This window comes from Actinomadura rupiterrae, from assembly GCF_024172125.1.
Taxonomy (GTDB): Bacteria; Actinomycetota; Actinomycetes; order Streptosporangiales; family Streptosporangiaceae; genus Spirillospora; species Spirillospora rupiterrae.
Map to the genome: position 1 here is coordinate 226,618 of NZ_JAMZEA010000015.1, position 41,136 is coordinate 267,753.

At 72.0% G+C, this 41,136-nt stretch carries 44 protein-coding genes (1 of these 44 only partly in view); 15 read left to right on the forward strand and 29 right to left on the reverse strand.

Features of this window, described 5'->3' with window-relative positions:
* On the forward strand, nucleotides 1-926 hold the 3' portion of the coding sequence (locus tag FHU30_RS40275; protein WP_253882975.1) for a glutamine synthetase family protein. 508 nt of this gene lie to the left of the window's left edge; the window shows 926 of its 1,434 coding nt (coding positions 509-1,434); the start codon falls outside the window, past its left edge; its stop codon occupies nucleotides 924-926.
* Between the two features lie 250 nt (nucleotides 927-1,176).
* On the opposite strand, the gene FHU30_RS40280 is transcribed toward FHU30_RS40275, so the two are convergent.
* From FHU30_RS40280 to FHU30_RS40305, 6 genes are all read right to left on the reverse strand, one after another.
* The gene (locus tag FHU30_RS40280) at nucleotides 1,177-2,034 is read right to left on the reverse strand and encodes a sulfotransferase-like domain-containing protein (protein WP_253882976.1); all 858 of its coding nucleotides are present in this window, start codon (nucleotides 2,032-2,034) and stop codon (nucleotides 1,177-1,179) included.
* Nucleotides 2,031-3,722 (reverse strand): diaminopimelate decarboxylase family protein, encoded by a 1,692-nt coding sequence (locus FHU30_RS40285; protein WP_253882977.1) that lies wholly within the window; start codon nucleotides 3,720-3,722, stop codon nucleotides 2,031-2,033. Before FHU30_RS40285 ends, FHU30_RS40280 begins: the two co-directional genes overlap by 4 nt.
* Entirely contained in the window at nucleotides 3,719-4,423 is a 705-nt protein-coding gene (locus tag FHU30_RS40290; RefSeq protein ID WP_253882978.1) for a 2OG-Fe dioxygenase family protein, read from the reverse strand. Before FHU30_RS40290 ends, FHU30_RS40285 begins: the two co-directional genes overlap by 4 nt.
* A gap of 69 nt (nucleotides 4,424-4,492) precedes the next feature.
* Nucleotides 4,493-5,758, reverse strand: coding sequence for an ATP-grasp domain-containing protein (locus FHU30_RS40295; RefSeq protein WP_253882979.1), 1,266 nt, complete (start codon nucleotides 5,756-5,758; stop codon nucleotides 4,493-4,495).
* 210 nt (nucleotides 5,759-5,968) lie between these two features.
* On the reverse strand, nucleotides 5,969-6,355 hold the full coding sequence (locus tag FHU30_RS40300; RefSeq protein WP_253882980.1) for a tautomerase family protein: 387 nt from the start codon (nucleotides 6,353-6,355) through the stop codon (nucleotides 5,969-5,971).
* A 27-nt stretch (nucleotides 6,356-6,382) separates the two neighbouring features.
* On the reverse strand, nucleotides 6,383-6,874 hold the full coding sequence (locus FHU30_RS40305; protein WP_253882981.1) for a hypothetical protein: 492 nt from the start codon (nucleotides 6,872-6,874) through the stop codon (nucleotides 6,383-6,385).
* A gap of 474 nt (nucleotides 6,875-7,348) precedes the next feature.
* Between FHU30_RS40305 and FHU30_RS40310 the strand changes: the two genes are divergently transcribed.
* From FHU30_RS40310 to FHU30_RS40320, 3 genes are all read left to right on the forward strand, one after another.
* Nucleotides 7,349-9,013, forward strand: coding sequence for a nitroreductase/quinone reductase family protein (locus tag FHU30_RS40310; protein WP_253882982.1), 1,665 nt, complete (start codon nucleotides 7,349-7,351; stop codon nucleotides 9,011-9,013).
* Between the two features lie 403 nt (nucleotides 9,014-9,416).
* A complete protein-coding gene (locus FHU30_RS40315; protein ID WP_253882983.1) occupies nucleotides 9,417-9,737 on the forward strand; it encodes an STAS domain-containing protein in 321 nt (106 codons plus the stop codon).
* A gap of 141 nt (nucleotides 9,738-9,878) precedes the next feature.
* Nucleotides 9,879-11,099 carry an NAD(P)/FAD-dependent oxidoreductase gene (locus FHU30_RS40320; protein ID WP_253882984.1) on the forward strand — a complete coding sequence of 407 codons (1,221 nt, stop codon included), beginning with the start codon at nucleotides 9,879-9,881 and terminating at the stop codon, nucleotides 11,097-11,099.
* A gap of 84 nt (nucleotides 11,100-11,183) precedes the next feature.
* On the opposite strand, the gene FHU30_RS40325 is transcribed toward FHU30_RS40320, so the two are convergent.
* From FHU30_RS40325 to FHU30_RS40335, 3 genes are all read right to left on the reverse strand, one after another.
* Complete coding sequence (locus tag FHU30_RS40325) at nucleotides 11,184-12,638, reverse strand: sialidase family protein (protein WP_253882985.1); 1,455 nt, start codon at nucleotides 12,636-12,638, stop codon at nucleotides 11,184-11,186.
* A 147-nt stretch (nucleotides 12,639-12,785) separates the two neighbouring features.
* The gene (gene hemF / locus FHU30_RS40330) at nucleotides 12,786-13,706 is read right to left on the reverse strand and encodes an oxygen-dependent coproporphyrinogen oxidase (protein ID WP_253882986.1); all 921 of its coding nucleotides are present in this window, start codon (nucleotides 13,704-13,706) and stop codon (nucleotides 12,786-12,788) included.
* 113 nt (nucleotides 13,707-13,819) lie between these two features.
* On the reverse strand, nucleotides 13,820-14,599 hold the full coding sequence (locus FHU30_RS40335) for an alpha/beta fold hydrolase (RefSeq protein ID WP_253882987.1): 780 nt from the start codon (nucleotides 14,597-14,599) through the stop codon (nucleotides 13,820-13,822).
* 62 nt (nucleotides 14,600-14,661) lie between these two features.
* On the opposite strand from FHU30_RS40335, the gene FHU30_RS40340 reads away from it, so the two are divergent.
* Nucleotides 14,662-15,081 (forward strand): MarR family winged helix-turn-helix transcriptional regulator, encoded by a 420-nt coding sequence (locus FHU30_RS40340; RefSeq protein WP_253882988.1) that lies wholly within the window; start codon nucleotides 14,662-14,664, stop codon nucleotides 15,079-15,081.
* A gap of 73 nt (nucleotides 15,082-15,154) precedes the next feature.
* On the opposite strand, the gene FHU30_RS40345 is transcribed toward FHU30_RS40340, so the two are convergent.
* On the reverse strand, nucleotides 15,155-16,327 hold the full coding sequence (locus tag FHU30_RS40345) for a glycine C-acetyltransferase (RefSeq protein ID WP_253882989.1): 1,173 nt from the start codon (nucleotides 16,325-16,327) through the stop codon (nucleotides 15,155-15,157).
* A gap of 8 nt (nucleotides 16,328-16,335) precedes the next feature.
* A complete protein-coding gene (tdh, locus tag FHU30_RS40350) occupies nucleotides 16,336-17,373 on the reverse strand; it encodes an L-threonine 3-dehydrogenase (protein WP_253882990.1) in 1,038 nt (345 codons plus the stop codon).
* A gap of 91 nt (nucleotides 17,374-17,464) precedes the next feature.
* Here tdh and FHU30_RS40355 point away from each other — a divergent pair, with 91 nt between their 5' ends.
* Entirely contained in the window at nucleotides 17,465-18,379 is a 915-nt protein-coding gene (locus FHU30_RS40355) for a LysR family transcriptional regulator (protein ID WP_253882991.1), read from the forward strand.
* 68 nt (nucleotides 18,380-18,447) lie between these two features.
* Here the strand turns inward: FHU30_RS40355 and FHU30_RS40360 are convergent, their stop codons facing one another.
* The gene (locus tag FHU30_RS40360) at nucleotides 18,448-18,825 is read right to left on the reverse strand and encodes a winged helix-turn-helix transcriptional regulator (protein ID WP_253882992.1); all 378 of its coding nucleotides are present in this window, start codon (nucleotides 18,823-18,825) and stop codon (nucleotides 18,448-18,450) included.
* Nucleotides 18,826-18,925: 100 nt separating this feature from the next.
* Here FHU30_RS40360 and FHU30_RS40365 point away from each other — a divergent pair, with 100 nt between their 5' ends.
* Complete coding sequence (locus FHU30_RS40365; protein WP_253882993.1) at nucleotides 18,926-19,759, forward strand: alpha/beta fold hydrolase; 834 nt, start codon at nucleotides 18,926-18,928, stop codon at nucleotides 19,757-19,759.
* Nucleotides 19,760-19,778: 19 nt separating this feature from the next.
* On the opposite strand, the gene FHU30_RS40370 is transcribed toward FHU30_RS40365, so the two are convergent.
* Together FHU30_RS40370 and FHU30_RS40375 are read right to left on the reverse strand one after the other, a co-directional pair.
* On the reverse strand, nucleotides 19,779-20,018 hold the full coding sequence (locus FHU30_RS40370; protein WP_253882994.1) for an EF-hand domain-containing protein: 240 nt from the start codon (nucleotides 20,016-20,018) through the stop codon (nucleotides 19,779-19,781).
* Nucleotides 20,019-20,128: 110 nt separating this feature from the next.
* Nucleotides 20,129-20,758 (reverse strand): TetR/AcrR family transcriptional regulator, encoded by a 630-nt coding sequence (locus FHU30_RS40375; RefSeq protein WP_253882995.1) that lies wholly within the window; start codon nucleotides 20,756-20,758, stop codon nucleotides 20,129-20,131.
* Nucleotides 20,759-20,799: 41 nt separating this feature from the next.
* On the opposite strand from FHU30_RS40375, the gene FHU30_RS40380 reads away from it, so the two are divergent.
* The gene (locus tag FHU30_RS40380) at nucleotides 20,800-22,014 is read left to right on the forward strand and encodes an ABC-2 transporter permease (protein WP_253882996.1); all 1,215 of its coding nucleotides are present in this window, start codon (nucleotides 20,800-20,802) and stop codon (nucleotides 22,012-22,014) included.
* Nucleotides 22,015-22,052: 38 nt separating this feature from the next.
* Nucleotides 22,053-23,033, forward strand: coding sequence for a TY-Chap domain-containing protein (locus FHU30_RS40385; RefSeq protein WP_253882997.1), 981 nt, complete (start codon nucleotides 22,053-22,055; stop codon nucleotides 23,031-23,033).
* Here the strand turns inward: FHU30_RS40385 and FHU30_RS40390 are convergent, their stop codons facing one another.
* The 7 genes from FHU30_RS40390 to FHU30_RS40420 form a co-directional block, all read right to left on the reverse strand.
* Nucleotides 23,034-23,495: a S26 family signal peptidase gene (locus FHU30_RS40390; protein ID WP_253882998.1), complete on the reverse strand. Its 462-nt coding sequence runs from the start codon at nucleotides 23,493-23,495 to the stop codon at nucleotides 23,034-23,036. It abuts the gene before it with no gap.
* Nucleotides 23,492-25,426: an ABC transporter ATP-binding protein gene (locus FHU30_RS40395; RefSeq protein ID WP_253882999.1), complete on the reverse strand. Its 1,935-nt coding sequence runs from the start codon at nucleotides 25,424-25,426 to the stop codon at nucleotides 23,492-23,494. The genes FHU30_RS40390 and FHU30_RS40395 overlap by 4 nt, the downstream gene beginning before the upstream one ends.
* A complete protein-coding gene (locus FHU30_RS47475; RefSeq protein WP_253883000.1) occupies nucleotides 25,423-26,037 on the reverse strand; it encodes a TlpA family protein disulfide reductase in 615 nt (204 codons plus the stop codon). Before FHU30_RS47475 ends, FHU30_RS40395 begins: the two co-directional genes overlap by 4 nt.
* Nucleotides 26,038-26,062: 25 nt before the next feature.
* On the reverse strand, nucleotides 26,063-26,605 hold the full coding sequence (locus FHU30_RS40405; protein ID WP_253883001.1) for a MauE/DoxX family redox-associated membrane protein: 543 nt from the start codon (nucleotides 26,603-26,605) through the stop codon (nucleotides 26,063-26,065).
* Nucleotides 26,606-26,748: 143 nt separating this feature from the next.
* Nucleotides 26,749-26,952 carry a hypothetical protein gene (locus FHU30_RS40410; RefSeq protein WP_253883002.1) on the reverse strand — a complete coding sequence of 68 codons (204 nt, stop codon included), beginning with the start codon at nucleotides 26,950-26,952 and terminating at the stop codon, nucleotides 26,749-26,751.
* A 120-nt stretch (nucleotides 26,953-27,072) separates the two neighbouring features.
* Entirely contained in the window at nucleotides 27,073-27,618 is a 546-nt protein-coding gene (locus tag FHU30_RS40415) for a TlpA family protein disulfide reductase (RefSeq protein WP_253883003.1), read from the reverse strand.
* A gap of 213 nt (nucleotides 27,619-27,831) precedes the next feature.
* Nucleotides 27,832-28,722, reverse strand: coding sequence for a helix-turn-helix domain-containing protein (locus FHU30_RS40420; protein WP_253883004.1), 891 nt, complete (start codon nucleotides 28,720-28,722; stop codon nucleotides 27,832-27,834).
* Nucleotides 28,723-28,842: 120 nt separating this feature from the next.
* On the opposite strand from FHU30_RS40420, the gene FHU30_RS40425 reads away from it, so the two are divergent.
* On the forward strand, nucleotides 28,843-29,571 hold the full coding sequence (locus FHU30_RS40425) for a dienelactone hydrolase family protein (RefSeq protein ID WP_253883005.1): 729 nt from the start codon (nucleotides 28,843-28,845) through the stop codon (nucleotides 29,569-29,571).
* 51 nt (nucleotides 29,572-29,622) lie between these two features.
* On the opposite strand, the gene FHU30_RS40430 is transcribed toward FHU30_RS40425, so the two are convergent.
* Nucleotides 29,623-30,450 carry an NAD(P)H-binding protein gene (locus FHU30_RS40430; RefSeq protein ID WP_253883006.1) on the reverse strand — a complete coding sequence of 276 codons (828 nt, stop codon included), beginning with the start codon at nucleotides 30,448-30,450 and terminating at the stop codon, nucleotides 29,623-29,625.
* A gap of 149 nt (nucleotides 30,451-30,599) precedes the next feature.
* Here FHU30_RS40430 and FHU30_RS40435 point away from each other — a divergent pair, with 149 nt between their 5' ends.
* Together FHU30_RS40435 and FHU30_RS40440 are read left to right on the forward strand one after the other, a co-directional pair.
* Complete coding sequence (locus FHU30_RS40435) at nucleotides 30,600-31,013, forward strand: ArsR/SmtB family transcription factor (protein ID WP_253883007.1); 414 nt, start codon at nucleotides 30,600-30,602, stop codon at nucleotides 31,011-31,013.
* Nucleotides 31,014-31,050: 37 nt separating this feature from the next.
* Nucleotides 31,051-32,130, forward strand: a complete 1,080-nt coding sequence (locus tag FHU30_RS40440) for a cation diffusion facilitator family transporter (RefSeq protein WP_253883008.1) — start codon at nucleotides 31,051-31,053, stop codon at nucleotides 32,128-32,130.
* 23 nt (nucleotides 32,131-32,153) lie between these two features.
* Here FHU30_RS40440 and FHU30_RS40445 read toward each other — a convergent pair whose 3' ends face one another.
* From FHU30_RS40445 to FHU30_RS40460, 4 genes are all read right to left on the reverse strand, one after another.
* Nucleotides 32,154-33,386: a hypothetical protein gene (locus FHU30_RS40445; RefSeq protein ID WP_253883009.1), complete on the reverse strand. Its 1,233-nt coding sequence runs from the start codon at nucleotides 33,384-33,386 to the stop codon at nucleotides 32,154-32,156.
* Nucleotides 33,387-33,540: 154 nt separating this feature from the next.
* Nucleotides 33,541-34,563, reverse strand: coding sequence for a Ppx/GppA phosphatase family protein (locus tag FHU30_RS40450; protein WP_253883010.1), 1,023 nt, complete (start codon nucleotides 34,561-34,563; stop codon nucleotides 33,541-33,543).
* Nucleotides 34,564-34,598: 35 nt separating this feature from the next.
* Entirely contained in the window at nucleotides 34,599-34,937 is a 339-nt protein-coding gene (locus tag FHU30_RS40455; RefSeq protein WP_253883011.1) for an STAS domain-containing protein, read from the reverse strand.
* A gap of 126 nt (nucleotides 34,938-35,063) precedes the next feature.
* A complete protein-coding gene (locus FHU30_RS40460) occupies nucleotides 35,064-35,231 on the reverse strand; it encodes a DUF3040 domain-containing protein (RefSeq protein WP_253883012.1) in 168 nt (55 codons plus the stop codon).
* Between the two features lie 158 nt (nucleotides 35,232-35,389).
* On the opposite strand from FHU30_RS40460, the gene FHU30_RS40465 reads away from it, so the two are divergent.
* Nucleotides 35,390-36,343, forward strand: a complete 954-nt coding sequence (locus FHU30_RS40465) for a DUF6924 domain-containing protein (protein ID WP_253883013.1) — start codon at nucleotides 35,390-35,392, stop codon at nucleotides 36,341-36,343.
* Between the two features lie 28 nt (nucleotides 36,344-36,371).
* Here the strand turns inward: FHU30_RS40465 and FHU30_RS40470 are convergent, their stop codons facing one another.
* Complete coding sequence (locus tag FHU30_RS40470; protein ID WP_253883014.1) at nucleotides 36,372-38,450, reverse strand: ATP-binding protein; 2,079 nt, start codon at nucleotides 38,448-38,450, stop codon at nucleotides 36,372-36,374.
* On the reverse strand, nucleotides 38,450-38,851 hold the full coding sequence (locus tag FHU30_RS40475) for a hypothetical protein (RefSeq protein ID WP_253883015.1): 402 nt from the start codon (nucleotides 38,849-38,851) through the stop codon (nucleotides 38,450-38,452). The genes FHU30_RS40470 and FHU30_RS40475 overlap by 1 nt, the downstream gene beginning before the upstream one ends.
* A 405-nt stretch (nucleotides 38,852-39,256) precedes the next feature.
* Between FHU30_RS40475 and FHU30_RS40480 the strand changes: the two genes are divergently transcribed.
* A complete protein-coding gene (locus FHU30_RS40480) occupies nucleotides 39,257-39,517 on the forward strand; it encodes a hypothetical protein (protein WP_253883016.1) in 261 nt (86 codons plus the stop codon).
* A gap of 170 nt (nucleotides 39,518-39,687) precedes the next feature.
* On the forward strand, nucleotides 39,688-40,614 hold the full coding sequence (locus FHU30_RS40485; RefSeq protein WP_253883017.1) for a LysR family transcriptional regulator: 927 nt from the start codon (nucleotides 39,688-39,690) through the stop codon (nucleotides 40,612-40,614).
* Nucleotide 40,615: 1 nt separating this feature from the next.
* Here FHU30_RS40485 and FHU30_RS40490 read toward each other — a convergent pair whose 3' ends face one another.
* The gene (locus FHU30_RS40490) at nucleotides 40,616-41,002 is read right to left on the reverse strand and encodes a DUF6069 family protein (RefSeq protein ID WP_253883018.1); all 387 of its coding nucleotides are present in this window, start codon (nucleotides 41,000-41,002) and stop codon (nucleotides 40,616-40,618) included.
* Nucleotides 41,003-41,136: the final 134 nt, after the last annotated feature.

Sequence of the window (41,136 nt, forward strand, 5' to 3'; positions counted from 1 at the left end):
AATGGTCGCTGTCCCTAGGGCACGGGGACGAGTTTGTGCCTGCGTGCGGAGGCCCGGCATACGGCATGACCCCCTTCATGGAACAGGCCGACTATCTGCGGGACGTGCTGGACGCGCTGACTGCGACGGGTGTTTCGGTTGACCAGATCCACCCGGAGTACGCGGCGGGACAGTTTGAGGTTTCGGTGGCTGCAACGGATCCTCTCGCCGCTGCCGACACGTTCGTCCTTGTACGGGAGACGATCCGCGCGATCAGCCACCGCCACGGCATGCGCGCGAGCTTCGCGCCGATGGTCACGACCGATGGCGTCGGCAACGGCGCGCATGTGCACCTCAGTCTGTGGCGGGACGGACGCAACCTGATGTCCGGAGGTGACGGAGGCTACGGGCTCACGCCGACCGGTGAGAGCTTCGCTGCCGGAATCCTGTCCCGGCTGCCCGCGCTGCTAGCGATCGGCGCGCCGTCGGCGGCCAGCTACCTGCGGTTGATCCCGTTCCACTGGGCGGGCGCGTTCGCGTGCTGGGGATGGGAGAACCGCGAGGCCGCGCTCCGATTCGTCCCCGGGGCTTCTGGCGATGGCGCCCGAGCCGCCAACTTCGAGATCAAGAGCTTCGACGCCACCGCGAACCCCTATTTGCTGATGGCCGCCCTGCTGGCCGCCGGCCAGACCGGTCTTGCCGAGAAGGCCGTGCTCCCGGCTCCCGTCGACATCAACCCTGCGAAGCTCGAACCGTCGCGCAGCGTCCCGGCGCTGCCGTCCTCGCTCGAAGAGGCCGTCCAAGCGCTGGAGAGCGACGACGCGCTGGCCGAGGCGCTGGGCGAACCGATGATCACGGCCATCACCGTCGTCCGCCGAGGCGAAGCCGCCCTCTTCGACTCGTGCACGAACGAGGAGATCGTCGCTCGGACGCGATGGCGCCACTAGCTCTCTTGACATGCGGCATTCGTGGCGTTCGATCGGGCACGACCGGGGGGCTTTTGTGTGCCGGGGTGTCGGGCTAGGGCCTGTTTCGAAGTGGTCTCGGCCATGCGCGCGAACGCGTGACCAGCGCGGTGCCGCGACGCCGGAGGCGAGCGGCACCGCGCTGATCGCGAAGCGATGCCGCGTTCGCCCAGGCACGGTCACGGAGCGAGCCGCTAGGCGAGCGCAGTGGGCCGGGACTTTGAAACACAGTCTAGTCGGCGCCGGCCAGGTCGGCGCGGCTCATGATCTTGTCATGGATCTCGACGGCCTGGTGGTAGATGCGCCTGCGCTGCGGGTCCGGCTCGGTCAGGGACCAGTCGTGCGGGATCTCGGGGTCGGGAGGGAGGACGCCGCGGCTGGCTTCCAGGACGCGGTGCCACTTCTCCTGGGAGTCGCGCTCGTCCGGTGACCACGGCCTGATCCTGCCGTCAGGCCAGCTCGTCATGCGGGCGTCGAAGTCGAGGCCCAGCCAGTCGCACAGGTCGCGCAGGACGCGCCTGGGGTCCCGGCGGAAGCGGTCACCTTCGACGATCCGTCCGGGATAGCCCAGGTCGTCCACGATGCGGCACCACATCCGGTCCAGGGCGGTGAAGCCGAACTCGTCCTCGGTGAAGTCGGGCTTGAGGCGGCTGAGCGACAGCCACACCCGCGCCGGGTGGCGGACGACGAAGATGTTCGTCCACGCGTCGAGGCTCTCGTCCGGGACGTACGGTTCGGCTTGGAAGCACAGGTCCTTGATGAGCGGGACGGGCGCCGCGATTGCGCCGACCTGCGCTCGCACGTCGGCCATGCCGTACGCCGACTTGTGCGGCTGGTCGCCGTAGCGGCCACTCCGGCGATGTTCGCTGAAGTAGTAGCAGTCGGTGAACGGTTCGTGGACGGGCGCGACGTCCGGATGCTGCGACAGGCTCTTCTCAAGGGCCGTCGAGACCGAGCGGGGCACCGCCCAGAGCGCGACCGCGTACGTATCCTTGTCGGCCGCGCTCAGCCGGACGGAGGAACCGGTCCGGCCGGTACGGCGTTCTCCTTCCGGTGATCTCCTCGTCCGCCGGCCGATGTGGTCGTTCACCGCGCGCCTTTCCCCTCGACGGTCGGACGAGCCGGAGACGCTGGGCTCATCAGGCTCTCGTAGGTCTCGGCCTCCCAGGCGAGTTCCACGGACTCCCCCGAAACCGTCACCGTCGCCGGACGAAGCCGGTTGAAGCTGGTGGCGCGGGAGAACCCGTAAGCCCCGGCGTCCTGGACGACGACGTAGTCTCCGGCGCTGAGTCCCTCGGGCAACTCGACGCCGACACCGAAAACGTCGCCCTCGTAGCACAGCGGCCCGCCCACGAGGCACGGCCGAGTACGACCGTCGTCGGGGACGAGCGGAACGAAGCCGTGCTTCTCGGCAACTCCGGCGGTCGGCATCAGGCTGAGCCCACCGTCCAGCAGGATCCAGCGATGTTCTCCGAGGTCCTTCCTGCCGACCACGCGCGTCAGCAGAACACCCGCCGCCGACACCAGGGCACGGCCCGGCTCGGCGAACACCATCAGGTCGTCAAGCCCATGCCGGTGCAGCACCCCGGCAAGCCCCTCCGCGAACAACGCAACATCGAACCGCCTCCGTAGCGACGCAACGGCCCCGTCCCGCTCACCCACTCTCGCGGCCGCCGCACGGTCGATACGCTCGCGTTGCGACGCAACGGAACCGTCCTGACCATCCCCCGCCGCTACTCCCGCAAGGTCGGGACGCGCGCGTTGCGACGGAACGGGAGCGTTCAGGCCATCGGCCGACACCGCACCCGCACGGTCGGCACGCTCGCGTTGCGACGTGACGGGATCGTCCCGGCCATCGGCCCTCACCGCACCCGCAGGGTCGGGACGCGCGCGTTGCGACGGGGCGGACGCGTCCTGACCGTTGGCTCCCACTGCTCTCTCATGGGCAGGACGCTCGTGTTGCGGCGGGGCGGGAGCGTTTTCTTGGGGCGTTTGGGCGGGGGGTGGGGCGCTGAGGGTGGCGATTGCGCCGGGGGTTCGGTGGATGCCTTCCACGCCGAAGCCGCCGCCGATGTTGAGGACGGTCAGGGCTGTGCGCGTGCGGAGGTGCGCGGTCCAGGCGCAGACCGCGTCCAGCGCGGCGAGGAGGTTCTCGGCGCGGACGATCTGGGAGCCCAGGTGGCAGTGGACGCCGGTCAGGCGCAGCAGGGGCTCGGCCATGATCCGGTCGGCGATCTCGTCGGCGGCGCCGGTGGCGATGGGCCAGCCGAATTTGGACGGCAGCGCGCGGGTGGCCAGCGCGCCGGGTTCGGCGAAGACGTTGTGCGGCGGGTAGACGCGCAGGCCCACCGGCAGCGGGCCCGTGCCGCGCTCGGCGGCGAGCCGGGCGAGGGTGCGGATCTCCTCGGCGCCGTCGATGTTGACGAAGACGCCGTGCTGGAGGGCTTCGGCCAGTTCCTCTTCGGTTTTGACCGGTCCGTTGAACACGATCCGGTCGCCGGGGACGCCGCAGTCCAGGGCCGCGCGGAGTTCGTAGCCGGACACGACGTCCACGCCGAGGCCCTCCGCCGCGAGCGAGCGCACGATGGCGGGCAGGTAGTTGGTCTTCAGTGAGTAGAGGAGCCGGACGCCGACCGGGTTCAGGACCGACGCGAGTCTGGTGGCGTCCTCGCGCAGGCGGTCCAGGGACACGACGTACAGCGGCGTGCCGAAGCGGTCTCCGAGCGTCCGGAGGTCGCAGGCGGAGAAGCCGGGCACGACTCCGTCGGCGGCCGTCACCGGACGACGTTTCCGGTCGCCGCGCGTTCGAATTCCGGGCCGTACTTCCGGTCCGCCCACCGGTTGAACGCGACGATCCACAGGTCGCGGTGGCCGCCGGAGCCGTCGCGCGGGACGATGTCGGTGGCGTGGTGCCACATCGCGGCGTCGTCGTACACCAGCGCCTGGTTCGGCTGGAGCGTGACGGTGAGGAACGGGTCGCCGCCGCCGGTCGGCATCAGCTGGTTCTCGCCGCCTGTGATGTTCTCGCGCGCGAAGACGGCGAGCATGCCGTACTGGTGGCCGTCGCGGTGCGGGCCCTCGGGCACGGAGACGCCGCGCACCTCGGCGTTGGCGACGACGCGGCACTGGTGGACGTTGATCTGCCAGGCGTCGGTGGCGTCCAGCCCGAGCGCCTTGGCGCCCGCGTCGATCTGCGCGGTCGGGTCGATGCGCAGCGGCTCGAACCGGCGCTGGACGCCTCCGACGTAGGAGTTCACCTCGGGTGATTGCAGGAAGGGGCGGTGTTCCAGCAGTTCGAGGGTCCATGACTTCGCCGGCCCGTCCCATGTGATCCTGTATTGGGAGAAGCGGCGGTAGCGCTGCTTCCCGCCCGCATAAGGGTCCAGCGGCAGGCGGGAGAATTCCGCCATGATCTCGGGGCCCGGCTCCGGAATTTCGATGACCTTGTAGTTGTCTCCCGCGGGGCTTGGGGGATTCACGTGCCTACTCCTTGCCTCGGCATGCGATAGGTCGGCAGGCGGCGTCCCGGCATGGGGATTCCTTGTCATTCAGGGGCGGTCGACAAGGAATGAGATCTGGTTGAAAGCGGCTTCCGCGAGCCGCTGCGCCTCTCCCGCAGTGGACGCCACGGCGCGCACCTGCCCGTACGTTTCGTGGTTGCTCACAAGTGCCTCCACCCGGTCGCCCTCACCGACCGAGAGAAGGACCTCGACGACGCCTGGAGCATCGCGGGCGGCTTCGAGACCGTCGATTCGCCGGAGGGTCCCGGAGATCGGGAAATTGATCTTCCGGGTGGCCGCGCCACGCCTTTCCGTGACGGTGAGATCGGGACGGAGTCCCACGTGCATCGCCAGGGCCTGCCGGCGGGTCGCGAGCCCGAGGGCGGCGTCCATCAGCTCCGGGATGTCCTCACCGGCGAGGCGCGCGTTGATCTCGATGAGCCGGGGGCCCCTGGCGGTCATGCGGACCTCGGTGTGCGCGGCGCCGAAGTCGTGCCCGATGGCGTGCAGCCCCGCGACGGCGGTGTCGCTGAGTTCCGCGGTGACGCGGTCCGGCAGCAGGCTCGGGAAGACCTGCGCGGTCTCGGCGAAGTAGGGATGCGGGCTGACCGATTTGTCGACGACACCGAGCACGCTGACCTGCCCGTCCACCGTGAACGTCTCGACGCTGACCTCGTATCCGGCGCAGTACTCCTCGATCAACGCGCCCGGAGGGCGGGGCTGCCCGCGCCGGTCCTCGCGGCGCGCGGCGATGCCCGCGAACAGCCGCGCCACCTGCCCCGCGTCCCGGCCCAGTGCCACATCGGTGCTGGCCGACTCGGTCATCGGCTTCACCACGCAGGGGAAGCCGACCTTCTCGGCGAACGCGACCGCTTCGTCAGCGCTGAGCGCGTGCCGGAAGTCCGGCGCCGGCACGCCGGCGGCACGGCAGGCCTCGCGCGTGCGCAGTTTGTTCCGCGCCAGCGCGGCGGCCTTCGGGTCCAGGCCCGGAAGGCCGAACTCCCGGGCCGCCTCGGCCACCAGTGGAAGGTTGTAGTCGCACTGCGTGAAAACACCCCTCACCTCTCGGGTTTCGGAAATGTTCCGCAGCGCGTCCACGATGGACGCCGCCGAATTGGTGTCGGACGCCATGACCGAAACATCGTCCCGGTCGAATACCTCGGCGAACCGGTGGACTTTGGCGTACCGCTGGAGATCATTGGTCAGGAAGACCGTGCTGAGGCCCAGTTCCGCCGCCACGACGGGCCACAGGATTCCCTCCGGAGTCAGTTGCGCCTCGACCACGACGAGCGTTTCCGTGCCGCGACGTCCCATCCGTCACGTCCCTCTCAGGCAGCGAAGATGATATTTAACAGCGGTAACACGACTCGTCAGAAGGAGAACACAATCCGAATGGTCTGACAAGCACCGTCCGATTGGCAAACGGACAGGCGGGTGTGTCAGCGGGGGTAGGTGCTCCTCATGGCGCCGAAGTAAGCCTCGGGCGGCATCCTCGACGCCTCGCGCCGGGTCGGGGCCCGAAACTCACAGGTCGACGCGGTAGTTCAGGGTCAGCTCGTCCGCCGGGACGCCGCGGATCCCCCAGTTCACCTTCGGCATCTCCACGATCGTGATCTCGATGTCGTCCGGCGCGACGCCGAGGCCGGGGACGAGCCGCTCGTAGACCGCGCGGATCAGGTCCCGCTTGGCGTCGTCGGACCGTCCCGTGAAGCAGAGGACCTCGATGATCAGGTACTGCTCGCTCCGCTGCGGACAGATCATGTCGTCCGCGTCCAGTAGCAGGAACCGATGGAACCGCTTCCCCGAAGGCAGCTCCCACGCCGTTTCGAAGCACTCCTGCAGCAAGTCGGAGACGGTCCGCTGCCGCCCTGCCCAGATATCCCGTCGTCCGTAAACCTTCACCTGCGCCATCCACCGGATTCTGCACTACCCGGCGGGTCAGCAGGTACCGGCCACCAGGACGGTTCCGCCTACGAAGCCGAAGCCGGCCGCGACCAGGCCGACGCCCGTGTAGGCGAGGGCGGCGCTGGCCACGAGCATGCCGGCGCCGATGGCGCAGCTCGTGCCGACGTCGTAGGTGCTCAAGCCGTCGAGCTCGGCTTTGGCGAATGACTTGATTCCACCGTGCGCGCGGCCTATTTCCAGCGTCCTTTCGATCGCGGCGGGCGGGGCTTCGGAGGCGCGGATGAGTCGCTCTATCGCCTCGTCCTCGATAGGGGCGATGGCTTCGAGGACGGCGTCCTTGTCGGATGCCATTCGACGGATGGCCGTGTCGGCGCGTTCCTGGCCGTCGCGCCCCTTCGGGAATGGCAGGCCGTCGGCGGCGAGAGCAGCCGGAATCATCAGCTCTCCGGCGTCCATGAGGAAGGCGATGAGGTATTCGGGATGAGCTGGAGTCCTATCGGGACTGGCCCGGTTCACGTCGTTCATGGCGAGTATGTACCCAGCGCGAGCAGGTGGTCACCGGTGCGGGGACGGCTTGACGAGAGGTGTGGATCTTGCGTTGAATGGTCCGCGGTGCCGCGTGGCGTGCGCAGGGAGCCCTGGGAGAGGGCCGGGCCGCGGACGAGTGGGCGAGCACCGCGAGAGCCCGAAGGGGATGATGCAGGTGGCCGCCTACCGCATGGATCGCGCCTAGCCGCATCGCGCCGACGCCGTTCGCGGCGGTTCCGGCCTGCGCTCCTGAGCGCCTTCCGGCTTGTGCTCCTGGGCACCTTCCTGCCTGCCCCCTGAGCGCTTTCCGGCTTGTGCTCCTGAGCGCCTTTTCCTGGACGCCGTGAACGCGTCGCCAGCGCATGCGCCCGTTTTTTCCATGGGACCGCTCGTCCCATTCCTTCGCCGCGCCGGCGCCTTTCGCCATGCGCGGAATCACGCAGACCTTGGAGAGTCTTGACCACTCCGTTCGTGGATTTCAACCGTCAGATCATCGAGGAGTTCCGCGCCCATCGCGGGCGCGTGGGCGGCATGTTCGAAGGGGCCAGGCTGGTGCTGCTCACCACCACGGGCGCCCGGACCGGCCGTCCGCACACCGTCCCGGTCGGGTTCCTGCCCGATCCGGGACGGCTGCTGGTCATCGCGTCGGCGGGCGGCGCCGACCGGCACCCGGCCTGGTTCCACAACCTGGTGGCGCATCCGCGCGTCACCGTCGAGACCGGCCCGTTCACGCTGGAGGCGGACGCGGTCGTCCTCGACGGCGAGGAGCGCGCGCAGATCTGGGAGCGGGCGGTCGAGTCCGACCCCGGGTGGGCCGAGTACCAGAAGAAGACGGCACGGGTCATTCCGGTCGTCGCGCTGCATCCGGTCCGGATGTCCTACGCGGACCTGCCCGAGGGCGAGCTGCTCCGGGCCGTCCATGACGCGTTCCGGCGCGACCTGCGGGCGATCCGGGACGAGGTCGCGCGCGGGCAGGGGCTCGGGGCGCAGCTGCGCGTCAACTGCCTGATGTTCTGCGGCGGGATGCGGCACCACCACCAGAATGAGGACGGCGACCTGTTCCCCTACCTGCGCGGACGCCATCCGGAGCTGGCGCCCGTCCTGGACGGCCTCGGCGAGGAGCACGAGGTGCTCGCCGGCCTCCTGGACGAGCTGCAGCAAGCGGTCGCATCCGAGTCGGACGATCTGGCGGCGCTCGTCGACCGGCTCGTCACGCGAATCGAAGCGCATCTGGACGGCGAGGAGGCGCAACTCGTCCCCGTCCTGAACGCGCTCCGACGCCCCAACCGGATCACCAACCCGGACACCTTCGAAACCGTGCACAAAGCACTGGTCGAGATGAGCGCGGGCCCGCCGCCGCTTCCGGCGGACGCCGACATCGCCGAGCCGTTCGCGCTGCCGGTGAAGGGCCGGTGGGCGAACGCATCCGGACGCGCGGCAAGGGACGCAGGCGTCGTGCTGTTCGCGCACGGCGGCGGCTTCGAGCAGAGCCGCCCCGAGCTCGACCAGTTGGCGGCCTACCACCTGTCCAAGGCGTCCGGCCGTCCGGCATTCGCCGTGGACTACTCGCTGGCACCCGGGCACCCGTTCCCGGCCGCCATGGACGAGCTGGTCGCCGCCTACCGCGCGCTGCTGGCCCAGGGCGTCCCGGCGGAGCGGACGGTCCTGTTCGGCGAGTCATCAGGCGCGACGCTCGTCCTCGAAGGCCTGCTCGCGCTGCGCGCGCAAGGCGCACCGCTGCCGGGCGCGGTGGTGGCGGTCTCCCCCATCACCGACTTCACGATCACGAGCCCGTCGGTCGACGCACCGGCCGGCCCGGACGCGGTCACGCGCGAACTCCTCGAACGCATCCTCGGCCAGTACCTGAACGGGCTGCCGAACGACCAGGCGCCGCAGTCGCCCCTCCACGGTGACCTGTCCGGATTGCCGCGCATGCTGCTGGCGGTCGGCGGCAACGAGGCGCTTCTGGACGATTCGCAACGCTATGCCGACGCGGCGGCCAAAGCGGGCGTGGACGTCACGCTGGACGTGTACGAAGGGATGCCGCACGCGTTCCAGCTGACCGTCCTCGCGGAGCAGCGACCCGCCGTCGCCACCGTCTACCTCGAACGCCTGTCCACCTGGCTGACCGCCTGACGCGAAGCGCCGCCGGTCCCCGCGACCGGCGGCGCACCCCCGCGACCGGCATCGCCCCACGAACCGCACCGCCCCACGAACCGCGGCGCCTCTCGACCCGCGGTGCGGCGCGCGGTGGGGGTATTTCCGGAAAACCCGGTCCGCTCGGCTCTGTCCAGGGGGAACGCGGGACGCGGCCACGTCGAGCGGCGGGGATTGTCGGGTGATCTCGTGCCGTGGCCGGTAAGCTACGGAACGCAACCGACGGGACACACCTTGAGGCCATGGCATCCCGGCCTGCGCGGGGCGCTGCGGCGGCGCCTCCCCGGACCCACGGCGGCACGTGTCCGGCACATCCAGCACCAGCCGAGCCCTCGCGGCGAACTAAGAGGCTCCGCTCCTGCGTGCGCCGGAAGGGATCGCCATGGAGCAGCTCCGACTGCGCGTCAGCCCTCAGACCGAAGGCCATCTCGTCACCGTCGCCGGGGAGCTCGACCTGGCCACCGCGCCGGCCCTGCACCACTGCCTGCGCCAGCTCCTGGAGGAACCCGGAACCCAGATCACCGTGGACCTGTCGGAGGTGGAGTTCATCGACGGCAGCGGCCTGGCCGTCCTGCTGCACGCCGAGCGCCAGGCCCGCACCCGCCGCCGCAGCCTCCTGCTGCTCACGCCCGCCCCGCGCGTCCAGCGGCTGCTCCAGGTGACGCGCACCAAGCGCCGCTTCTTCATCTACCCCCACCTCTGAGCAGCGGTGATGTCCGCTCAGGTGCAGGTGGCGTGTCTCCTGTCCGTCCGAGAACGCCGGCTGTAACGTGCGGGCCGTGACCGAGGAGGCATCTCCCGCGAACGCGCGCGAAGGGCTCCACGATCCGGAAGGCGACCGACCATGACGGACCCCGCGACGATCGTCCTCGCCGGTGGCGGCCTGGCCGCGGCCAAGGCGGCCGAGGCCCTGCGCGACGAAGGCTACGAGGGGCGGATCGTCCTGGTCGGGCGGGAGTCGCACCTGCCGTACGAGCGGCCGCCGCTGTCCAAGGACTACCTCCAGGGCGAGACCGAGCGCGACGCGTTCACCGTGCACGACGAGGCGTGGTACCGCGAGCACGGCGTCGAGCTGCGCCTCGGCGCCGAGGTCGTCGCGGTCGACGCGTCCGGGCACACGGTGACCCTCGCCGGCGGCGAGCGGCTCGGTTACGACCGCCTGCTGCTGGCGACCGGTTCCACGCCGCGGCGGCTGACCGTCCCGGGCGCGGACGGCGACAACGTGCTCTACCTGCGGACGGTCGACGACAGCGACCGGTTGCGCGACGCATTGGCGAAGGCGGACCGGGTCGCGATCATCGGCGCGGGATGGATCGGATTGGAGACCGCGGCGGCCGCGCGCAAGGCGGGCGCGGCGGTCACTGTAATCGAGGCGCAGTCGATCCCGCTGGCGGCGGCGGTCGGTTCGGCGATCTCCGAGGTCTTCACCGCCCTGCACCGCGAGCACGGCGTCGAGTTCGCCTTCAACGCGCGCGTGCGCGAGATCGACGGCTCGGACGTGGTCCTGGAGGACGGCTCGCGGATCGAGGCCGACACCATCGTTGTGGGCGTCGGCGCGCTTCCGGAGGTCGGGCTGGCCGAGGCGGCGGGCCTCACCGTGGACGACGGAGTCACGGTCGGGGCCGATCTGCGCACCTCCGACCTGGACATCTTCGCCGTGGGCGACATCGCCGGCGCCTACCACCCGCTGCTGGGACGGCATGTCCGCGTCGAGCACTGGGCGAACGCGCTCAACCAGCCCGTCGTGGCCGCCCGCGCGATGCTCGGCCGCGACGCGTCCTACGACAACCTGCCGTACTTCTTCACCGACCAGTACGACCTGGGCATGGAGTACGTCGGGCTCCCGGATCCGGACCGTCCGCGCCGGGTGGTCGTCCGCGGCGACCTGGACGCGCGCGAGTTCATCGCGTTCTGGGTGCAGGACGACCGGGTCACGGCCGCGATGAACGTCAACATCTGGGACGTCACCGACGACACGCAGGCGCTCATCTGGTCCAAGCGCAAGGTCGACCAGGCCCGCCTCGTCGACCCGGACGTCCCGCTCTCCGACCTCACGGATTCCTGAACCGCACGCAGACGAGCCGCACGCAGACGAGCCGCACGCAGACGAGCCACCCCGAGGAGGGTGGCTCGTCGCGGCGTCGTCCGGCTATCGCCGGGTGGTGGTGCTGGACATCGGAGGCTGGTGGCCGCTGGTCACCAGCGGTGCGACGGCCGCGCTGCGCGCGCCGCCGTTGATGGCGAGGCCGCCGGTCGGAACGTACATGGCCTCATCGAGGGTGCTGCCCGAGGGGGCGTTCGCGATGGCGAGGACCGGCCAGGCGCGTCCGCCGGAGATGGACGTGGAGATGTAGTCGCCGACCATCGCGCCCTGGCTGGTGTTGGCGACCCAGGACAGCGACATCGGCCCGGCGATCTGCGTGGACGCGCTCCAGGACGTCCCGCCGTTGGTCGACGAGGTGTACCCGGCCGTCAGCTGGCAGGTGGACGCGGTGCAACCGGCCGTCGGGTACCGGTAGTAGGCGACGGCGAGCTTGGCGGTGCCGCCCGCGGTCGTCCGGTCGACGCCGATGCCGGGGATGAAGTGGTCGCCGCCGTCGCTGGTGACGCGGGTGACCGCGCCCCAGGTCGTCTCGCTGGTCGACTTGCTCATCACGATGTCGTTGGCGGGGCAGCCGGACTGGAAGCGGCAGTCCTGCCAGACGACGTAGGCCGTCCCGGCGGAGTCGATCTCGGCGGAAGGCAGCGGGCTGGTGCGCAGGTTCCCCGCGACGGTGTGCGACTGGACGCTGGCGATCAGCACGGACGAGCGCCAGGTGGCGCCGCCGTCGATGGACCGGAACGACCGGATCTGCCCGTTGTTGCTCTCGTAGGGCACCAGCACGGTCCCGTTGGGCCGCACGACGGGCTGGCCGCCGAGGCCGGTGGAGCTGGTGGTGGCGTCCGTCCAGGTCAGGCCGCCGTCAGTGGACGTCGACATGTGGATGCGGTTGCCCGCGCCGTTGTCGTCGTACTCGGTGTAGCAGTGCCCGTAGGACGGGCTGGACGCGGTGTCGTCGCAGACGATCCAGTTCTTGTCCAGGTTGGCCGAGCCCGTGGCGTTGCGGGTGACGACCGGGTTGGCCCAGGTGTGGCCGCCGTCGGTGGAGCGGCTGGTGACCACGGCCTGGCCCACCACGCCGCTGCTGTCGGTGATCGCCAGGCCGGAGATCATCCAGACGTTGTGCCGGGCGTCGTAGGCCACCGAGGGGTCGCTGACCCGGTCGTAGGGGCCGCCGCCGAGGAACTTGGTGACACCGGGCAGGCAGCCGTTGGTCCAGGTGGCGCCGCTGTCGGACGAGGTGGCGAAGCAGATGTCGGACGATCCGCCGTCGAAGAACCGCCCGGTCTGGAAGGCCGACACGATCGTGCCGCCGTAGGAGAAGGTGTCGGGCTCGACCTGGGTGCGGTGCTGGCTGGTGGTGTTGGTGAACGGGTCGCTGCTCACCTGGGTGAGCGCGAGGTTCGCCAGGGCTGGTCCGCCGCCCAGCACCAGGGCCGCCGACCCGGCGAGCGCGGCGGCCGGAAGGGACACGACACGGCGTAGGGAAGTACGCAGGGACATGGGGAAACTCCCATCACGCGACAAAACAGGCTAAAACTCCGTCCGCGCCGCGATGCCGTCAATGGGGAGTGAGTGTCCGCATGCGGTCCGTTGTGATCAGCTGTTCAGAGGGCGATGCTGAGAAACGACCCGCGCCCGCACGCCCCTTCAGACACCTCGGCCCGCCTCGCCGGCCCAGTCGCGGGGTTGGAGGAAGCGGGTCGCGTCCGCTTCGGGGCTTCCCGGGGACGGGACGATCTCGAAGCCCCAGCGCGCCATCGGCGGCATGGACATCAGGACGGCCTCGATGTTGGCCTTGGTCTGGAGGCCGAACAGCGTGCCGCGGTCGTAGACGAGGTTGAACTCGGCATACCGCCCGCGCCGGACGAGCTGCCATTCCCGTTCGCGCTCGCCGTACGGCAGGGACGCGCGACGCGCGACGATTGGCAGGTAGGAGTCCAGGACCGTGCGCAGGCCGTCGTCCACGAACGCGAGGTAGGACGAGGGCGGGCGCCGGGACGGCTCGGTCAGCCGGTCGAAGAAGACACCGCCGATGCCGCGCATCTCGCCCCGGTGCGGGATGTGGAAGTAGTCGTCGCACGTCTTCTTCCACTCCTCGTAGCGGCCGATCTCGTGGCGGTCGCACCAGGCTTTGAGCGTGCGGTGGAAATGGACGGCGTCCTCGTCGAACCCGTACATCGGAGTGAGGTCCAGGCCGCCGCCGAACCACCATTCCTCATCGGCGATCTCGAAGTACCGGAAGTTGGCGTGGAAGGACGGCGCGTAAGGGTTCAGCGGATGCAGGACCAGCGAGATCCCGGTCGCCACGAAAGGCTTGCCGGCCAGCTGCGGGCGGTCCCGCGAAACCGCGGACGGTACCTCGTCCCCCGACACCAGCGACACGTTCACGCCCGCGCGTTCGAAGACGCCGCCGCGTTCCAGGATCCGCGCCCGTCCGCCGCCGAGCCCTTGCCGTGTCCACGGTGCGTCGCGAAAGCGCGCCGCTCCGTCCTGCTTCTCGAACGCCGCGACAAGCCGTTCCTGGTGGGCGCGCAGCAGTTCGGTGATGTGCTCGGCATGACTCGTCAAGCGTCGTCCTCCTCAGTGAAGTCGTGGGCAAGAGCGCGCTCCGCGGAAGCGCGAACCTGCCAACCATTAGGACGTTCACCGAGCCGTCCGAGATCCCGGGTCCTACGGGGCGGTCATCGCGAGGTGCTCGTCTCGCGCAGGTGGGTCTCGATCAGTGACAGGGTCGTTTCGGGCTGTTCGATCTGCGGCAGGTGCCCGGCCTCGGGAATGACGTGCAGGCGCCCGTTTCCGAATGCCTTGGCATAGGCGTCGCCGTACGCGGGCGTGGCGATGCGGTCGCTCTCGCCCCACAGGAGCAGTGCGGGCACCTGGACGCGCGCGAGCCGGTGCAGCAGCTCGGGGTCATGCATGTACGGGTCGCCGGCGAGGACCCGCATGGTCGCCATGTTGGCCTGGCGCCGCGCAAGCTCCTCGGCAGGGAAGTCGGCGGGGTCCTGGTAGAAGCGGTCGGGGTCGTGCCAGGAATGGTCGGCCGCGGCCCGCGGGTCGAGGGCGAAGAAGTCGGTGACGGGTTCGCCGTCGATGCGCACGCCCACGGCGTCGATCAGCACGAGGCCGGTGATGGCGCCCGCGGTGTCCCGGACCGCCATCTCGGCGGCGATCCAACCGCCGAGCGAGGAGCCGACGACCAAGACGTCACGCAGGTCGCGGTCGTGCAGGAGCTGCAAGTAGGCCAGGGCGAGGTCGTCGATGCCGGTGAGCCAGGCGGGACGGTCCGTGCCGTCCCAGCCGGGGTGGACGGGGGTGATCGCGTGCGCGGTGCGGGACAGCGCCTCGGCGAGCCCGGCGACCGTGGCCGGGCCGCCACCGCCGTGCAGGACGAGCACGGGCCTGCCGGCGCCGCTCTCGTGCAGGGTCAGGGACAGGTCGGGGTGAAGGTGCGTGGTAGCCATGCCCCGCATCGTAACTAAAGATCTTTATATAAGCTAGTTGAGTCATGCCCTAGACTCGTCCCGTGCATGCGGAACTCCAAGAACTCGGCAGGGCCGTCAAGCAGGCCCAGTACCGGCAGCACCGGGCGCTCGACGGCGCGCTGGCGTCCGTCGGGACGACGCTCGCGCAGTGGGACGCGCTGCGCGCGATCAGCCGCTCGCCCGGGGCCTCGGCGCGCGCGCTGGCGGCCCGGACGTTCCAGTCGGAGCAGGCCTTCGGGGCGCTCGTCGGCCGGCTGACCGCGCAGGGGCTGGTCGAGCGGCGGCCGGGGCGCGGGCGGCGCATCGACCACCACCTGACGCCCGAGGGCGAGCGCGTCCTGGCGGCCGGGCACAAGGTCGCCGACGACGTCCTCGCGCGCTGCTTCGCCGCCCTGCCGGACGCCGAGCGGGCGACGCTGCTCGACCTCCTCCGCCGCCTCACCACCGAGCCCGACGATTAACGCCGATCCCGGGCCGGGCGCATGAGAACGCCTTCCCGCACGGGGGTCGGGAAGGCGTTCCGGGCGGGGTGGCTCAGGCGTCGCGGACGGCCTTGAAGGCCTCCACGGCGCGGTGGACGTCCTCGGTGGAGTGCGCGGCCGACAGCTGGACGCGGATGCGGGCCTTGCCCTTCGGGACGACCGGGTAGGAGAACGCGATCACGTAGATGCCGCGCTCCAGCAGCGCCGCCGCCATCCGGGCGGCCTCGGCGGCGTCACCGATCATGACCGGGGTGATCGGGTGCTCGCCGGGCAGGATGTCGAAGCCCGCGGCGGTCATCTCGGCGCGGAACAGCGCGGTGTTGGCCGCCAGGCGCTCGCGGCGGTCGGCCGAGGCCTCCAGCAGCTCCAGCACGCGCAGGGACGCGCCGACGATGGACGGGGCGAGCGAGTTGGAGAACAGGTAGGGGCGCGAGCGCTGCCGGAGGATCTCCACGATCTCGGCGCGGCCGGAGACGTAGCCGCCGCTGGCGCCGCCGAGCGCCTTGCCGAGGGTGCCGGTGACGATGTCCACCTTGTCGGTGACGCCGAACAGCTCGGGGGTGCCGCGCCCGGTCGGGCCGGTGAAGCCGACGGCGTGCGAGTCGTCCACCATGACGAGGGCGCCGTGCTCCTCGGCGAGCGCGCAGATCTTGTCGAGCGGCGCGATGTAGCCGTCCATGGAGAACACGCCGTCGGTGACGACCAGCTTGTGCCGGGCGCCCGCGGCCTCCTTGAGGCAGCGCTCCAGGTCGGCCATGTCGCGGTTGCGGTAGCGGTACCGGGCCGCCTTGGACAGCCGGATCCCGTCGATGATGCTCGCGTGGTTCAGCTCGTCGGAGATGACCGCGTCGGCGTCGGTGAGCAGGGTCTCGAAGACCCCGCCGTTGGCGTCGAAGCAGGAGCTGTACAGGATCGTGTCGTCGGTGCCGAGGAAGGAGCTGAGCTTGGCCTCCAGCTCCTTGTGCGGCTCCTGGGTGCCGCAGATGAACCGGACCGACGCCATGCCGAAGCCCCAGTCGTCCAGCGCCCGCTTGGCGGCGGCGATGACGTCGGGGTGGTCGGCGAGGTCGAGGTAGTTGTTGGCGCAGAAGTTCACGACCCGGCCGGCGGCGACGCCGATCGCGGCGGACTGCGGGGTGGTGATGACGCGCTCGGACTTGTACAGCCCGGCCTCGCGGATCTCGGCGAGCCGGCCGCGCAGGTCGTCGCGCAGGGTGTCGTACACGGGGTCTCCTAGAGGGTCTCGCGCGTCCAGTCGATGACGACCTTGCCGCACCTGCCGGACCGGGCGGTGGCGAACGCCTCGGCGTGCTGGCCGTAGCCGAACCGGTGGGTGATCACGGGGCTGATGTCCAGGCCGCCCTGCAGCAGCACCGACATGGCGTACCAGGTCTCGTACATCTCGCGGCCGTAGATCCCGCGCAGGGTGAGCATGCGGGTGACGACGGTGGCCATGTCCACCGGGACGTCGGCCGAGGGCAGGCCCAGCACGGCGATCCGGCCGCCGGGGCTCATCGTGGCGATCATGTCCTGGAGGGCGTCCGGGCGGCCGGACATCTCCATCCCGACGTCGAAGCCCTCGGTCATGTCCAGCTCGGGCAGGACGTCGCGGATCGGCGACTCGGCGACGTTCAGCGCGACCGTGGCGCCGAGCTTGCGGGCCAGCTCCAGGCGCGGCTCGCTGACGTCGGTGACCACCACGTTGCGGGCGCCGGCGTGCGCGGCGATCGCGGCGGCCATCATGCCGATCGGGCCGGCGCCGGTGATCAGCACGTCCTCGTTCAGCACCGGGAACGCCAGCGCGGTGTGGACGGCGTTGCCGAACGGGTCGAAGATCGCGGCGACGTCCAGGTCGATCTCGTGGCGGTGCACCCACACGTTCGACTCGGGCAGCGCGACGTACTCGGCGAACGCGCCGTCGGTGTGGACGCCGAGGCCGACCGTCCGGATGCACAGGTGGCGGCGTCCGGCCATGCAGTTGCGGCAGGTGCCGCAGACCAGGTGGCCCTCGCCGCTGACGATGTCGCCGGGCTTGGTCTTGGTGACCTCCGGGCCGACGGCGGCGACCTCGCCGACGAACTCGTGCCCGAGGACCAGCGGCGGCCGGACGGCCTTGGCGGCCCAGTCGTCCCAGCCCTCGATGTGCAGGTCGGTGCCGCAGACGCCGGTGCGCAGCACGCGGATCAGGACCCGGTCGCCGGCGGCGTCCGGGACGGGCACGTCGACCAGCTCCAGGCCGGGCGCGGGGGTGGTCTTCGCCAGCGCTCTCATGGACCACACTGTGGCCTTCCGCACGCTGTGAAGTCCATCGGTATTATCCGTAGAGACTTGTGAAGAAATCCTTAAAAGGCGAGGCCGGAGCATGATCGATCCACGGAGGCTGCGGGTGCTGCGGGCCCTGGCGGAGCACGGGACGGTCACCGCGGCGGCCCGGGCGCTGTACCTGTCGCCGTCGGCGGTGTCGCAGCAGCTCGCCGCGCTGGAGTCGGAGGTCGGGCACGCGCTGCTGGAGCGGCGCGGGCGGGCCGTCCGGCTGACCGCGCCGGGGCTGGTGCTGGCCGAGCACGCGGCCGAGATCGCGATCCAGCTGGAGCGCGCCGAGGCCGACCTCGCCGCGGTGTCGGCCGGTGTGGCGGGCGAGGTGACGATCGCCGCGTTCTCCACGGCGATCACCGAGGTCGTCGCGCCGCTGGTGGCCGACTCGCCGCCCCGGGTGCGGATCAGGGTCAAGGACGCCGAGGGGCGCGCCGCGCTCGGCCTGCTGCTGGACGGCGAGGCGGACGTGACGGTAGCGGTGGCCAACCGCGACACGCTCGGCTCGGGTGAGGACTCGCTGCTCAGGGAGCCGCTCTACACCGAGCCGTTCGACGCCGTCCTTCCGCCGGGGCATCCGCTGGCGCGGGAGGACGACGCCCTCGAACTGGCGGCCCTCGCGTCCGCGCCGTGGATCACGCCGTGGCCGGGCAACCCGGTGCGGGAGGTGGTGCTGCGCGCGTGCGAGAGCGCCGGGTTCCAGCCCCGCGTCCAGTGCGTCTCGGACGACTTCCGCGCCGTCTGCGCGCTGGTCGCGGTGGGCGCGGGGGTCGCGCTGGTCCCGCGCTCGGCGCTGTCGGGGCTCGGACGGACCAAGGCGGCCGTCCGTCCGGTGCTGAACGCCCCGACGCGTCCGGTCTTCACCGCGATCAGGCGCGGCAGCCAGGACCACCCGCTCCTGAAGTTCGCCCTGGACGGCCTGCGCGCCAAGGCCCGCGCCCTCACCCCGTCCGGAGAATCCTGAGCGCCCCGTCCGCAACGCTCAGAGCCCCGTCCGGAACGCCCAGAGCGCCGACCGGAACGCCGAGAGCGTCACTCCGCCGCGTCGTGGGTGGCGTTGGCGCGGTCCACTTCGGCCATGTGCTCCTCGGCCCATGCCCGGACGACCGCGAGGGGGCCTTCGAGCGAGCGGCCGAGGTCTGTGAGCCGGTAGTGCACGCTCGGTGGGACGGTCGGCTCCACGCGGCGCGCGACCAGGCCGTCCCGGACGAGGCTGCGCAGCGTCGCGGACAGCATCTTCTGGGAGATGCCGGGCATCCGCCGGCGCAGGTCGGCGAACCGGACCTCGTCCGGGGCCGCTTCGGCGAGCACCTTCACGGTCATGGACGTCCACTTGGTGCCGATCCGGTCGAGCAGCCGCCGCGTGGGGCACGCGGGGTCGAACAGATCGCCTCTGACCTGGGAGGTCACCTCGGGCTCACCACCTGTCGCGAAAGTGCCTTCTTGGCCGCCACCAGGACGGATACCTACGGTGTCATGGTAACCAAAGGTAACCAGCGCAGGGGGATCCATGGCGGGCATCGCACTCAGGACGATCACCACCAACGGCATCGAGGCCAACATCGCCGTCGCGGGCGAGGGCCCGGCGGTGCTGCTGCTGCACGGCTTCCCGCACACCTGGCGGTTGTGGAGCCGGATCATCCCGCAGCTGGCCGCCGACCACCGCGTCATCGCGCCTGACCTGCGCGGACTGGGCGGGACGACGCGGGCGGCGTCCGGCTACGACGCCGCCAATCTCGCGCTCGACGCCGAAGGCATCCTGGACGCTCTCGACGAGCCGGCGGCGACGGTCGTCGGGATCGACGCGGGCACGCCGCCCGCGTTCATGCTGGCCATGCGGCGTCCCGAACGCGTCCGGCGGCTCGTCCTGATGGAGTCGCTCCTCGGCACGCTGCCGGGCGCCGAGGAGTTCCTCGCGGGCGGCCCGCCCTGGTGGTTCGGCTTCCACTCCGTTCCTGACCTGCCCGAAACGGTCGTGGACGGGCGGGAGGCGCCGTACATCGACTGGTTTCTCAAGGCCGGCACGCTCGGACGCGGCGTCCCCCGCGAGATCAGGGACGAGTTCGTCAGCGCGTACACCGCCCGCGAGTCGCTGCGCTGCGCGTTCTCCTACTACCGAGCGATGCCCACCAGTGCGAAGCAGATCCAGGACGCGGCGGCCGCGGCCCGCCTGACCGTGCCGACCACGGCCATCGGCGCCCACCCGGTCGGCGACGCGCTCGAACGGCAGCTCCGGCCGATCGCCGACGACCTCACCGGGCACGTCCTGGAGGACTGCGGCCACATCATCCCCCTGGACCGCCCTGACGCCCTACTCGGCATCCTCGGCGGGCGCGACGTCTGAGCGCCGTCGCCCGGGTCGGTCAGGCGGTGGAGCCGAGTTCGGGGAGGTTCTGGGCCAGCGGCACGAACTCGGCGACCGACAGGAAGCCGTCCTTGTCGGTGTCGTACTCGGCGAACAGCGCCTTCACCAGGACGGACGGGTCGGTCAGCTCGCCGTCGGGGAACAGCCCGGCGATCGCGGCGCCCACTTCGTCCACGGTGAGCCGCCCGTCCCCGTCGGTGTCGTACTGGGCGAAGACCGCTTCATACTGCTCGGACATGATTCCCTTCCACACCGGCGACAATGGCCACCGATCGTACTGCGCTCACCCGAGCGGGGGCACCTCGGTTCGGACGCGCACGCTGCGTCACGCGTCACTGCGCCACCGCCTCACTGCGCGACGGCCATGCCGAGCATCTGGCGCGTCGTCGAGTGCAGGTGGCGCCGGAAGCGCTCCACCTGAGCGGGGTTCTCCACGCCGCGCCGACCGCCGTCCGCGTCCAAAACCCCGGACGTCGCGAAGCCCTGGACCGACCAGATGATGGTCCAGAGAACGTATTCGGCATCGACGTTCGGGGCTATCTCGGCGATCCGCTGGACGGCCTTCTCCAGCGTCGGTCGGAGGAACCGGGATTCGACCTCGGTGATGTCGCGGGCGTCGGAAAGCCAGCGGTGCACCCAGAGCGCCGCCACTTCCGGGTGGGCCACGTAGAAATCGATGTAGTGGTCGAGCGATCGCAAGGAGTCGTCGCGATCGGGTGGCAAGGACTGGCATTCGTCCAGCGCCCGGCGTTCGGCGGACGCGGCCTCGTCCATGACGTCGAGGTAAAGCTCCCTTTTGCCTCCTGCTAGTCCTCTGACGGTCGCCACGTCGGTCCCGGCGGCCTCGGCGATCATCTCGGTGGTGACACCGTCGAACCCGAGGCCCGCGAACAGCCGCCGGGCGGCGTCCACGAGCCTCTGCAAGCCCTCGTCGGGGCCGGGGGCGCCCTGGCGAGGAATGTCCCGTTGATCCCACATGAGGGAAGAGCCTACGAAGCGTCCTTTAAAGGCGTTCCCAAATGCGGGTCGATCTTGCATTGGGGAACGGGGTGTCGGACGCCGCGTCCGGGCGGGAGGGTGTGGGCTCCAGCCGTGACCAGGAGCGCGCTGCGATGACCGCCCCCGACGACCCCCGCCGTCCCGACACCCCGGACCCCAGCCGGCCCGACACCCCGGACCCTCGACGGCCCGACACCCCGGGCTCCCAGCGGCCCGAGCCGCCGGTGGAGACCTTCGCCGACGAGCTGCGCGACGCGATCGCGCCCCGGACGGTCCTGCTGGTCACCGGCGTGGGGCTGCTGTGCTTGGGGTTCGTGCTGTCCTACCTCGGCGCGTTCCACAACCCGAAGCCGCACCGCATACCCGTGGACGTGGTCGCGCCGCAGCAGGTCAGCGCCCGGATCGTCGGCGGACTCAACGGCATCGACGGGCACCCGCTGCGCGCCAGGGCCATCGCCGACGAGGCCACCGGACGCGACCGGCTCACCCACGCCAAGACCGCCGCCGTCCTGATCGTCAACCCCAGTGGGAAGCAGGACCGGCTGCTGGTCGCCAGCGGCGGCGGCGCGACGGTCGTTAACGCCGTCCAGCGGATCGTGCCGTCCGCCGAGGCCACGCAGGGCCGCTCGGTCGCGGTCACCGACGCCGTCCCGCACCAGGACGGTGACGGCTCGACCGCCAGCGTCTTCTACATCGCGATCGGCTCGGTCCTCGCGGGGTACCTGCTCGCGGCCCTGCTCGGCATGGCGAAGGGCACCCGGCCCGCCACCTTCCGCCGGACGCTCTGGCGGCTGGGCGCGACGATCCCGTATTCGCTGGTCATCGGGCTGGGCGTCGCGGCCATCACGGGGCCGCTGCTCGGCGCGCTCACCGGGCACTTCGGCGCGGTGTTCGCGATCTCGGCACTGCTGACGCTCGCCGCCGCGACCGTGACGATGAGCTTCCAGATCCTGTTCGGCGTCGTCGGCATCGGCGTGACCATCCTGGTCTTCGTCATCATCGGCAACCCGAGCGCGGGCGGCGCGTACCCGTACCCGCTGCTCGCGCCGTTCTGGCGGGTCGTCGGCCGCTGGCTGCCGAACGGCGCGGGGGTGGACGCGCTGCGCCGCTGCGTCTACTTCCACGCCGCCGACATCGCGCCCCGGGTCTGGGTCATCGTCGTCTGGGCCCTCGCCGGGACGGCCCTGACCCTCGTCGCCGCCGCGACCCGCAAGCACCGCGCGTCCACGCCTTGACCGGGTGGCGGCGCCCCCGCCGCCTATGATCATCGGTCATGTCCCCCACTGATGACCAGATCCGCGAGCTCGTCCACCGGTTCGCCACGCTCGACATGACCGGCTGGGACGACGCCGCGTTCGACCGGGCCGCGGCGCACCTCGGCTGGCGACCCGCGGCGTCCGTCCCGGAGTGGCGGCGGTCGGACGAGCTGTACGACACCGGTCTCGGCACCGACCACGGGAGCTTCGCCCGGCACGGCTCCGGCAGCGAGGAGTCGCGGATCTCGGTCCGCGTGGGCGAGGGCGACGAGCTCTTCCTGCGGATGCGCGCGGCGTTGCAGCGCAGGCTGCGCAAGCCGTCGGTGATGCGCGGGCCGGGCCCGCTGCTGCGGTGGCGCGGACCCGTCCGGCTGCTGGAGCTGGAACGGATGTCGGACGCCGCGTACCTGACCGTCCGCCCCACCGAGCCCGTGGAGAACGACGAGTACCGGACGGCGAAATGGGCCGAACCCGAGGACGGGCTCGGGCTGCTCGGCTACTGGCAGGTCGTCGGACGCGGCCCCGAGCTGGAAGGCGCGTTCTTCCCCGGCGGTTACTACGCCGACGACTGGGACGAGTTCGAGGAGCGGCTGGCGAGGACGCTGGAGTCGGTCGTCGGCGACTACGGTCTCCTGGAAAAGGACGGCCACTTCACCGTGGTCGTCCACGCCCCTGGCGACCGGTTCGTCCAATGGACGACCGGTCTGGACTGGTCGCTGTACATCGAGGCCGGCAAGCCGCCCGGCCACGGTGGCGCGTGGGTGGACGCGATGACCGAGCTCGGCTGGCCGATGGCGGACTCTGCTCGCAACGAGCCGACCGTGGGCCACGAGTTCCCGGTGGTCGGCGCGGAGGAGGCCGCAACGGCGGCGCGCATGCTGGTCGGCGCGCTGAAGAGCCACGGCGTCGATTTCGAGGGCCTCTGGTACGCGCCGATCTCGGCGGACCCGGACCTGCTGGGCATCGGCCTGCCCACGCGGCCGAACGGCCGCGTCTGATCAGCTCGCGGTCCGCTCGCCGGCCGCGCGCAGGCGGGTGAGGACCACGCCGTACATCCGGTCGGACGGGCACAGGCCGTGCTGCTTGGAGTCGTCCGAGCGCTCGTGGTCGCCGCGCAGCACCAGCATGCCCGGCGGCACGCGTTCGGGCTGCTCCCCCGCCACCCAGTCCGGGACCGGGTCGCCGGGCACCGCGAGGACGCGCTTGACGTACCAGCCGCCCGCCCCGGACGGGGTGGGCGGCCCCTCCCACCCGGTGTTCCAGTCGGGCCGCTGGACGACCACGATCCGGCCGGCCCGGACGCGGCGGCGGTGCCGCAGCACCAGCAGCACGTCGCCCTGGTCCAGGGTCGGGGTCATGCTGCTGCCGTGAACCGTGACGGCGGAGAGCAGCAGGCGGGCCGCCACCAGGGCCCCGATCACCACGGCCGCCGCGGCGGCCCCGGCGAGAAGCGGACTCATTCGGCGCCCACCGGCTGGACGCCCGCCGGGGCCGGGTCGTCCTGGTAGCCCTCGGCCTGGCTGCGGAACAGCCGCGCGTACACGCCGTCCGGTGACGCCATGAGAGAGGCGTGGTCGCCGCTCTCCAGGATCCGGCCGTCCTGCACCACGACGATCCGGTCCGCGCGGCGGACGGCGCTGAGCCGGTGCGACACCAGGATGCTCGTGGAGCCCGCGCGCAGCTCCCGCAGCCGGTCATGCACGGCCGCCTCGGCCATCGCGTCCATGCCGGAGCTCGGCTCGTCCAGGATCATCAGGTCGCGGCCCTGCCGCATCAGGCCGCGCGCCAGCGCCAGGCGCTGCCACTGCCCACCGGACAGGTGGACGCCGGTCGTCCGCGCGGCCTCCTCCTCGTCCTCGTCCTCGTCGGCGTGGAAGACCCGGCTCAGCATCGTCCGGTAGCCGGCCGGGAGGCGCTCGACGGTCTCGTGCACCCCGGCGCGCTCGGCGGCGGTCCGGATCCGGTCCTGGTCGCCGATCGCCCGCAGGTCGCCGAGCCCGATGTTCTCGGCGGCGGTGAGGTCGTAGGACATGTAGTCCTGGAACACCGCGCCGATCCGCTGCCGCAGGTCGGCGACGGGGATGTCGCGGATGTCCACGCCGTCCCAGTAGATGGCGCCGCGCTGCGGGTCGTAGAACCGGCAGAGCAGCTTGACCAGCGTGCTCTTGCCCGCGCCGTTGAGCCCGACCACGGCCGTGCTGGTGCCGTGCGGGACGGTCAGGTCCAGCCCGCGCAGCACCCACGGCGCGTCGTCGCCGTAGCGGAACCACACGTCGCGCAGTTCGATGCCGCGGGCGAGCGGGGCGATCTCCCGCGGCCGCGACGGGGCGGCCAGGTCGTCCTGGCTGCCGACCACCGTCCGGTAGTGGTGGAAGACCAGGGCGGACTGGTGTCCCATGGCGATGCCCTGCACCAGCGCGCCGAGCCCGGACTGGACTCCGGCCAGCGCGCCGATGAAGACCGAGACGTCACCGATGCTGATGGACCGGGTGGCGGCGGCATGCACGGCCCAGAGCAGCCCGCCCGCCGCCAGCAGCGCACCGAGGGCGGCGAGCAGGACCTGGACGCGGACGACGCCCCGCTCGACCCGGTCCTCGGCGGCGTTGGCCGCGCGCAGCTCGGTGAGCATCCGGTCGTGCAGGAAGCCGCCCATCCCGAACAGGCGGACCTCCTTGGACGCCTGCAGATCGGTGAGCAGCATCTGGTAGAACATCTTGCGCCGCAGGATGGGACTGGTGCTCCACAGCAGCCCGGCCCGCTGCCGGCTGAGCATCAGGTGGGCGACCAGCGCGGGAACGGCCGCCACCAGCGCGACCCCGGCCATGACCGGGCTGATCGCCGTCAGCGTCCCGAGGAACCCGACGACGCCCAGCGTCCCCTGCAGCGTGGACAGCCCCATCTGGACGAGCTGGTCCGGCGCGTGCTCGGCGGACTGCTGCGCCAGCCGGAGCCGGTCGTGGAAGCGCGGCTCCTCCAGGCGCGCCAGCCCGTTCATCCCGTTGACCGCGGTGAAGAGCCGGTCCTGGGAGAGCAGGCCGATGGCGCGCCGGGCGCGTCCCTGCGCGTAGGTGGTGACGGCCGAGGTGGACGCGATCACGACGCCGAGGACGCCGATGCCCGCCGCCATCCACACCAGCGCGTCCGCCCGGGGGTGGGCCGTGGTGAGCTCGTCCAGCGCCACCTTGGTCAGCCAGGCGGTGGCGACCGGCGCGACACCCCCGGCCACCGCCATGATGAGCTGGACGGCGAGCATGCCGGGACACGCCTGCCAGGCGAGCGCATACGCCGCCGTCATCCCGCGCAGAACCGAAACACGCGGCTCACTGGCGGCGTCCGGCGGGACGTCCGGGGCAGTTGAGGCGGAGGCGGTGCCGGTTCGGTCGTCGCTCATGGCACCAGCGGACGGTCGGACTCGGCGAGTTCGGCGAGGTCGAGCGCGGCGGCGGTGGCTACGCCGTCCGGGCCGTACTGGGCGAACCCGGGGTAGAGCAGCACGCCGAAGGCGCCGCCGACGGGTGCGTCCAGGAACTCGGGCACCACGTGGTCGGCGATGTCGGCGAGCCGCGCGGCCATCTCGCTGTCGCCGGCGTCCACGCCGACGACCGTGGCGACGACCTGCCCGCCCGCGTCCCGCACCCGGCGCGCGTACTCGGCGAACGCCGGGACGCTCTCGTCGCAGCTCGCGCAGTCCAGTGACAGGAAGCCGAACAGCACGGGCCGTCCAGCCAGGTCGTCCCGGGTGAGCGTGCCGCCGGAGGCGGTCGCGGCGGTGAACTCGGGCATCCGGTGACCGGCCGCGATGCCGAGGTCCGTGGCGTGGCCGTGCAGTTCGGGGCCGTGGTCGTGGGGCGGCGACGCGCCGTGCTGGTCAGGGCCGTGCTCATGGGCGGCCGCGGCGGCGCCGACGCGGGCTCGCCAGCGGCGCATCACCGCCACGGTCAGCACGAGGTTCAGCGCGGTGACCACCGCGGCCAGAACGAGCCCTGCGACTAGGTATTCCACGGGTGTCCTTTCGGGCTCCGGCGTCTCACCGGCCGGAGTCCCCGGCCGCGACCGGGGACTGGAAGAGCGCGGCGATGTCGTCCACGAAGACGGTCAGTGTGGTGAGCAGGCCCGCACCGACCACGGCCAGCGCGATCCCCGGCACCTGGCCGGGCACGCCGTCGCCGGCGGCGAACGCCACGCCCGCGCCGAGCACCGCCGCCGCCAGCAGCAGCGCGTTGCGCGCGATGTGCCAGCCACTCATGGGCGTCTCCCCGGCGCCGAAGCACGCGCACGTCACGTCCGCTCCCCGGACCACGACCAGGGTCGGGACGGCCGTCAGCCCGCAGCAGAACAGCGCGGCGACGACGAGCCCGGCGGTGACCGTGGCGGGGACGGCCAGCAGCACGACGATGAGCAGCTCTGCGGCCGGGACGCCGAAGGCCAGCGGGCGCCGGGCCCAGGCGGGGATGAAGTCGAAGTCCTTCAGGGAGGCGGCGAAGACGCCCGGCGAGCGCAGCTTGCCCACGGCCGCCAGCGTCATCACCGCTGCCAGAGCGAGGCGGCAGGCGAGCAGTACGTACAGCACGGAGGCTCCTGGAAGAAGGGGGTGCGTGAACGCGCTGCCCCGACCGGGGGCGCGCGCGTGCGGGAGCGCCGGGGCCGGCGCGGCCGTCCTCAGCGAGGACGGCCACGCCGGCTGTCACGCGGTTGCTACGCGATCCCTGCGGATCAGCAGTAGTTGTTGCTGTAGCTGTACCAGGTGCCGCAGTGCACGGTGCAGGTGCAGCTGTAGGAACAGGTGCGGCCGAAGCAGACGCCGTTGATGAACTTGTACTGCATGTACGGGTCCGGCGGGCAGCACGCCTCGGCGGTGGCCTTGGGGAGCAGGGTCTCGACGGCGCGGGTCACGCGCCGGGTCACGCTCTGGAGCATGGTTCCTCCTTGGGGGGTGTGGGGTGAACTGGTTCCGCGCACGGGCCTGCCGCCGCCGGGTGATGGGTCGTACTCGGCGGACGGGGTCCGTGGGGCTCTGGGGGGTCGGCGCGGAAGCGCTCAGGTGGCGGCCATCTCGGTGCGCAGGGCGGCGACGCCCACGCCCGCCGAGGTCACCACGCCGCCGGTGTCGTACCAGGCGTAGGTCGGGTAGTGCTTGGCTCCGAACTGCTTCGACAGCGCGGCCGTCACGTCCTCGGCGATCACGAGGTCGAAGGCGTCCCGGAGCTGGGCGGCCAGGTCGCTCTCGGCGGCGCCGTCACCGTGGACGATCGCGAGCGAGACCCCGCCGAGGGCCCGCAGCCGCTCGGCGTGCTCGGCGAAGACCGGGACCGAGGTCACGCAGGCCTTGCAGGTGAGCGAGAAGAACCCGACCAGCGTTTCCTTCCCGAGCAGCGCCCGCTCCGTCACGGCCGTGCCGTCGAGGGCCGCGGTCGAGAAGGCCGGGATGCGGTCGATGACCCGGAGGCCGGCGCCGGTTCCGGCGGCCGGGGCGCTCCCCGCGGCCTCCAGCTCCCGCCAGCGGCGGAGCATGACCAGAAGGAGCGCCAGGTTCACCAGGCCGACCGCGCCGACCAGGACCAGGCCCACAGCAGCGAAGATCACGATAGGGGTCCTCTCCGGAGCCCCCGGCACCATCGCCGCGGGCACGCGACCATGATCACCCAAAGGTCCCGCCGTGGCAATGGATCATGACGTTTTAGTGATCAACTAACCGTTCGGGGCACCGAACCGGACGCATCGCCGCAGATCACGGCCGGTTCGTGTGCCCCGGGCGGACGTTCAGAAGCCCGTGTCCGGGCGGTGTACGGCAGGTGTTCAGCGTTCCTGGAGCGACCGTCCGGCACGGGCCGCGTCACGGTCGCTGTCAGCCCATGAGGCCAGCAGTTGGAGCGCCGCCTCGGTCGGACCGTCCGGGACGGGAGTGAGGACGACGAGGCGCTGCCGGTGCTCGCCCGAGGGCTGGAGGTTCTCGTAGGTGAAGGTCAGGACGCCGAGCGCGGGATGGCGCAGGTTCTTGGCCCCGTGCGTGCGCAGGTCGACGTCGCCGGCCGCCCAGAGCCGGGCGAACTCGGGGCTCCCCGCCGACAGCTCGCCGACCAGCCGCGCCATGCTCGGATCGCCCGGACGCCGCGCCGCCGCCACGCGCAGCTGGCCCGCGGTGGACGCGGCGACCTCGTCCCAGTCCACGTAGAACGCGCGACCGGCCGGTTCGAGGAACAGGAAGCGGGCGAGGTTGCCGCCTTCCAGCGCCCCGACGAACAGCATCCGCGCGACCGGGTTGAAGGCCAGCACGTCGAACCGGTCGTTGATGACCATGGCCGGGGCCGCCAGCAGCGCCAGCATCCGCGCCAGCTCGGGCCGCGCGCGCTCGGGCCCCGCGCGCTCGGGCCGCGCGCGCTCCGGCTCGTCCGCGGCGGTCCGCTTCGGGCGGGGGCGGCGGACCAGCGTCCGCAGGTGGTCGCGCTCGACGCCGGTCAGCCCGAGGACGCGGGCGACGGCGTCCAGCACCTCGTCGGACGGACGGGCGGCGCGGCCCTGCTCCAGCCGCTGGTAGTACTCCACGCTGATCCCCGCGAGCCGGGCCAGCTCCTCGCGCCGCAGCCCGGGGACGCGCCGCCGCGTCCCCACCGGGAGTCCGACGCTCTCGGGGCTGATCCTCGCCCGCCGGGTCTGGAGGAAGACGCCCAGGTCGTGGTGGTCGCGCATGCGCCCAGTATGTCGGGTCCGGGCGTCCCGAAACTGGCCCTGCGAGTACCCGTATCAGCGGGGGCCTGGGTACGGGGCGCGGGCCTCTCCAAGCTGTGGGGCGAGCGAAAGGAACCCGACATGTGCCACAGCAACGACAGCCGCCCGCCCGCGTCGCCCGTCGTCACCGGAGAGGTCGCCGAGCACGGCCCCCTGGAGATCACCGCCGCGGACGGCAACCGCTTCTCCGCCTACCGCGCCACCCCGTCCGTCCCGAACGGGCGGTCGCTCCTGCTGCTGCCGGACGTGCGCGGGCTGCACCCCTTCTACCGCGACCTCGCGCAGCGCTTCGCCGAAGCCGGATTCCACACGCTGGCCATGGACTACTACGGCCGGACGGCCGGCACCGGCCCGCGCGACGGCGAGTTCGACGGCCTCCCCCACCTGGACCTGCTGGACCCCGCACACGTCGAGACCGACGCCGCCGCCGCGCTGCCGGCGCTCGGCGACGCCGGCCCGGTGTACTCGCTGGGGTTCTGCCTGGGCGGCGGCTACTCCTGGCGGCTCGCGGGCGCCGGGCTCGGCCTGGCCGGGGCGGTCGGCTTCTACGGCTCGCCGGTCTTCGTCGGCGACCGCACCGCCGACATCACCGCCCCGGTCCTGATGCTCCTGGCCGGGGACGACGTGGCGACGCCGCAGAAGGACTTCGACGCCTTCGCCGCCATCCTGGAGGCCGCGGGGAAGGACGTCCGGATGCACGTCTACGACGGAGCCCCGCACAGCTTCTTCGACCGCGAGCACGCCGAGTGGCAGGACGCCTGCGCGGACGCCTGGCGCCGCGTCCTCGACTTCACCGCCGCCACCGCCTGAGCGACCGCTTCACCGGACCCGCCGGCCGTGCCCAGGCGGCGCGCCTGCCGGTCAGCGGAAGGCGTCGGCGTGGGCGGCGGCCCACTGCTCGAAGGTGCGGGGCGGACGGCCGGTGACCTGGGCGACGTCCGGGACGACCGTGGACTCGTCCAGCGTGCCGTCCACGTAGAAGCGGAAGAACGCGTCGACGTACTCGGACGGCATCGCGCCGGTCATCTCGGCGCGGGTCTCCTCGTCCGAGAGGCCGACGCAGCGCAGGTCCCGTCCCAGCACCTCGGCCAGCACCGCGATCTGGTCGGCCGGGCGGAGCGCCTGGGGACCGGTGAGTTCGTAGATCCTTCCTTCATGGCCCGTGCCGGTGAGCGCCCGCGCGGCGACCGCGCCGATGTCGGCCGGGTCGACGCACGCGGCGGCCACGTCCGGGAACTGCGCGCGGACGGTGTCGCCTTCGCGCAGTTGCGGCAGCCAGCGCAGCGCGTTGGACATGAACGCGTGCGGGCGCAGGAACGTCCAGGACAGCTCGGAGCCGCGCAGGGCCCGTTCGGACAAGGTCATGTAGCGCGAGACCGCGTTGTCCATGTCCTCCAGCGCGGCCGAGGCGCCGGACAGCAGCACGACATGCCGGACCCCCGCCTCGCGGGCACGGGCGAGCAGGCCGGGCATGTCCGGGTAGCCCGACATGAGGAACATGCCCTGGACGCCGACGAGGGCCTCGGCCAGGGTCGCGTGGTCGTTGAGGTCCCCGACGGCGGTCTCGGCGCCGCCGGGGACGCGCGCGTCCGCCTTCCGGACGAGGGCCCGCACCGGCGCGTCCGCGCCGAGCAGCGCGCGGACCACCTCGCCTCCGGCGTTGCCTGTCGCGCCTGTGACCAGGAACATCGGTCCTCCAAAGATCGGGGACGCCGGGCCGCTCAGGCTAGGCGCCGCGGATGCGATCGTCGATCCCGATCATGGTCGTTCCGCTCCGGCGCGGGGGCGATACCGGGAAAACGGGTGCGGTCCGGCGGCGTCCGGTATCGTCGTGTCATATGAGCAGTGGTTCAGATGCGCAGGTGGTCGGGCTCGACGGCTGCGCGGTCCGGGTGGTGGACGCCGAGCGCGTCGCGGTCGTGTGCGAGTCGATGCCCGCCGCGCAGGACGTGGCGGAGCTGGCGGACGTGTTCGGGCTGCTCGCCGACCCGGGCCGGCTGAAGGTGCTGGTCGCCCTGCTGGAGGGCGAGATGTGCGTGTGCGACCTGGCCGCGGTGGCCGGGGCGAGCGAGTCGGCGGTCTCGCACCACCTGCGGCTGCTGCGCGCCCACCGGGTGGTGCAGGCGCGCCGGTCCGGGCGGATGGCCTACTACCGGCTCGCCGACGCGCACGTCCGGATGCTGCTGGACGTCGCGCTCACCCACATCGGCCACGCGCCCGCCACCGCCCACCCCGAGCACGACCGGACCTGACGGCCCGGAGACCCACCCCCGATCCGCGCGGAGAAGCATGAGCACCGATCACCGGCACGACGGCCGGCCCGGCACCGACCGGCACGACGACCACGACCACGACGGGCAGGGGCACGACGACGGGCACGGGCACGACGAGCGCGGTGGCGGGCACGGGCACGGCCATGGGCACGGGCACGGGGTCAGCGCGGACGCCGACACCCGCTGGCTGTCGGGCGCGCTGGTCCTGATCACGGTGTTCATGGCCGGCGAGGTCGTCGTCGGCGTCCTGGCGGGGTCGCTGGCGCTGATCTCCGACGCCGCGCACATGCTCACCGACGCCGCCTCGATCGTCCTCGCGCTGGTGGCGATGCGGCTGGCCGCCAAGCCCCCGGCGGGCGGCTACACCTACGGGCTCAAGCGGGCCGAGATCCTGTCCGCGCAGGCCAACGGGCTGACGCTGCTGCTGCTCTCGGTGTGGCTGGGCTACGAGGCGGTGCACCGGCTGCTCGCGCCGCCGGAGGTCACCGGCGGGCTGGTGCTGGGCACCGCGCTGGTCGGCGTGGTGATCAACCTCGGCGCGACCTGGATGATCTCCAGGGCGAACCGGTCGAGCCTGAACGTCGAGGGCGCCTTCCAGCACATCCTCACCGACCTGTACGCGTTCATCGCCACGGCGGTCGCGGGCGCGGTGATGGTGTTCACCGGGTTCGCCCGCGCGGACGCGATCGCCTCGCTGATCGTGGTCGCGCTGATGCTCAAGGCCGGGTACGGGCTCGTCCGCGAGTCCGGGCGGATCTTCCTGGAGGCCGCGCCCGCCGGGATCTCCCCCGCGCGGGTCGGGCGGACGCTGGCCGCGCGCCCGCACGTCGCCGAGGTGCACGACCTGCACATCTGGCAGATCACCTCGGGGATGTCCGCGGCGTCCGCGCACGTGCTGGTCAGCGCGGGCGAGGACTGCCACGCCGTGCGCGGCGACCTGGAGAAGGTGCTGGCCGCCGACTTCGGCATCAGCCACACCACCCTCCAGGTCGACCACGCGCCCGATCCGCTGCTGCAGATCAGCGGGCCCGAGTCGCACTGCGACGACCCGCACGGCCCGGTGCACCGCCCGGACCCGCCCGCGTCCGGTAACTGAGCGCCCGGCGGACGCCTCGTCCGTCAGCCCTGGTGCTCGCCGTCGGGGTCGCAGTACTGGATCTCGGTGGTGCGGGAGAAGTTGCCGACGATCAGGCGGCGGACGAACTCGCCGCCGCCGGGCACCTCGTCCGCGTCCACCTCGTAGGTGAACTGCTGGCCGGGCCGCAGCCGCCGGTGGTTGATCGTCACCGCCGACCGGACGACGTAGACCGCGCCCCACGGGCAGCAGTAGTAGCTGCCGAGCACCGCGCCCTTGGCGTCCCTGGCGTAGTCGATCGCGCCCTGCGCCTTGGCGGCGTCGATCTGCGCCTGGATGCGCAGGGTCGCCTCGGGCGCCGGGTCGAACTCCCACAGCTCCTTGATCGACTGCTGCGCCCGCGGGTCCCGGCGCCACTTGGTGCGCTCGCGCGGTGAGGTCAGGCACCACGGGTCGAACGCGGGCGTCCCGGGCGCGGCGAGCTTCCCGGCGCCGGTGCCGAGCTCGCCGGTCTGGTACCGGGCGATCAGGGACGGCATCCCGATCAGCTGGCCGAGGTGGTAGTAGATCTCCAGCGCGCGCTGGAGCCGCTGCTCGATCGCCTCGTGCAGCGCGGCGTCCGGGGTGGCCTCCAGCAGGCCCTCGGCGTAGTCGGACGCGGTGGCGGCCTCGGCCGCCAGCTGCCGCAGCCGCTGCAGGTCCGCCTCGTGCGGATGGGTGTCCTGGACGGTCTGCTCGAACACCCCGAACGCGACCTCGGCATGCTGCCGGATCGCGCGGGCCGCGGCGAGCATGCCGTGCAGGTGCGGCAGCGGGCACGGGTCGGCCTCGGCCCATTCGGGCAGGTCGGCGGGCAGCCGGACGGCGTCGGCGACGTTGTAGGCCTTGTTGCCCGCAGCCTGCCGGGCCCGGGACGTCCAGATCTCGACCTGGTCGAAGCACGCCGTGACCTGGGTGTGCGTCACCGGCGGCACGTACCCGGCGGTACGGGGGTCGGCGGCGTAGTCGGCGTCCAGCAGGTGCTCGCCGATCGACTGGAGCACGAACGCGTTCCACGAGCACAGCAGCTGCCCGGCGACACCCGGATCGACGTGCCACAGGTTCGTGCCGTCCGCGGCGAGCTTGCGGCGCAGCTCCTCGGCGTTCTGCACCTCCGCGTAGGCGACCCCGCCCGCACGACGGAACGACTCCAGCGTGTCCGCGCGCACCTCACCCTTGAGCTTGGCCGCCATCCTGACCAGAAGCGTGGGCGTGCCGGTACCGCTGTCCGATCCCATCGGGTCTCCTCCGTCGTTCGCCGTGTGGTGTCGCAGCTTAGACAAAGGTGATCACCGACGCGTTTCATCTGTTCCTGACGGCCGGAGACGGTCGTCCGTAAAGCCCGCTCCCCCGGCCCGGCCGGGCGTTCCCGCCTCCCGCCCCCGCCGCCGGTCAGGCGCCGAGCAGCCGCGCCGGCGCGTCGAGCTCCGGCGCTTCGAGCGGCTGGACGAGCCGGTCGATGTCGTACCGGAGGCCGAGCGTCGCGCTCACCTGCTGGAGCCGTCGCAGCGCGATCCCCTCGCGGACGGCCCACGGGCACAGCTCCAGCCGCTTGACGTCGAACGCGGTCATGAACGCCTCGGCGACCATCGCACCGGCGAGGATCTGCTCGGCGCGGGATGCGGACACGCCCTTCAGCCGGGCCCGCTCGCCCGCCGGGAGCTTCGCCAGCCGGGGGATCCGCTTGCGCAGCCGCTTGCGCTTCAGCACTCGGCGCCCCTGGCGGTCGCGCCCGCCGGTGAGCTTGGCGAGCTGCTTGAACGTCTTGGACGTGGCGACCGCGCGCAGCTCGAACCGCGGTCCGGCGATCTCGTCCAGGGGCAGTTCCGGACGGACCTTCTCGTCGAACACCGTCCGGATGTGCTCGGCGAGCCGCTCGACCCGCTCCGGCTCGGGCGGGTCGCCGGACAGGTGCTCGCGGGTGAGGCGCCCGGCGCCCAGGGGCACCGACACCTCCACGGCGGACTCGGTCCCGTCGCCCGCGGCGATCTCCAGCGATCCGCCGCCGATGTCGGCGAGCAGGAGCGGCCCGGCTGAACGTCCGAACCAGGCGCGGGCCGCAAGGAAGGTGAGCCGGGCCTCGTCCCGTCCGGGCAGGGAGTCCAGCCGGATCCCGGTGCGGTCGGCGACGCGGCGGGCGATCGCGTCGTCGCCGTCCGCCTCGCGGATCGCCGAGGTCGCGAACGCGATCATCTCGGCGGCGCCGTGCTCCAGCGCGATCCTGTGCGCGGTGCCGACGGACCGCACCAGGCGCTCCACCGCCGCGGCGTCGATCCGCCCGCCGGGCCCGGTCCGCTCGGCCAGCCGCGTCGGGTGCTTGGCGGACGCGACGTCCCGGATCGTCCCGTCGGGCTCCAGGTCAGCGATCTGCAGGTGGGCCGAATTCGAACCGACGTCCAGAACCGCAATGCGCATGCCCTGGCTTTGCCCGCATTTTAGAAGGGCATTCCTTAAAGCGGCGGCAGGGCTTCGTCCAGGGTCTTGCGGATGTCGAAACGTCCGACGAGGCCGGTGATGGTGAATACGCCTTCGACCTGCGGCCGCGGCGCGACCAGCGTGAAACGGGCGCCGTTCTCCAGGGCGCGCTTGTGGCCGTCGATGAGCGCGGCCAGACCCGACGAGTCGATGAAGGCCAGCTCGTCGAGGTCGACGATGACGTGGTCGCTGCTCTCGAACGCCTCGCGGAACTCGTCCGACAGGCGCTCGGCGCCCGCGAGGTCGAGCTCGCCGCGCAGTGTGACGACGACGCACGAACGGCGCGGGCGGACGCTCACTTCCAGAGGCTGCATTGCCCCACCACCCATTTCCAGGAGGGCGGCTACTCGGGCACCCTCACGCGGATTCGGTTGCCGTTATGGGCCCTTTCCCGGCCTCGGGCGGTAAACCCCCGGCCGGGCAAATCCGCGACGGCCCGCTCACGGACGGTGCCGCCACGCCTTCCGCGGCAGCTCGCGCGGCGGCGGCCCCTCCTCGCGGACGAGTCTCTCGAACAACGCGAACCTCGCGACCAGATCGGGATTCTCCCGCGTCACCCGGCTCGTGATCTCCGCCAGTACCTGCTCGTCATGGCGCGAGGTGCTCACCGCTGTTCCTCCTTCGCACGTGTGTGCATGCCGTATGCCCGCGAACGGCCCTTCCATGCCGGATCGCCTACCAGGACCCGCGTGCGGCCCGCCGCGATGTCCGACCCGGACGGCACCATGCGCCGGTAACGTCCCGAGCGTCCGTCCGGAGGAGAGTCATGGCGTTTCCCGAGCTCCCCCAGCCCGCACCCGGCGAGCCGCAGCTGCTCTGCACCTCCTACGACCGGGGCAAAGCCCAGTGGGGCGGCCTGCTCAGAGAGGTCGGCGGGCGACGCGAAGGTGATCTGCTCGTCCTCGCGGACGGCCGGGTGCGGCTCCGGCTGGTCGAGAGCACGTCCTGGGATTCCCTGGACGGCGGGAACGTCCCGGCGATCGTTCCCGAGGGCGGCCCGGTGCCGCCCGTCGCCGTCCTTGCGGACGGCGCTGTTGCCTACGGCGGGGACGGGCCGCTGCTGGTGGACCTGGCGGCGATCCCGGGACGCGGCGTCCGGGTGCCGTCGGAGCGGCTCGGCGAGATCCTGGCCGACGTACTGGACGGCACGCTCACCTTCGACGACCTGGTGCGCGGCATGGACGTCCGCGGGATGTACCAGGGAGGCGACGCGGAGCCGGAGTTCACCACGCCCACCGGCCCGCCTCCGCGCACCGGCTTCCCCGCCCTCCCGGCCTCCGACATGGCGCTGCTGGTTCGCGCCTGCTTCGACGACGAGGACGGCTGGCAGGCCCTGCTCGCCGAACTGGGCGGCGTGGACGAGGACGGCTGGGTCGGGTCGGACCTGGACGTCGACCAGATCGACCCGGACCGCTTCCCGCTGACCGCGCTGGTCGTCGACGACCGGGCGTTCGAGGACCTCCAGCCGGGCCAGGTTCCGGCGCTCGTCCCGCCGGAGGAGCACACCACGATGGTCATGCTCGCCGACGCGCGGACCTTCGGCCAGGACGGCGACCGGACGCTGACCGTCGTCGACCTTCACGACACTCCCGGGCAGATCGCCGTCCTGCCGTGGGCTGAGGTCGGGTCCATGGCGTGCAACCTGGAGATCGCCAACATGGACTTCCACGAGTTCGTCGCGGAGAAGGACGTCCGACCCTGGTGGCTGGACGGGCAATGAGGCCGTCGCGGGCGGGGTGGCTGCCGGGTCACCTCGTCCAGATGTTGATGACGCCGTTGCTTCCGCCGTCGGTGGGGACGTTGAGGTAGCCGTCGTAGCTCTCGCCCGCCGGCGGCTGGAGGAAGTCGATCTGGATGGAGCAGCCGTCGCCGGCGTGCAGGACGGCCGGGCAGTCGATCTCGGTGATGTGGTAGAGGCCCGTCCGGGGGCCGGACTTGTCGCCCTGCCTGTCGATGAACGCCGAGGCGGGCCTGCCGGGCAGGCAGACGGGCCAGGTGAACGTCACCGTGCCGTTGCCGTGGTGGCCGGGGTTCGGACCGCCGAAGTAGCGCTGCCTGGTGTCGATCCAGAAATCGGATCCGCTCTCGCCGCCGTGCCAGCAGCTCGGGCTCGGCGGCGGCAGCACCGGGCGGGACGAGGACGGTGGCGTCGTCGGCGGGCGGTTCGAGGTGGGCGGACGGGAGTTCCCTGTCGTCGGACCTGTGGTCTGCCCGGACGTCGGCGGCGACGAGTTGGGGTCGCCCGGATCGCTGGTGTCGGACGGCCCGGATGTCGGACGCGGGGACGTGCCGTCGATGGGCGTCGGAGGACCGATCGCGCCCGGCCTGGACGGCCCGGACGATCCGGGCCCGGCGTTCGCGTAGCCGATCGCACCGATGACCCCCGCGACGACCACCGCGATGGCGGCGGTGATGACGGCGGGCGAGCCGAGGCAGCCGCCGGCCTTCGCCGGGGGCTTGGCCGCCGGAACGTGCTGTGCCGCGGGAACGTGCTGCCCGGCCAGGAACGCGCCGCCGACGAGCGCACCGATCGCGGCGCCTTTGGCGAGGGCCTTGAGCCGCGACTTCTCCTCGCGGTCGAAGTACTCCTCGTCCTCGGTGGCCTGCGTCGCGCGGGCGGCTTGCTTGCCGAGTGCGAGGACGCGTTGCCAGGCGCCCCAGTGCAGCGTCCGGCACAGGGCGGGCGCGGCGGTTCTGGCCAGAATCCGGGCGGGAGCCGCGTGTCCTGAAGCGAGCGCGGATTCAAGGACGGCGACGATGAGCGGCGCGGCTTCGGCGATCCGCCGTGCCGGGGCGGCGGACGCCCAGGACGTGAGCGGTTCCGCGAGGTCCGCGGGGTTCGGGTCGGCGTTCTCGGCCACCAGGCGGGCCGCGGGCAGGGCCGCGCGGTAGCCGTCCGCGTCGGGCAGGGCCAGTCCGGCGCTCTCCAGTTTCGGCAGCGCCTCGGACGATCCGGACAACGCCTCGACAAGCTCCCGATCCAGGGCGAGCGGCGCGACCGCGCGCAGCAGGTTCAGCGTCCGGTGCGCGCGGTCGCCGAGGCCGGAGGCGAGGGCGCGCGCGAGGGCCTCCTGATCGTCCAGGCCCGTTTCACCGGCGCGGATCGCCCGGGCCGCCTGGATCATCGCCAGCGGATGGCCGTCCACGACCTCGGCGAAGCGCTGCGCCAACTCGGTCTCGCGGTCGTCGAGGTCTCGGTCGAGCTCCCGCCGGACGAGCCGCAGCGCCTCCGAGCCGTCCAGTCCGGTGAGGGCGAGCGACCGGCCGCTCCCCCACACGCGGCGCTCGGTCCCCGAGATGACCAGGCCGACCGACGGGGCCGCGTCGAGCAGGACGTCGAGGTCTTCGGCCGTCCCGTCGAAGTCGTCCACGACGACCAGGGCGCGGATCTTGCCCATCAGGCGCCGCAGCCGCGGCGGCTCCGGCTTGTAGTCCTCGACGTCGTAGCAGGCCTGGAACAGTTCCTGGACGAGGTCGCCGACCGGCATGCCCGCCGCCGCGAGGTGGACGACGTCCTCACCCGCGCGGCGGCGCCGCGCGGCCAGCGCCCGGAGCAGGGCCGACTTGCCGGCGCCGGCCGGGCCGACGACCTCGACGGGGAGGTCGTCCTCAAGCCACGCCTCGATCCGCGCCAGTTCCGGTTCGCGGCCGATCGGCGCGGGCCCTTCGCGCGGCGGCACGGGGCTCTTGGGACGGCGGCGGGGGCGCGGGGCGGGCGGCGGCCGGTCGCGCGGCTCGACCCGCGAGCCGTCGCGGCCGACGATGACGTTGTTGTCGCCGACGACCAGCGTCCCGCTGAGGTCGCCGCCGATGTCGATCCCGGCCATCAGCCGGTGAACCGCCGGTGGAACTCCGCGGCCACGTCGTCGCCCGCCGTCGTGACGACCCGGGTGACCAGGGGGCTCACCACGAGCCGGCCCACGGCCTCCGCGAGGCCGGGCATCCTGCGCCGGAACCAGCCCTGGACGTGCTCCATCGTGGCGAGGTCGGGCTCCTCGGCGGTGATCGCCTCCTCCAGCTCGTCGAGCTTGCCCAGGGCGGCGCCGCCGTCCTCGCCTGTCACCCGTCCGCGCAGTTCGGCGAACAGCTCGGAGAGGCGGGCCAGTTCGGCCTCGGTGACCGGTTCGCCGTTCCCGCCCGAGACGGTGTTGCGATCGCCGACGACCACCTGCCCGGACAGATCCCCGCCGACCCGGATGCTGACCTTCTTTCCGGAACTACTCGTCATGACTCCGGCCCCGTCCCGTGCGTGTTGGACGAATTCTCGCCCGCGCGCACCAAGATCGGACCGGTCCTCCGCCGCGCTGGCCGTTTCCGGCCTCCGCCGCCCCCGCAGGGCCGACCGGGCGGGCGTTGCCGCCGCCGCTACGGCCAAAACCGTCACCACCGCCACCTTTCCGAATAATTCACCGCAAATCACCCTTCCGGGGTGGCGCCTATCGACGGGAATGCGCGTTTGCTTCCGCGCCACATCGCGCTTCGATCACTTTATGGTCATGACACTTCCCGGCCTTTCCCAAGGCCGCTGAAAACCTTGCCGGGAAGGGGATCGACGCCGAAATAGTCGCTTTTGGGTCCGCTATCTTCGTGCTGTGTTCCAAGGCTTGTCCGTGGATCTCCAGAGAGGAAGAACATGCTCAAGCGACTGGCCGCTGGCGGCCTTCTGTCCTGCACGGCCGCGGGCGTGGTGCTGAGCGCCGCGCCGGCCATGGCCGACGACGGCCCGCAGAACATCCAGATCATCGGCATCCAGACCTGCCGCAGCCTGGACATCGCCGGCATCGGCGCCGCCATCCACAACATCCTGGGTGTCGAGGACGAGCACGGCGACTGCGTCAACGGATCCACCGAGGGCCACGTGAAGCACCACCGCCACCTCCCGCCGACCCGGTGACGCACGCCCGGCAGAAGTAATCGCGAAACGGAGACCCGAAGCCCGCGCGCCAGCCGGGCTTCGGGTCTCTTTGCCGTCCCGGCCGGGCCTCTGAGGTTGTCAGGCCGGGGCGGGCGTGCGAGTTTTTCGCGGGCGGGTGATGTGCCTGCGGGAGACGAGCGGAGTGGTGCATGGACCTGGATCTCGGGGCGGTGCGGACGCTGCTGGCGGTCGTCGACGACGGGCAGTTCACCGTGGCGGCGGCGCGGCTCGGGATGACGCAGCAGGCGGTGTCCAAGCGGATCGCGCGGCTGGAGAGCGAGCTGGGCGTCCCGCTGCTGGTGCGGTCGCGGACCGGGGTGGCGCCGACCGAGGCGGGCGCGGCGTTCCTGCCGCAGGCGCGCGCGCTGGTCGGGCTCGCCGACCAGGCCGTCGCGGCGCTGCGCGCGGACCGGCGGCCGCTGCGCGTGGACGCGCTGGCCAAGGCGTCGGCGCCGATCGAGATCGTCCGGGACTTCTACGAGACCGCCGAGGTCGAGCTGGACGTCGTCGTGTCGCGCGGGACCGTCCCGCGGGAGCGGGCGCTCGCGGACGGCTCGATCGACGCGGCGTTCGGGCGGGTCACCGGGCCGCTCCCGCCGGGGATCATGCGCGTTCCGGCCTGCCTGGAGCCGATCCCGGTCATGGTCGGGAGGCGGCACGCGCTGGCCCGGCGGAAGCGGGTGGCGCTGAAGGAACTCGATGGGCTCACGGCCTGGATGCCCGGCAACGCCCGCGACAGCGAATGGTCGGAGTTCTACCGGTTCCTCAGCGACGAGGTCGGCGTCCTCATCGACACGTCCGGGCCGGTCTTCGGCGCCGACCACCTGATGGAGCGGGTCGCGGGCTCGGCCGAGCTCATCACCTTCGCGAACCAGACGCAGTTCCCGGGCTACCCGGACGTCGTGCAGATCGACGTCACCGACCCGGCGCCGGCGTACCCGTGGTCCCTCATGTGGCACGAGGACAACCGGCATCCGTCGCTGCCGCTGCTGATCGACCACGTGAGGGACCACTACCGCCCGTCCGGAACCGAGGGGTTCTGGATCCCCGGGCCCGACCGCCCGCTCTTCCCCTGACTCAGCGGCGGCGGTCCAGGCCGAGCCCCAGGACGAGCGTGACGCCGACGGTGAAGTGCAGCAGCATCAGGATCAGCGCGGTGGCCGTCCCCGCGCCCGAGTTGGTCGGTCCGGCAAGGGAGACGCCCAGGACGACCATCGCGGTGATCGCCCAGACCCGGTTCCCCCTGGCCGTCCGGCGGCGCAGGACGGCCAGCAGCCCCCACGCGGCGAGGCCCGCGAGCAGGCTCGCCAGGACGACCGCCACCGCGCCCACGTCGCGGGTGCCGCCGCCCATGCGGACGGTCAGGTCGTGCCCGGCGACCGGCACCGCGATGATCCAGATGGCGAGGGCGGAGGCCGACGCTCCGGCGATGGTCAGGACGGGTTGCTTGAGTGAAGTGTTCACGCCGCGCAGCCTGGCGCGCGGCGGGCCGCGGCCGCATCGGGCGGACGGTCGCGCCCTGCCGTTCCTCGGTGCCGGACGTCTCCGACTTTGGTAGGTGACGGGCCGTCCTGCCTGCGGGTTAACGTGTGGCGCGT

Bases quoted from the DNA above. Each gene is read 5' to 3' on its own strand.
- FHU30_RS40355 (WP_253882991.1), top strand. From the start codon at position 17,465: ATGATCGATCCACGGAGGCTGCGGGTGCTGCGGGCCCTGGCGGAGCAC.
- FHU30_RS40440 (WP_253883008.1), top strand. From the start codon at position 31,051: ATGAGCACCGATCACCGGCACGACGGCCGGCCCGGCACCGACCGGCAC.
- FHU30_RS40365 (WP_253882993.1), top strand. From the start codon at position 18,926: ATGGCGGGCATCGCACTCAGGACGATCACCACCAACGGCATCGAGGCC.
- FHU30_RS40300 (WP_253882980.1), bottom strand. From the start codon at position 6,355: ATGGCGCAGGTGAAGGTTTACGGACGACGGGATATCTGGGCAGGGCGG.
- FHU30_RS40315 (WP_253882983.1), top strand. From the start codon at position 9,417: ATGGAGCAGCTCCGACTGCGCGTCAGCCCTCAGACCGAAGGCCATCTC.
- FHU30_RS40475 (WP_253883015.1), bottom strand. From the start codon at position 38,851: ATGACGAGTAGTTCCGGAAAGAAGGTCAGCATCCGGGTCGGCGGGGAT.
- FHU30_RS40295 (WP_253882979.1), bottom strand. From the start codon at position 5,758: ATGGGACGTCGCGGCACGGAAACGCTCGTCGTGGTCGAGGCGCAACTG.
- FHU30_RS40420 (WP_253883004.1), bottom strand. From the start codon at position 28,722: ATGCGCGACCACCACGACCTGGGCGTCTTCCTCCAGACCCGGCGGGCG.
- FHU30_RS40470 (WP_253883014.1), bottom strand. From the start codon at position 38,450: ATGGCCGGGATCGACATCGGCGGCGACCTCAGCGGGACGCTGGTCGTC.
- FHU30_RS40480 (WP_253883016.1), top strand. From the start codon at position 39,257: ATGCTCAAGCGACTGGCCGCTGGCGGCCTTCTGTCCTGCACGGCCGCG.
- FHU30_RS40370 (WP_253882994.1), bottom strand. From the start codon at position 20,018: ATGTCCGAGCAGTATGAAGCGGTCTTCGCCCAGTACGACACCGACGGG.
- FHU30_RS40385 (WP_253882997.1), top strand. From the start codon at position 22,053: ATGTCCCCCACTGATGACCAGATCCGCGAGCTCGTCCACCGGTTCGCC.
- FHU30_RS40465 (WP_253883013.1), top strand. From the start codon at position 35,390: ATGGCGTTTCCCGAGCTCCCCCAGCCCGCACCCGGCGAGCCGCAGCTG.
- FHU30_RS40430 (WP_253883006.1), bottom strand. From the start codon at position 30,450: ATGTTCCTGGTCACAGGCGCGACAGGCAACGCCGGAGGCGAGGTGGTC.
- FHU30_RS40305 (WP_253882981.1), bottom strand. From the start codon at position 6,874: ATGAACGACGTGAACCGGGCCAGTCCCGATAGGACTCCAGCTCATCCC.
- FHU30_RS40485 (WP_253883017.1), top strand. From the start codon at position 39,688: ATGGACCTGGATCTCGGGGCGGTGCGGACGCTGCTGGCGGTCGTCGAC.
- FHU30_RS40395 (WP_253882999.1), bottom strand. From the start codon at position 25,426: ATGAGCGACGACCGAACCGGCACCGCCTCCGCCTCAACTGCCCCGGAC.
- FHU30_RS40410 (WP_253883002.1), bottom strand. From the start codon at position 26,952: ATGCTCCAGAGCGTGACCCGGCGCGTGACCCGCGCCGTCGAGACCCTG.
- tdh (WP_253882990.1), bottom strand. From the start codon at position 17,373: ATGAGAGCGCTGGCGAAGACCACCCCCGCGCCCGGCCTGGAGCTGGTC.
- FHU30_RS40390 (WP_253882998.1), bottom strand. From the start codon at position 23,495: ATGAGTCCGCTTCTCGCCGGGGCCGCCGCGGCGGCCGTGGTGATCGGG.
- FHU30_RS40320 (WP_253882984.1), top strand. From the start codon at position 9,879: ATGACGGACCCCGCGACGATCGTCCTCGCCGGTGGCGGCCTGGCCGCG.
- FHU30_RS40325 (WP_253882985.1), bottom strand. From the start codon at position 12,638: ATGTCCCTGCGTACTTCCCTACGCCGTGTCGTGTCCCTTCCGGCCGCC.
- FHU30_RS40435 (WP_253883007.1), top strand. From the start codon at position 30,600: ATGAGCAGTGGTTCAGATGCGCAGGTGGTCGGGCTCGACGGCTGCGCG.
- FHU30_RS40455 (WP_253883011.1), bottom strand. From the start codon at position 34,937: ATGCAGCCTCTGGAAGTGAGCGTCCGCCCGCGCCGTTCGTGCGTCGTC.
- FHU30_RS40335 (WP_253882987.1), bottom strand. From the start codon at position 14,599: ATGGCTACCACGCACCTTCACCCCGACCTGTCCCTGACCCTGCACGAG.
- FHU30_RS40445 (WP_253883009.1), bottom strand. From the start codon at position 33,386: ATGGGATCGGACAGCGGTACCGGCACGCCCACGCTTCTGGTCAGGATG.
- FHU30_RS40380 (WP_253882996.1), top strand. From the start codon at position 20,800: ATGCGGGTCGATCTTGCATTGGGGAACGGGGTGTCGGACGCCGCGTCC.
- FHU30_RS40450 (WP_253883010.1), bottom strand. From the start codon at position 34,563: ATGCGCATTGCGGTTCTGGACGTCGGTTCGAATTCGGCCCACCTGCAG.
- FHU30_RS40425 (WP_253883005.1), top strand. From the start codon at position 28,843: ATGTGCCACAGCAACGACAGCCGCCCGCCCGCGTCGCCCGTCGTCACC.
- FHU30_RS40375 (WP_253882995.1), bottom strand. From the start codon at position 20,758: ATGTGGGATCAACGGGACATTCCTCGCCAGGGCGCCCCCGGCCCCGAC.